At 70.7% G+C, this 57,069-nt stretch carries 53 protein-coding genes (1 of these 53 only partly in view); 32 read left to right on the top strand and 21 right to left on the bottom strand.

The features are described 5' to 3' along the window. The 4 genes from VGK78_RS17360 to VGK78_RS17345 form a co-directional block, all read left to right on the top strand. Positions 1–466, top strand: the 3' portion of a protein-coding gene (locus tag VGK78_RS17360) for an acetate uptake transporter (RefSeq protein ID WP_331528982.1). Its footprint begins 296 nt before the window's first position; 466 of the gene's 762 nt are visible here — the last part of the coding sequence; the start codon falls outside the window, past its left edge; its stop codon occupies positions 464–466. Further along, positions 459–2,306, top strand: coding sequence for a thiamine pyrophosphate-dependent enzyme (locus VGK78_RS17355; protein ID WP_331528981.1), 1,848 nt, complete (start codon positions 459–461; stop codon positions 2,304–2,306). Before VGK78_RS17360 ends, VGK78_RS17355 begins: the two co-directional genes overlap by 8 nt. Positions 2,307–2,592: 286 nt before the next feature. Further along, positions 2,593–4,545 (top strand): SDR family oxidoreductase, encoded by a 1,953-nt coding sequence (locus VGK78_RS17350; RefSeq protein WP_331528980.1) that lies wholly within the window; start codon positions 2,593–2,595, stop codon positions 4,543–4,545. Positions 4,546–5,082: 537 nt separating this feature from the next. After that, positions 5,083–5,559 (top strand): Ltp family lipoprotein, encoded by a 477-nt coding sequence (locus tag VGK78_RS17345; protein ID WP_331528979.1) that lies wholly within the window; start codon positions 5,083–5,085, stop codon positions 5,557–5,559. Between the two features lie 150 nt (positions 5,560–5,709). Here VGK78_RS17345 and VGK78_RS17340 read toward each other — a convergent pair whose 3' ends face one another. After that, complete coding sequence (locus tag VGK78_RS17340) at positions 5,710–6,471, bottom strand: trypsin-like serine peptidase (protein WP_331528978.1); 762 nt, start codon at positions 6,469–6,471, stop codon at positions 5,710–5,712. A 73-nt stretch (positions 6,472–6,544) separates the two neighbouring features. Between VGK78_RS17340 and VGK78_RS17335 the strand changes: the two genes are divergently transcribed. From VGK78_RS17335 to VGK78_RS17310, 6 genes are all read left to right on the top strand, one after another. Continuing rightward, complete coding sequence (locus VGK78_RS17335; protein WP_331528977.1) at positions 6,545–7,201, top strand: thymidine kinase; 657 nt, start codon at positions 6,545–6,547, stop codon at positions 7,199–7,201. Positions 7,202–7,266: 65 nt separating this feature from the next. Next, positions 7,267–7,584, top strand: coding sequence for a WXG100 family type VII secretion target (locus VGK78_RS17330; protein ID WP_331528976.1), 318 nt, complete (start codon positions 7,267–7,269; stop codon positions 7,582–7,584). Continuing rightward, entirely contained in the window at positions 7,581–7,880 is a 300-nt protein-coding gene (locus tag VGK78_RS17325; protein WP_331528974.1) for a WXG100 family type VII secretion target, read from the top strand. The genes VGK78_RS17330 and VGK78_RS17325 overlap by 4 nt, the downstream gene beginning before the upstream one ends. Position 7,881: 1 nt before the next feature. Then, positions 7,882–9,411, top strand: coding sequence for a hypothetical protein (locus VGK78_RS17320; protein ID WP_331528973.1), 1,530 nt, complete (start codon positions 7,882–7,884; stop codon positions 9,409–9,411). Next, the gene (locus VGK78_RS17315; protein ID WP_331528972.1) at positions 9,408–9,899 is read left to right on the top strand and encodes a hypothetical protein; all 492 of its coding nucleotides are present in this window, start codon (positions 9,408–9,410) and stop codon (positions 9,897–9,899) included. The genes VGK78_RS17320 and VGK78_RS17315 overlap by 4 nt, the downstream gene beginning before the upstream one ends. Continuing rightward, positions 9,896–10,720 (top strand): sulfurtransferase, encoded by an 825-nt coding sequence (locus tag VGK78_RS17310; RefSeq protein WP_331528971.1) that lies wholly within the window; start codon positions 9,896–9,898, stop codon positions 10,718–10,720. Before VGK78_RS17315 ends, VGK78_RS17310 begins: the two co-directional genes overlap by 4 nt. Before the next feature lie 111 nt (positions 10,721–10,831). On the opposite strand, the gene VGK78_RS17305 is transcribed toward VGK78_RS17310, so the two are convergent. From VGK78_RS17305 to VGK78_RS17285, 5 genes are all read right to left on the bottom strand, one after another. Then, a complete protein-coding gene (locus VGK78_RS17305) occupies positions 10,832–11,983 on the bottom strand; it encodes a nucleotide pyrophosphatase/phosphodiesterase family protein (protein WP_331528970.1) in 1,152 nt (383 codons plus the stop codon). A 7-nt stretch (positions 11,984–11,990) separates the two neighbouring features. After that, positions 11,991–12,542 carry a DUF5998 family protein gene (locus tag VGK78_RS17300; protein WP_331528969.1) on the bottom strand — a complete coding sequence of 184 codons (552 nt, stop codon included), beginning with the start codon at positions 12,540–12,542 and terminating at the stop codon, positions 11,991–11,993. A gap of 72 nt (positions 12,543–12,614) precedes the next feature. After that, complete coding sequence (locus VGK78_RS17295) at positions 12,615–13,040, bottom strand: hypothetical protein (protein WP_331528968.1); 426 nt, start codon at positions 13,038–13,040, stop codon at positions 12,615–12,617. 32 nt (positions 13,041–13,072) lie between these two features. Further along, a complete protein-coding gene (locus VGK78_RS17290) occupies positions 13,073–15,808 on the bottom strand; it encodes a GNAT family N-acetyltransferase (RefSeq protein ID WP_331528967.1) in 2,736 nt (911 codons plus the stop codon). A 46-nt stretch (positions 15,809–15,854) separates the two neighbouring features. Continuing rightward, positions 15,855–16,445: a dihydrofolate reductase family protein gene (locus VGK78_RS17285; RefSeq protein ID WP_331528966.1), complete on the bottom strand. Its 591-nt coding sequence runs from the start codon at positions 16,443–16,445 to the stop codon at positions 15,855–15,857. Between the two features lie 151 nt (positions 16,446–16,596). Between VGK78_RS17285 and VGK78_RS17280 the strand changes: the two genes are divergently transcribed. The 7 genes from VGK78_RS17280 (at position 16,597) to VGK78_RS17250 (ending at position 25,672) form a co-directional block, all read left to right on the top strand. Beyond that, positions 16,597–19,053, top strand: coding sequence for a DNA topoisomerase IV subunit A (locus VGK78_RS17280; protein ID WP_331528965.1), 2,457 nt, complete (start codon positions 16,597–16,599; stop codon positions 19,051–19,053). Between the two features lie 35 nt (positions 19,054–19,088). Further along, positions 19,089–19,766: an LppX_LprAFG lipoprotein gene (locus VGK78_RS17275; protein WP_331528964.1), complete on the top strand. Its 678-nt coding sequence runs from the start codon at positions 19,089–19,091 to the stop codon at positions 19,764–19,766. An 18-nt stretch (positions 19,767–19,784) separates the two neighbouring features. Further along, entirely contained in the window at positions 19,785–21,554 is a 1,770-nt protein-coding gene (locus tag VGK78_RS17270) for an MFS transporter (RefSeq protein ID WP_331528963.1), read from the top strand. Beyond that, complete coding sequence (locus VGK78_RS17265) at positions 21,551–22,060, top strand: carbonic anhydrase (protein WP_331528962.1); 510 nt, start codon at positions 21,551–21,553, stop codon at positions 22,058–22,060. Before VGK78_RS17270 ends, VGK78_RS17265 begins: the two co-directional genes overlap by 4 nt. A 113-nt stretch (positions 22,061–22,173) precedes the next feature. After that, entirely contained in the window at positions 22,174–24,756 is a 2,583-nt protein-coding gene (locus VGK78_RS17260; RefSeq protein WP_331528961.1) for an ATP-binding protein, read from the top strand. 125 nt (positions 24,757–24,881) lie between these two features. Next, positions 24,882–25,133: a DUF4242 domain-containing protein gene (locus VGK78_RS17255; protein WP_331528960.1), complete on the top strand. Its 252-nt coding sequence runs from the start codon at positions 24,882–24,884 to the stop codon at positions 25,131–25,133. Then, positions 25,130–25,672 carry a hypothetical protein gene (locus VGK78_RS17250; protein WP_331528959.1) on the top strand — a complete coding sequence of 181 codons (543 nt, stop codon included), beginning with the start codon at positions 25,130–25,132 and terminating at the stop codon, positions 25,670–25,672. Before VGK78_RS17255 ends, VGK78_RS17250 begins: the two co-directional genes overlap by 4 nt. Before the next feature lie 98 nt (positions 25,673–25,770). Here VGK78_RS17250 and VGK78_RS17245 read toward each other — a convergent pair whose 3' ends face one another. Then, positions 25,771–26,907 (bottom strand): enolase C-terminal domain-like protein, encoded by a 1,137-nt coding sequence (locus VGK78_RS17245; RefSeq protein WP_331528958.1) that lies wholly within the window; start codon positions 26,905–26,907, stop codon positions 25,771–25,773. A 64-nt stretch (positions 26,908–26,971) separates the two neighbouring features. Here VGK78_RS17245 and VGK78_RS17240 point away from each other — a divergent pair, with 64 nt between their 5' ends. The 3 genes from VGK78_RS17240 to VGK78_RS17230 all read left to right on the top strand — a co-directional run bounded on the left by VGK78_RS17240 (position 26,972) and on the right by VGK78_RS17230 (position 28,497). Continuing rightward, positions 26,972–27,208, top strand: coding sequence for a thiamine pyrophosphate-binding protein (locus VGK78_RS17240; RefSeq protein WP_331528957.1), 237 nt, complete (start codon positions 26,972–26,974; stop codon positions 27,206–27,208). Between the two features lie 489 nt (positions 27,209–27,697). Then, the gene (locus VGK78_RS17235; protein WP_331528956.1) at positions 27,698–27,949 is read left to right on the top strand and encodes a DUF4242 domain-containing protein; all 252 of its coding nucleotides are present in this window, start codon (positions 27,698–27,700) and stop codon (positions 27,947–27,949) included. Continuing rightward, positions 27,949–28,497 (top strand): hypothetical protein, encoded by a 549-nt coding sequence (locus VGK78_RS17230; RefSeq protein WP_331528955.1) that lies wholly within the window; start codon positions 27,949–27,951, stop codon positions 28,495–28,497. Before VGK78_RS17235 ends, VGK78_RS17230 begins: the two co-directional genes overlap by 1 nt. Positions 28,498–28,612: 115 nt before the next feature. On the opposite strand, the gene VGK78_RS17225 is transcribed toward VGK78_RS17230, so the two are convergent. Beyond that, the gene (locus VGK78_RS17225) at positions 28,613–30,676 is read right to left on the bottom strand and encodes a DNA topoisomerase IV subunit B (protein ID WP_331529058.1); all 2,064 of its coding nucleotides are present in this window, start codon (positions 30,674–30,676) and stop codon (positions 28,613–28,615) included. A gap of 370 nt (positions 30,677–31,046) precedes the next feature. Between VGK78_RS17225 and VGK78_RS17220 the strand changes: the two genes are divergently transcribed. The 5 genes from VGK78_RS17220 to VGK78_RS17200 all read left to right on the top strand — a co-directional run bounded on the left by VGK78_RS17220 (position 31,047) and on the right by VGK78_RS17200 (position 33,284). Then, complete coding sequence (locus tag VGK78_RS17220; protein ID WP_331528954.1) at positions 31,047–31,277, top strand: DUF7455 domain-containing protein; 231 nt, start codon at positions 31,047–31,049, stop codon at positions 31,275–31,277. 121 nt (positions 31,278–31,398) lie between these two features. After that, positions 31,399–31,872, top strand: a complete 474-nt coding sequence (locus VGK78_RS17215; protein ID WP_331528953.1) for a DUF456 domain-containing protein — start codon at positions 31,399–31,401, stop codon at positions 31,870–31,872. Then, a complete protein-coding gene (locus VGK78_RS17210) occupies positions 31,869–32,702 on the top strand; it encodes a DMT family transporter (RefSeq protein ID WP_331528952.1) in 834 nt (277 codons plus the stop codon). The genes VGK78_RS17215 and VGK78_RS17210 overlap by 4 nt, the downstream gene beginning before the upstream one ends. A 109-nt stretch (positions 32,703–32,811) precedes the next feature. Beyond that, on the top strand, positions 32,812–32,994 hold the full coding sequence (locus VGK78_RS17205) for a hypothetical protein (protein ID WP_331528951.1): 183 nt from the start codon (positions 32,812–32,814) through the stop codon (positions 32,992–32,994). Further along, positions 32,991–33,284, top strand: coding sequence for a hypothetical protein (locus VGK78_RS17200; protein ID WP_331528950.1), 294 nt, complete (start codon positions 32,991–32,993; stop codon positions 33,282–33,284). The genes VGK78_RS17205 and VGK78_RS17200 overlap by 4 nt, the downstream gene beginning before the upstream one ends. 394 nt (positions 33,285–33,678) lie before the next feature. Here VGK78_RS17200 and VGK78_RS17195 read toward each other — a convergent pair whose 3' ends face one another. From VGK78_RS17195 to VGK78_RS17175, 5 genes are all read right to left on the bottom strand, one after another. Continuing rightward, a complete protein-coding gene (locus tag VGK78_RS17195; RefSeq protein WP_331528949.1) occupies positions 33,679–35,649 on the bottom strand; it encodes a peptidoglycan recognition family protein in 1,971 nt (656 codons plus the stop codon). 51 nt (positions 35,650–35,700) lie between these two features. Further along, positions 35,701–36,996 (bottom strand): RNA polymerase sigma factor, encoded by a 1,296-nt coding sequence (locus tag VGK78_RS17190; RefSeq protein ID WP_331528948.1) that lies wholly within the window; start codon positions 36,994–36,996, stop codon positions 35,701–35,703. A 154-nt stretch (positions 36,997–37,150) separates the two neighbouring features. Continuing rightward, a complete protein-coding gene (locus VGK78_RS17185) occupies positions 37,151–37,738 on the bottom strand; it encodes an HhH-GPD-type base excision DNA repair protein (RefSeq protein ID WP_331528947.1) in 588 nt (195 codons plus the stop codon). A gap of 124 nt (positions 37,739–37,862) precedes the next feature. Then, the gene (locus VGK78_RS17180) at positions 37,863–38,120 is read right to left on the bottom strand and encodes a hypothetical protein (protein WP_331528946.1); all 258 of its coding nucleotides are present in this window, start codon (positions 38,118–38,120) and stop codon (positions 37,863–37,865) included. A gap of 226 nt (positions 38,121–38,346) precedes the next feature. Further along, positions 38,347–38,748, bottom strand: a complete 402-nt coding sequence (locus tag VGK78_RS17175; RefSeq protein WP_331528945.1) for a universal stress protein — start codon at positions 38,746–38,748, stop codon at positions 38,347–38,349. A gap of 134 nt (positions 38,749–38,882) precedes the next feature. On the opposite strand from VGK78_RS17175, the gene VGK78_RS17170 reads away from it, so the two are divergent. Beyond that, a complete protein-coding gene (locus VGK78_RS17170; protein WP_331528944.1) occupies positions 38,883–39,290 on the top strand; it encodes a hypothetical protein in 408 nt (135 codons plus the stop codon). Positions 39,291–39,317: 27 nt separating this feature from the next. On the opposite strand, the gene VGK78_RS17165 is transcribed toward VGK78_RS17170, so the two are convergent. Next, a complete protein-coding gene (locus VGK78_RS17165) occupies positions 39,318–40,781 on the bottom strand; it encodes a glutamate--cysteine ligase (RefSeq protein WP_331528943.1) in 1,464 nt (487 codons plus the stop codon). A 61-nt stretch (positions 40,782–40,842) separates the two neighbouring features. Then, positions 40,843–41,871: a DUF4192 domain-containing protein gene (locus VGK78_RS17160; protein ID WP_331528942.1), complete on the bottom strand. Its 1,029-nt coding sequence runs from the start codon at positions 41,869–41,871 to the stop codon at positions 40,843–40,845. Positions 41,872–42,152: 281 nt separating this feature from the next. Here VGK78_RS17160 and VGK78_RS17155 point away from each other — a divergent pair, with 281 nt between their 5' ends. Continuing rightward, positions 42,153–43,457 (top strand): DNA polymerase IV, encoded by a 1,305-nt coding sequence (locus tag VGK78_RS17155; RefSeq protein ID WP_331528941.1) that lies wholly within the window; start codon positions 42,153–42,155, stop codon positions 43,455–43,457. Here the strand turns inward: VGK78_RS17155 and VGK78_RS17150 are convergent. The 4 genes from VGK78_RS17150 to VGK78_RS17135 all read right to left on the bottom strand — a co-directional run bounded on the left by VGK78_RS17150 (position 43,435) and on the right by VGK78_RS17135 (position 46,949). Further along, positions 43,435–44,286: a biotin-dependent carboxyltransferase family protein gene (locus VGK78_RS17150; protein ID WP_331528940.1), complete on the bottom strand. Its 852-nt coding sequence runs from the start codon at positions 44,284–44,286 to the stop codon at positions 43,435–43,437. The genes VGK78_RS17155 and VGK78_RS17150 overlap by 23 nt on opposite strands. Beyond that, positions 44,283–44,864: an allophanate hydrolase subunit 1 gene (locus VGK78_RS17145; protein ID WP_331528939.1), complete on the bottom strand. Its 582-nt coding sequence runs from the start codon at positions 44,862–44,864 to the stop codon at positions 44,283–44,285. The genes VGK78_RS17150 and VGK78_RS17145 overlap by 4 nt, the downstream gene beginning before the upstream one ends. A 488-nt stretch (positions 44,865–45,352) precedes the next feature. Further along, entirely contained in the window at positions 45,353–46,054 is a 702-nt protein-coding gene (locus VGK78_RS17140; RefSeq protein ID WP_331528938.1) for a 5-oxoprolinase subunit PxpA, read from the bottom strand. Further along, the gene (locus VGK78_RS17135; protein WP_331528937.1) at positions 46,044–46,949 is read right to left on the bottom strand and encodes a GNAT family N-acetyltransferase; all 906 of its coding nucleotides are present in this window, start codon (positions 46,947–46,949) and stop codon (positions 46,044–46,046) included. The genes VGK78_RS17140 and VGK78_RS17135 overlap by 11 nt, the downstream gene beginning before the upstream one ends. A 55-nt stretch (positions 46,950–47,004) precedes the next feature. On the opposite strand from VGK78_RS17135, the gene VGK78_RS17130 reads away from it, so the two are divergent. Together VGK78_RS17130 and VGK78_RS17125 are read left to right on the top strand one after the other, a co-directional pair. Then, entirely contained in the window at positions 47,005–49,221 is a 2,217-nt protein-coding gene (locus VGK78_RS17130) for a S9 family peptidase (protein WP_331528936.1), read from the top strand. Between the two features lie 173 nt (positions 49,222–49,394). Then, entirely contained in the window at positions 49,395–50,348 is a 954-nt protein-coding gene (locus VGK78_RS17125) for a sigma-70 family RNA polymerase sigma factor (protein WP_331528935.1), read from the top strand. 10 nt (positions 50,349–50,358) lie between these two features. On the opposite strand, the gene coaE is transcribed toward VGK78_RS17125, so the two are convergent. Next, positions 50,359–50,958, bottom strand: a complete 600-nt coding sequence (gene coaE, locus VGK78_RS17120) for a dephospho-CoA kinase (protein WP_331528934.1) — start codon at positions 50,956–50,958, stop codon at positions 50,359–50,361. 251 nt (positions 50,959–51,209) lie between these two features. On the opposite strand from coaE, the gene VGK78_RS17115 reads away from it, so the two are divergent. From VGK78_RS17115 to VGK78_RS17105, 3 genes are all read left to right on the top strand, one after another. Then, entirely contained in the window at positions 51,210–54,293 is a 3,084-nt protein-coding gene (locus VGK78_RS17115; RefSeq protein WP_331528933.1) for a M36 family metallopeptidase, read from the top strand. 250 nt (positions 54,294–54,543) lie between these two features. Then, positions 54,544–55,068, top strand: a complete 525-nt coding sequence (locus tag VGK78_RS17110; RefSeq protein WP_331528932.1) for a type IV toxin-antitoxin system AbiEi family antitoxin domain-containing protein — start codon at positions 54,544–54,546, stop codon at positions 55,066–55,068. Between the two features lie 143 nt (positions 55,069–55,211). Next, the gene (locus tag VGK78_RS17105; protein WP_331528931.1) at positions 55,212–55,508 is read left to right on the top strand and encodes a hypothetical protein; all 297 of its coding nucleotides are present in this window, start codon (positions 55,212–55,214) and stop codon (positions 55,506–55,508) included. Between the two features lie 157 nt (positions 55,509–55,665). Here VGK78_RS17105 and rpsA read toward each other — a convergent pair. Beyond that, a partial coding sequence (gene rpsA, locus VGK78_RS17100) for a 30S ribosomal protein S1 (protein ID WP_331528930.1) occupies positions 55,666–57,069 on the bottom strand: 1,404 nt, incomplete at its 5' end.

Here is a 57,069-nt window from a genome sequence, read left to right as displayed (position 1 = left end):
CGCGCAGTTCATCGGGGGTCTGATCGCCTTCCGTCGCGAGAACCAGTTCGCCGGCACCGCGTTCTGCGTCTTCGGCGCCAACAACGCGGTGGTGGCGACGTTCCTGCTGATGCAGGTCACCGGCTCGCTGCCGACGACGCCCGGCTCGTCGGAGATGAAGATGCTGGCTCTGGAGCTGTGGTGCTTCGGCTACATCGCGCTGATGCTCGCGATCGTGGCGATGCGCCTCAACGTCGCCTTCGTGGCGATCCTGCTGACCCTGTCGGCGGGCTTCACCCTGTCGGCGCTCCCGGACTACTACGGATCGGCCATGCCGGCGGTGCTGGGGCACATCGGTGGCTACTGCCTGATCGCGTCCGCCGCGCTGGCGGCGTACACGGCGACGGCGATGGTGCTCAACAGCACCTGGGAGCGCGCGGTGATGCCGATGATCCCGTTCCGTGGAATGCAGCAGCACCATGGCTGACCGCACGGCGTCCGACGTCCTGGTCGACCGGCTGATCGAGTGGGGCGTGGACACGGTCTTCGGCCTGCCCGGTGACGGGATCAACGGGTTCATGGAGGCGCTCCGCAAGCGGCACGAGGAGCTCACCTACATCCACGTGCGGCACGAGGAGGTGGGGGCCATGGCCGCGGTCGGGTACGCCAAGTTCACCGGCAAGCTCGGGGTCTGCTTCTCGACCTCGGGCCCGGGCGCGGCCCACCTCTACAACGGGATGCTGGACGCCCGCGTCGAGCAGGCGCCGATCCTCGCGATCACCGGGATGACCTACAGCGACCTGCTCGGTACGGCGTACCTGCAGGACGTGAACAACGACTACATGTTCAACGACGTGGCGATCTACAACCAGCGGATCATGAGTCCGCAGAGCGTCACGAACGTGGTCGACCTGGCGTGCCGGACCGCGCTCACCCACCGCGGCCCGGCACACCTCGGGTTCCCGATCGACCACCAGGCCGCGTCGGCCGACTCGGGGCCGCGCTTCCAGCGCGACGTCCCCGGCCACTCGAGCTCCTCCTACCGTCCACCGGTGCGCATCCCGCCCAGGGCCACGCTCCAGGAGGCGGCGGACGCCCTTCGCGGACACACCAAGGTGACGATCCTTGCGGGCGCCGGCGCGCGCGGCGCGGGCGACGAGCTGGAGCAGCTCGCCGAGACGCTCGGTGCTCCGATCGTGAAGGCGATGCTCGGCAAGGACTGCGTGCCCGACGACTCGCCGTACACGACGGGCTCGATCGCGCTCGTCGGCACCCGGCCGAGCGAGGAGGCCATGGAGGAGTGCGACGCGCTCGTCGTCGTCGGCAGCGGTCTGCCCTACATCGAGTTCCTGCCGAGCCCGGGCCAGGCCGTCTGCGTGCAGATCGACGACCACCCCGAACGGATGGGGCTGCGCTACCCGGTCGACGTCGAGCTGTGTGGGGACGCCCGGGCCACGCTGACCGAGCTGCTGCCGATGCTGGACCGGAACGAGGACCGCTCCTTCCTGGAGAAGGCGCAGTCCGGGATGAATGACTGGTGGGAGCTGATGGAGCAGCGCTCGACGCGTGACGACGTACCGATGAAGCCGCAGGTGCCCGCCTGGGCCCTGAACGAGGTGCTCGACGACGACGCGATCGTCTGCGGGGACTCCGGCACGGTCACCACGTGGGCGGCCCGGCAGGTGAAGATCCGCAAGGGCATGAAGTTCAGCTTCAGCGGCACCAACTGCTCGATGGCGGCGGGGCTCCCGTACGCGATCGGCGCGCAGACGGCGTACCCCGACCGCCAGGTCGTCGTGCTCACCGGCGACGGCTCGATGACCATGCAGCTCGGCGACTTCCTGACCTGCGTGCAGCACGACCTGCCGGTGAAGATCGTGGTGATGCGCAACGACACGCTCGGGCTGATCAAGTGGGAGCAGATGGTCTTCCTCGGAAACCCGGAGTACGGCGTGAACATGGCGCCGCTGGACTTCGTGAAGTTCGCCGAGGCCTGCGGAGCCGCCGGCTTCCGGGCCGAGACCCGCGACGAGTGCGGCCCCGCGCTCCGGTCCGCGATGCAGCACGACGGTCCCGCGATCGTCGAGGTGGTCGTCGACCCGCACGAGCCGCCGCTGCCGGCGAAGGTGAAGAAGGACCAGGTCACCAAGCTGTTCTCCGCGCTGAAGGAAGGCACGCCGAACCGCAACCGGATCGCCCTGCAGATGGTCAAGGACGTGCTCGACGAGGCGTCGTTCTCCGAGAGCCCCGGTGGCCGCATCCCGGAGCCGATCGCGAAGGTGGGACGCAAGATCGCGGAGGTGGCGGACCGGCAGGTGGAGGACTGACGCGCCTCGGGTCAGCTCACTCCGGCGTTGCAGCCGGTCGAGGTCGCTGGGGCTGAGGCCGGCCGCGAGCAGTTGCCGCCGCGACACCACGTCGTCCTGGTGCCTGAGGTCGCGGCGTACGGCGGAGAGATCCATCCCCAGCCCCTGCCCCGCGTCACCTCCGGCCACACCTGCTCGTTGGTCGACTGTGGAGAACCAGGAACCCGGTACCGGCGACTCGTCCCGTACGTCAGGGGTACCGGGTAGAGCCCCGCTGATGCCGTCCGGGCGCCGCTAGTCTCGCGTCATGTCGTACTTCGTGACCGGCGCGACCGGGTTCATCGGGCGACACCTGGTCGAGGAGCTGCTCGACCACCGGGAGGGCACGGTGTTCGCGCTGGTCCGGGAGGGGTCGCGGGCCCGGCTGGACACGATGATCGAGCACTGGGGCACCGACAGGGTCGTCCCGGTCGTGGGCGACCTGGGGGCCGACCGCCTCGGCGTCGGCGCGACGTGGGTGAAGCAGCATCGGGGCGAGATCGACCACTTCTTCCACCTCGCCGCCATCTACGACATGACCGCCGACGACGAGGCCAACGAGCAGGTGAACGTCGGTGGCACCCGGCACGCCCTCGAGCTGGCGGGGGCCCTCGACGCCGGCTGCTTCCACCAGGTCAGCTCGGTCGCCGCCGCCGGGGAGTACGACGGCCCGTTCGACGAGTCGATGTTCGACATGGGTCAGGCGCTGACATCGCCGTACCACCGCACCAAGTTCGAGTCCGAACGGATCGTCCGCGAGGAGTCGACGCGCCCATGGCGGGTCTATCGCCCGGCGATCGTGGTCGGTCACAGCGAGACCGGGGCGATGGACAAGGTCGACGGGCCCTACTACTTCTTCCCCCTCATCAAGCTGCTCCGCGACCGGCTCCCGGCCTGGCTGCCCCTGATCGGCGCCGACCTCGGCGACACCAACGTCGTCCCGGTCGACTACGTGGCCAAGGCCATGGACCACCTCGCCCACCTCGAGGGACACGACGGCGAGGCGTTCCACCTGGTCAACCCCGAGCCGCAGCCGGTCGTCGAGATGGTCAACGCGTTCTGCGCGGCCGCGGGCGCTCCGCAGTTCGCCACGCCCGTGGATCGCGGGACGGCGCGCGGGCTGGTCGACCTGCTCCCATCACCTCTCAAGCCTCTGCGTCTCGCGAGCACGCTGATCCGGACGGCTCCGGTGCAGGCGCTCCTCGACCAGACCGTCGGACGGCTCGGCATCCCGCCCGAGGTACTCGCGCACACGTCGTTCCGCCCGGTCTTCGACTCGCGCCTGACCGAGCAGGCACTGGCCGGCTCGGGCATCGCGGTGCCCGACCTCGAGTCCTACGCACGCACGCTGTGGGGCTACTGGGAGGACCATCTGGACCGGTCCACGGCGAACGACGCGGGTGCCCGGGAGGCGCTCACCGGCAGGTACGTCGTGATCACCGGCGCCTCGTCGGGCATCGGGCAGGTCACCGCGCTGAAGGTCGCGCAGGCCGGCGGCATCCCGGTGCTGGTCGCCCGCGGGAAGGACAAGCTCGAGGCGACACGAGCCACCATCGAGAACCGCGGCGGCACCGCCCACGTCTACCCCTGCGACCTGTCCGACCTCGAGGCCATCGACGGGCTCTGCGCCCAACTCACGACCGACCTCCCGAGCATCGACTACGTCGTCAACAACGCGGGACGCTCCATCCGCAGGTCGCTGAAGCTGAGCCAGGACCGGTTCCACGACTTCGAGCGCACCATGCAGCTGAACTACTTCGGCGCGATCCGGCTGGTGATGGGACTGGTCCCCAAGCTGCGTGAGGGACGGCGCGGCCACGTCGTGAACATCTCCTCGATCGGCGTCCAGACCAACCCGCCGCGCTTCTCGGCGTATGTCGCCTCCAAGGCCGCGCTCGACGCCTGGAGCAATGTCGTCGCCTCGGAGCTGGTCGGCGACGGGATCACCTTCACCAGCATCCACATGCCCCTGGTGCGGACGCCGATGATCGCCCCGACCAGGCTCTACGACAAGTTCCCCACGATCTCCCCCGCCCAGGCGGCCGACCTGGTGATCAGGGCCATGGTCGAGCGGCCGCACGAGATCAACACCCTGCTCGGGAACGCCGGCGCGGTCGCACACGGTCGCCCCGAAGCTCGCCTTCCGGGTGCTGAACCTCGCCTACCATGTCTTCCCGGACTCCGCCGCGGCCCGGGGCGAGGGCTCGCAGGGTGCCCGTGAGACGGAGCAGATCATGCTCGCCAAGGTCCTCAAGGGCGTCCATTGGTAGGCGCCCCGACCCGCGCCACCTGACCCGTGGCGACTAGTCCCCACCGACCGAACGGTCGCTTGTCCCGCGAACGCCGGTGGCGCTGGTTCCTGCGCCTTACCGTCGTTCCCTGACTCTGGGTCGAGGGGTGCTCAGAGCACACCCGACGCCGAGGGGCTCGACCGACACGGGGAGGCCGAGCCCCTCGGACTCCAGACCCGACTCGGCGATCCCGAGTGGTGACCGAGGTCCGGCGGCCAAGGCCGCCGGACCTCGTCAGGTCTCAGACCCGTCCCGCGGTCCTCCCAGGTCACCTGCTGTCACACCCGCAGTCCCTCGGACTACGAGGTTCTGTCCATTCGGACGTCTCTTTACCAAACGAGTCCGCTGGCCAAGTCGGTTGCTTAACCTCTCGGCATCCGATGGGTCGTTTCTGCGGCCCTCACCTGCGTCTCGGGCTCTCGGCAGACGGGACCAGTGCGGCGCAGCCAGCACAGAAAGAAACGTCCATGAAGAAGATCATCACCACAGCCCTCGTCGCGAGCACCGCCATCGCGGCCCTGAGCGCCTGCAACCTGGAGGACAGCAGCAACGCCGCCGGCAAGGCGCGCCACCACACGACGGGCACCAAGGCCAAGCCTGCAGATGCCAAATCCACCAAGTCCGCGCCGTCGTACACGGTCGCGCAGGAGAACGCGATCGAGTCGGCTCAGTCCTACCTCAGCATGGGTAGCGGCTTCAGCCGGGCCGGCCTGATCCAGCAGCTGTCCTCGAAGGCCGGCGAAGGCTTCAAGATGGCCGACGCGGTGTTCGCGGTCAACCACATCAAGGTCGATTGGAACAAGCAGGCTGTCATGTCCGCGAAGTCCTACCTGAGCATGGGGGGATTCTCGAGGGCCAGCCTCATCGAACAACTGACCTCGAGCGCCGGGGACCAGTTCACCCAGGCACAGGCGATTTACGCCGCCAACCACGTCGGGCTCTGACCCAAGCAGCACGACAGCGCCCATTCGCCTGACGCGACTCTCCCGGTCGTCCGACACGACTCCGGGACGGATGTCAGAGAGTCTTTGCGCCCACTCGACGCGACCCGGCAGCCAGAGGCTGCCGGGTCTTCGGCGACTAACTCCCGTGGGTCAGGGCAGGGTCAGGTACTGCCCGAGGAAGTCCCGCGCTGACGCCGTGTCCAGCCGGTACGCCGTGTTGGTGGATCTGCAGAGAGCGTCACCGGTGATGGTGGTCGCGGCCTCGATGTTCGTGCCGGCCAGGAAGTTCGGGCCGCCGGAGTCGCCGTAGCATCCACCGCCGTTGCCCGTGGCCGGGTTCTCCGAGATGCGCAGCCATGCCGGGCTGATCGAGTTGAGCGTGCCGTCCGCGCTCATGCGGATGTCGTTGTAGAGGTACTGGTGTCCACCCGGGCCGTTCGGCACGGCGTACGCGCCGTAGCCGACCATCGTGATCTCGGCGCCGGACTTGAGCCCCGACAAGGAGTCCGCCGCCGGCAGCTGCACCGGCGTGACCCCCTTGACAGACTTGTCGAGCACGACGACCGCCACGTCGTGCGGGTCGTTCTCGCCACCGCCGTAGGCGGGGTCGGCATGGAAGGTGCCGGAGTACGTGGTGTCGCCGTCCTGGTAGGCCGTGCTGAACGTGACCCGCACCCGGTCGCTGCCGCCCTCACCGCAGTGCGCCGCGGTGAGGAAGACGGTCGGAGAGATCAACGAGCCCGAGCAGTAGATCCAGGTGCCGTCGGAGTAGGCCTGGTCGGCGACCAGTCCGCCGACGGCCGGATGGGCACTGCCGTCGGGCGATCCGTTGGTGATCGCGTGGGCGACGCCGGCGCTGAGCAGGAGGGCCGCGGTTGCGACAGCAGCCCCGAGAACACTTCTGATTCGCATCCGCGGAACGTAACACGGCCCCCTCCGGCTCGTCCGCCCTGAGAAGTGGACCGCGTGACAGAATCGCGGCGCGATGGCTGAACTCCACTTCTTCACCGGCACCATGGACTCGGGCAAGAGCACGCTCGCTCTCCAGACGAACCACAACCACGCCGCCCGCGGCCGGTCCGGCCGGATCTTCACCACCCACGACCGCGCGGGCGAGGCCATCCTGTCCAGCCGGCTCGGACTGATGCACGACGCCATCGAGGTCGCGGACGACTTCGACTTCTGGCGGTACGTCGTCGACTCGCTCACCGCCGGTGCCCGGATCGACTACCTGATCTGCGACGAGGCGCAGTTCTACACCACCGAGCAGATCGACCAGCTGGCCAAGATCGTCGACGAGCTGCAGATCGACGTGTTCACCTTCGGCATCCTCAGCGACTTCCGCACCCGGCTCTTCCCGGGCAGCGCACGACTCGTCGAGCTGGCCGACCGGATGAACGTCCTCCAGGTCGAGGCGCTGTGCTGGTGTGGCAAGCGCGCCACCCACAACGCCCGCACCGAGGACGGCGTGATGGTCGTCGAGGGCGAGGTGATCGTCGTCGGAGACATCGACTCGAACGACGGGCCACCCGCCGAGGTCGCCTACGAGGTGCTCTGCCGGCAGCACCACCGCCGCCGGCTCACCGCCGCCCGGGCCCGCGCCGTGGCGCTGTCCCCCGAGCCTCTCCCCTTCGGATCCTGACCGCACGGGTCCCGGACGTTTGCGACGGGCCGGGAGCGGGGATACGGCCTCCGAGGAGGTGACGGGTGACCATCCAGATCGAGCACGAGGCGTTCGACCGGGCGACCCGCCTCGTCGCGGAGATCGCCGACGGGCTGCGCCGGGAGCACCAGCAGGTGCAGGCGGAGGTGGCTGACCTCCTTGCGGCCGGTTGGACCGGAGTCGCCTCCGAGCAGTTCGGCGAGGCCTGGCACGAGTGGTGCCGCGGGATGGACGACATCCTCGACGGCATCGACCTCCAGAACGCCCTGCTCGGCGTCGTACGGGCTGACCTCGACCGCACCGATGGTGCGCGCCGGGCTGCCGCCGAGGCGCTGCACGCCCGTCTCGGGGAGACAGGATGACCGTCCGCTACAAGGTCGACCTCGGCGAGCTCCAGCGCGTGATCGACAGTCTCCAGGCCTTCGGCGGCCGGCTCGACGCGCAGCTCGCCGAGCTCGACCGGGCCAACGGCGACCTCCACGTCACCTGGGAGGGCGAGGCCGCGGCCGCCCAGACGGAGGCACACCGCAAGCTCGCGCAGGGCGCGCGCGAGGTCCACCAGGCACTGCTCGCGATGCACGAGGCCGCCCGGCGCGCACATGCGAGCTACAAGGCGGCCGCCCAGGCCAACGTGCAGACCTGGAAGCAGGTTCGGTGAGATGAACGATCCGATCGACGTCCAGGGGGCGGGGTACGTCGACGCCGTCTCCGAGCTGGCGGGGGCCAACCGCGGCGTCGTCGAGCTGATGAACGTCCTCACCGACTCCATCTACGCCTGCGGCGGGATGGCCGGCACCGACACCGGCGGGGAGGAGTTTGCCGCGCAGTACGACCCGGCTGCCGCCCAGCTCGTCGAGGCCGGCTGCGCGCTCGGCGACGCCCTCGCCAGCATCGCGAACCTGCTCAACGGCTCGCTGCTCAACCACCAGGGCGCCGAGCACGGCGCGCTGCTGTGTCCGTACGCCACCACCGACGACGACGACAACCCCGACCACGGCACGATGTCGCTGTCGGCACCCGCCCCGCCGAGCGCCAGGGGCGGCACCGGGGACCAGCCCGGCTGGTGGCACTGGATCGCCGGCCACGTCGAAGGACTGGTGTGGCCCGACGCCGACACCGGCAAGCTCCGTACCGCCGGCAACGCCTGGCTGGCCGCCGGCGAGAAGCTCTCGGCGTACCAGTACTCGATCGACGCCGCCGAGAGCGCGGTGCTGGCGGAGACCTCGCCGGAGATCCACGACGTCCTCGGGGCCTGTGACGAGATGCGCGGCCACATCACCGACCTGGCGCGAGCCTACACCTCGATCGGGAACGCCTGCAACGACTACGCCCAAGGCGTCGATGACCACCACCAGGAGGTGATGGACGAGCTCGAGAGCTTCATCGAGTGGACGATCGGGATCGAGACCGGCGGCGCGATCCTCGGCTTCTTCACCCTCGGCCTCGGTGAAGGCGCGGCACAGGCGGCCGAGGGCGCCGAGGTCGCCGACGCGGCGTCCAAGGTCGTCCGGATCCTCAGGGACCTGATCGAGTTCGCCCGCACGGTGGTGACCACCGTGCGCACTGCCATGGAGAGCATCGGCGGCATCGTGCTGCGGCTCGAGAAGTTCGTGAACGCCAGGCTGGTGCGCGCGATGACCGAGGTCGGCGAGGACCTCGCCCACGACATCCCGGCCGACCTGAAGGCTCTGGAAGGCACAGGCGCGCTGACCGAGCGCGAGCTGCAGGCCATCGACTTCTACACCGGCGACGGGTACGACACGCTCAACGCCTACCTGCGTGGGCTCGAGGAGAAGGTGGCGGAAGGGACAGCCACCAGGTCCGAGCTCGAGGCCTACAGCACGGCGGTGTCCGACGGACTGGCCAAGGTCCCGACGTACACCGGTGAGACGCTGCGCGGCACCAACCTGCCGCAGGGCGTGCTGGACTCTATCGACACCACCGGGAGGTTCTCCGACCCCGCCTTCCTGAGCAGCCCCACCAGCGAGGAGGTCGCCCAGGGGTTCCGCGCGAATGAGCACGCCATGCTCCACCTCGACGGCACCAGCGGGCACGACGTCGCCTCGATGGCCCACTACGGCACCGGCGAGTCCGAGGTGCTGTTCGACAAGGGCACGCAGTTCGACGTGCTGCGGAAGGTCTGGAACCCCCGGGGATACCGGGACATCTACCCGAAGGAGGCTCCGTGAGCCAGTCGTCCGCCGAGCAGCTCGACGCCCTGCTGTCCGCCCTCGACAAGCTGCCGCCGTACCGCGGGCTCAGCTACCGCGGCTACGCCGGACAGCAGGGCCCGGGCTTCCAGCGGGCACTGACGAGTCCGGTGCTGGTGGCCACCTCGCGCGACCCGCGGGTCGCCACCGAGAACTTCTCGAGTGACGGCGTGTACGCCGTGATCGGCAGTCGCGGCCGTGACATCGCGACGCTCAGCCGGCACCCGCAGGAGCAGGAGGTCGTCTTCCGGCCCGGCTCGATGTTCCTGCCGATCGGGCGCTTCGACGTGGAGGGGCTGGAGGTGGCGATCGTCGAGGAGCTCGACCCCGATCGCGACCCGGACGCCACACCGCCGTACACGCTCGACGAGCTGAAGGACCAGATGCGGACGGCCGTTGCCGACGCCCGTAGCCGACCGGGTGTGGACGATGTCACGCGAGGCAAGTTCGTCGGCCCCCTGAAGTGATCCGGCCAGGACTGCTGCTCGGGATCGACGACCTGGACGGCCTCGACGCGGTCGTGGTGGACACCCGCCTCGCGCTGACCGGCGCCACGGGGCGTGAGCGGTACGACGCCGGGCACCTGCCGGGAGCGGCGTACCTGGACGTCGACGACGACCTGGCCGCACCACCCGGCGCCGGTGGACGGCATCCGCTTCCTCTCCCCTCGGACTTCGTCGCCGCCGTACGCCGGGCCGGGGTCTCGCGTGGCTCACGCGTCGTGGTGTACGACGACGGGCCGGGCACCGCAGCCGCCCGGCTGTGGTGGCTGCTCCGCGACTACGGGCACGAGGACGTCCTCGTGCTCGACGGCGGGCTGGCGGCGTGGACCGCGGCCGGACGGCCGGTCTCCGTCGACCCGGTCGTGCCCCGGCCTGGCGACTGGGACGGATCGCCCGGGCGGCTGCCGGTGGTCGAGGCCGAGGACCTGGCGGACGTGGTCCGCTCCGGCGTACTGCTGGACGTCCGGGCTGCGGAGCGATTCCGCGGTGAGCGCGAGCCGATCGACCCGGTCGCCGGGCACGTGCCGGACGCGGTCAACGCCCCGCTCACCGAGAACACCGACGAGGTCGGGCGCTTCCTGACGGACGCGGTGCTCCGCCGACGCTTCGAGGCCCTCGGCGTGCACCACGGCGCGCCGGTCGCGGCGTACTGCGGCTCCGGGGTCACCGCCACCCAGACCCTGCTCGCCCTCCGGCTCGCCGGGTTCGGCGACGCCGCGCTCTACGCCGGCAGCTGGAGCGGGTGGATCACCGACCCCAGCCGCCCCGTCGCCACCGGCCCGTGACCGCGCCGTCGGTGTGCGGTACGTGGGTGCAGCCCGGTGGCACCGCGATACCGCACTGATGGAGGCGGTGCCCTGGGGTGCCTCGGAGAAACCGGATGCGGGGCGAAGGGGTCAGTCCACCAGCAGCGGGATGCGCATCTCGACCGGCGTCAGCGACCCGTGGAGCCCGACCAGGCGCAGCTCGTAGGGGAAGTCGACCGACGAGAACATCCCCCAGTCCTCGCGTGCGGCGGCGACGACGTCACCGAGGCGGGGCAGGACCGGCGCGCTCACCTCGCCGAACCAGCCGCAGGCGATCGCCTCGTCGCGGGTCACCACGAGCGCGGCGCCGCCGAGCAGCTCACGCCAGCGCGCCTGGACGTCGGCGACCGCACCCGCCGCGCAGTACACGTGCCGGAACCTGGCCTCGCCACCGATCAGCACCACCCCGTCGCGGTACGCCGGGTCCTCGTCGAGGTCGAGCCGACGCCCGGGCCCCGCGTCGACCATCCCGTGGTCGGCCACCACCACGAGGCGGGCTCGGGACGGCAGCGCGTCGCGCAGCTGCTCCGCCTCGGCGTCGATGATCGCGAGCTGCTGGAGCCACTGGGCCGAGGCGACGCCGTAGCGATGACCCGTCCAGTCCAGGTCGCCGTCGTACAGATAGGTCAGCGACGGGCTGGCCGCCGCGGCCGCGACCGCTCCGGCGACCCGCTCGCCGACCCGGTCGGCGTTGACCCACTCGCCACCTCGCTGCGCGGCGATGGTGAGGCCGGAGCCGCGGAACTCGCGCTTGTTGACCGTGGTCACGTGGACGCCCGCAGCCACCAGCGTCTGGAATCCTGTGGGGTGCGGCTGCCACTGGAGCGGGTCGATGTCCTTGTCCCAGAACAGCGCGTTGAGGAGCCGGTCGGATCCCGGCACCCGCGAGGTGAACCCCACGACGCCATGGGCGCCCGGCGTGAGGCCGGTGCCGAGGGACGTCAGGCTGGTCGCGGTCGTCGACGGGACCCCGGACGTGCCCACCGAGCCGTCGGTCAGGAGTGAGGAGAGGTACGGCGCGGCATGCGCGTGCGCGGCCAGGAGGTCGGCACCGAGCCCGTCGACGAGGAACACGACGTACGCCGGCGACTCGGGCAAGGCGAGCACCGGGACCTCGTCCCAGCCCGGGAGTCGCGTACCCAGCGCGGAGCTGACCGCCGGCAGGAGGTCGGCCAGTGACCTCCCGCCGTACGCCGGGTCGACGAACCCGTCGCCCGACTCGCTGCCCGCCCCTCTGTCCAACCCGGGCTCAGCTGTGGGTCCGGGCCGAGAGCGACTCCGCGAACGAGAGCAGGGACGGCACCGCGTCGGGGCCGTCCGCCGCGGCCGAGACGCGGATGGAGAAGTCGTCGGCGGACATGGTGCCGGTGTAGCCGTGGTCGGCGTCGCACTCCGGGTCGCCGCATGTGGCCGGCTCGAGGTCCAGACGCGACACGCCGCCCCAGCCGATCGTGAGCACCGCCTCGGCCGGCGGGGTCGGCCCGTCGGTCGGGTTGGTCACCATCCGGGTCACCACCACGGACTTCACCGAGCTCAGCGCGATCGCCTCGGTGGAGGTCGAGGTGTACGGCGCCGGCAGCATGTCGTCGCCCTCGTGCTCGTCGGTGTGCGCCAGGATCAGCCGGCTCGGCGTGAGCACCACCACGGTCAGGTGACGGCGTACCTCCTCACGCTCGAAGGTCGGCTCGTGGTGAACGAAGAACGACACGACGTCCTCACCGGCGACCGCCCGCATCACGCCGTCGGCGACGACCTCGGGGTAGTACCCGGTGCGGTCGATCGCCTCCTTCAAACCCTGCATGGGTCGAGTCTGTCACGAGGACGTCAGCCGGGGACCGCGTCCTCCACCGCGCCGCACCAGGGCAGCGATGCGTCAGGAGTCGATCACCAGCACGGGCACCGAGGTCCGGCCGGACAGGCACGTCGTCTGGTCCGCTCCCAGTGGATGACCGATGGTCGAGAGCTCTGCGTTGACCGTCAGCACCTGACCCAGCCGCACCCGTCCGAGGTTGCGGATGTCGGCGCCGCGTCCGCCGTCGATGATCTTCGATCCGATCGCGGCCTCGAGAAGTCGATCGCCGAGCACGAAGCAGCCGTGCTCGTCGACCCCGAGCCGTCCGCGCACGGGTACCGACGGGTGGTACTCGTGGGCGTCCCAGAGGAGTAGGACCGACCCGTGGTCCGCTCCCGGGGCCGGTGTCGGGAGCTCCAGCACTGGCGGCGGGCCGCTCTGGGAGGCAGAGCTCTGTCCGCCTCCCGCGCAACCAGCGACGAGCAGCATGAACGCGACGACAGCCACTGTTCGACCCAAATGAGGAGGCATTGGCGTGCTCAGCTCTCCTCTGCCGCGGACGGCATGCGCCGCACGAACCAGTCGGAGCGCGGGTCGGCGACGGGGTCGACCCGCGCGCGGGCGGTGAGCACCGTGCAGTGCTCGGCGCCGGCCAGTACGAGGGAGAGCTCGAGCGAGGAGATCTGGGGCAGGTCGTGCTGGAGCTGCGCGACGCGCGAGATCAGGTCCTCCACCGGCTCGATGTCGACCACCTCGGAGCCGCGGTAGCCGAACAGCATCGGCGAGGCCTTGATCTCGCGGGTCATCGCGTCCGGGTCCCGGGCGCCCAGGGGCGGGATGCGGTACGACCGGTCCTCGAGCAGCTCGGTGAGCGGCCCGGAGATGCCGAACGAGACGACCGGCCCGAAGAGCGGGTCCTCCATGCTGCGGATGCTGAGCGGCACGCCGGGCGGTGCGTTCTTCTGGACCACGAACCCGGCGCTCTCGGCGTCGTCGATGAGCGCGCCCAGGCTCTCCCAGGCGTCCTTCATCTCGGCCGGGCGGTCGATGTTGCGCCAGACGTGAGCGAGGTCGGGCCGCTCGCGCAGCCGGTCGGTGGTGGCCTTGAGGACGACGTCCCAGCCCAGGTCGCGGCCGGCCATGGTCGCCTCCCGCAGCGAGGAGACCGGCCGGGCCTCCCAGAGCGTGATGCCGTACGACGCCAGCAACGCGGCCAGGTCCTGCGACCCGAGCTCGGTGCCGTCGGGGTTGTCGACCAGCAGACGGTGCACCAGTGCCTTGGCCGCGACCGGGTCGATGTCACCCGGCACGACCGTCGGGCCGTTCGGGGTGCGCAACCACACGGCGTACTCGACGACGCGGGCCAGCGCGCGGACCGCCGCCTCCACCGCCGGGTACGACGGCACCGACCCGCGGCCTGCGGTGGATCCGGCCACGTCAGGCACCCGCAGCAGCTCCGGCACCCCCTCGGCTCCGAGGAACGACGAGACCAGCGGCTTGTCGGACTGCTCCCCCACCGCTGCCAGGACGTCCGCGACCTCGACCCCGGACACGTCGATCGGCGGGATGTAGACCGCGATCACCGCGTCGACCTCGGGGTCGTCGATGGCCGCGTCGAGGGCGTCCTCGAAGTCCGGCCCGGTCGCGTCCGCACCGAGGGCCACCGATCGGCTCACGACCAGGCCCACGGCTGCCGCGGCGTCGGCGGCCAGCAGCCCGATGGCGTCGGAGTTGCCCACGATCGCGACCCGGCGACCGCGCGGGAGCGGCTGATGGGCGACCAGCTGCGCGACGTCGAACAGCTCGTCCAGGGTGTCGACCTGGATCACGCCGGCCTGCCGGAACATCGCGTCGACGGCTTGGGGCGGAGCGCCGATCTTGCGGACGGCGTGCCCCATGGGGACGCCCTGGGTGGTGCGGCCGGACCGCATCGCGATGATCGGCTTGCGCAGCGAGACCCGCCGCGCGATGCGGCTGAACTTCCGCGGGTTGCCGATCGACTCCAGGTAGAGCAGCACGACCTCGGTGGAGCCGTCCTCCTCCCAGTACTGCAGCAGGTCGTTTCCGGAGACGTCGGCGCGGTTGCCCGCCGAGACGAACGTCGAGAGGCCGAGGCCGCGGTTGTAGGCCCGCTCCAGGATCGCGGTGCCGAGTGCGCCCGACTGGCAGAAGAACCCGGCGCGGCCGCGGGCGGGCTTCTGCGACGACAGCGAGGCGTTCAGGCTGACCCTCGGGTCGGTGTTGATGATGCCGAGCGCGTTGGGGCCGATCACGCGCAGGCCGTACGAGCGGGACAGCCCGACCAGGCGCCGCTGTCGCTGCCGGCCCTCCTCGCCGATCTCGGCGAAACCGGACGAGATGATGATCAGCCCGTGCACGCCCTTCGCGGCGCAGTCGAGCACGACGTCCTGCACCGACTCGGCGGGCACGGCCACGATCGCGACGTCCACGTCGCCGGGGATGTCGCCGACGGTCGAGTACGCCGGGAGGCCGGACACCGCCTTGGCCGTCGGGTTCACGACGTACACCCGGCCGGCGTAGTCGCCCATCACGAGGTTGCGCACCAGCGCCTGCCCGACGGTGTCCTGGCGGCGCGAGGCTCCGATCACGGCGACCGACTGCGGGTTGAAGAACTTCTCGATCGACGCGGCCTCGGCCCGGTGCTCGCGGCTCGACATCACCCCGATCGCGGTGTCGGTGGGCTCGATCGGGAACTCCAGCGTGATCACGCCGTCCTCGAAGCCGCTGACCAGCCGGTAGCCGGCGTCCCGGAAGGTCTGGATCATCCGGTGGTTGTCCGGCAGCACCTCGGCGACGAACCGCTCGATGCCGCGCTCGCGGCCCGCCTGGGCGAGATGCTCGAGGAGCAGCTGGCCGATCCCTCGCCCCTGCTGCGCGTCCTCGACCAGGAAGGCCACCTCCGCAACCCCCGGGGACGGGCTCTCCTCGGAACGGGCGGAGCCGGGTGCCGGCGGCGTGTCTCCCTCGTAGCTGCCGAGGGCGATCATCCGCTCCGACAACATCATCACGAACGCCACCCGGTGCACGTGGTCGACCTGCGTGAACCGCGCGACGTCCCGCTCGGACAGGTTCGGCATCGGGGAGAAGAACCGGTAGTACTTCGACTGGTCGGAGACCCGGCCGTAGAAGTCGACCAGGAGGTCAGCGTCGTCCGGCCGGATGGGCCGGATGTGCGCCGTCCGCCCGTCGCGGAGCAGCACGTCGGCCTCCCAGTGGCGAGGGGCGACGTGAGCGTCGGCGTCGGCAGCGGTCACGCACCGAATCTATCGGCCCCGCCGGGCTGCCGAGGTGACCGTCACGTCAACGGCGGAGGGCGTACCTCAGGTGCAGGACGCGCTCGCCCTGGATCACGACGTGCGGGTCCTCGAGGAGGATCTCGTCGGTCAGCGAACCGAGGAACTTCTTGCCCTCGCCCAGGAACACCGGCGCCAGGTCGATCGCGAGCTCGTCGGCCAGCCCGGCGGCGACGACCTGGCCGGCGACCTCACCCGCAGAGACGATCACACTGCCGTCTCCGGCGTGCTCGGTGGCCCGACGTACGGCGTCCTGCACCCCGTCGGTGCAGAACGTGTACGGCGCCTCCGGGTAGCGGCTCCGCCACTCGTCGGCGTCGTCGTGGTGCGTGACCACGAAGACGTGGTCACCCACGATCGGCCGGCCGCCCCAGCCGTCGACGAGATCGAAGAGGTGCCGACCGATGATCTGGCACTTCACGTCGTGGTGCTGGAGGTAGGCCGCGGACTGCTCCGAGACGTGGAAGGCGTGCTCCGGGTTGAACCGGAGCTCCACGTCGCCGGCCTCGTACCAGTCGAAGATCGGGCCCGGCATGTCGTCGGGACGGGCGACGTATCCGTCGAGCGAGGCGACGGCTTGGACGATCACGGTGGTCATGTCGCGGGATCCTCTCGTATTCAACTGATTGGTTGATCACACTCAAGCAGGATCGTCTCCTCTTTGTCAACCGTATGGTTGACTTCACGATGGCTCCTCCGCGCGGCGTGCCCCGCACCGGAGCGTCGGCGGCAGCGGGGAGAATGCGCCCATGGCACGCGGCAAGACCCGGCAGGACCTCCCCGACGACTTCGAGGAGCACATCCTCGACACCGACATCAAGCAGGAGATGGAGGCGTCGTACCTCGAGTACGCCTACTCCGTCATCTACTCCCGCGCGCTGCCGGACGCGCGGGACGGCCTGAAGCCCGTGCAGCGCCGGATCCTCTTCACGATGAACGACATGGGTGTCCGTCCCGACCGCGGCCACGTCAAGAGCGCGCGCGTGGTCGGCGAGGTGATGGGCCGCTTGCACCCCCACGGGGACGGCGCGATCTACGACGCCCTCGTGCGGATGGCGCAGCCCTGGGCGATGCGGCTGCCGACCGTCGACGGCCACGGCAACTTCGGCTCGCCCGGAGGCGACGACCCGCCGGCCGCGATGCGCTACACCGAGTGCCGCATGACCGCCGCCGCGGTGGCGATGACCGCGTCCATCGACGAGGACACCGTCGACTTCAAGCCCAACTACGACAGCCGTGAGCTCGAGCCGGTGGTCCTGCCCGCGGCCATCCCCCACCTGGTGGTCAACGGCACCAGCGGCATCGCGGTCGGCATGGCGACCAACATGGCGCCGCACAACCTGGTCGAGGTGGTCCAGGCCCTGCGCCATCTCGTCACCCACCCCGACGCCGGCCTCGACGACCTGATGCGCTTCGTCCCGGGGCCGGACCTGCCCACCGGGGGCATGATCGTCGGGCTCGACGGTGTCCGCGACGCCTACGACACCGGCCGCGGCACCTTCCGGATGCGTGCCACCGCCCGGGTCGAGCCGGTGGGCCGGCGCAAGGGCATCGTGGTCACCGAGCTGCCCTACGGCGTCGGCACCGAGAAGGTCTCCGAGCGGATCAAGTCGCTGGTGCAGTCCAAGAAGCTCCAGGGCATCGCCGACATCAAGGACCTCACCGACCGCGAGCACGGCCTGCGGCTGGTGATCGAGGTGAAGAACGGCTTCGTCCCCGAGGCGCTGCTCGAGCAGCTCTACCGGCTGACTCCCATGGAGGAGTCGTTCGGCATCAACAACGTCGCGCTGGTCGACGGCCAGCCGCGCACACTCGGGCTCAAGGACCTGCTCCAGGTCTTCCTCGACCACCGGTTCGACGTCGTACGCCGGCGCTCGACGTACCGGCGCCAGAAGGCCGCCGACCGGCTCCACCTGGTCGAGGGACTGCTGGTCGCGATCCTCGACATCGACGAGGTGATCCAGCTGATCCGCTCCTCGGACAACGCCGCGGCGGCCAAGGAGCGGCTGATCGGCGTCTTCGACCTGTCCGAGGTTCAGGCCGACTACATCCTCGACATGCCGCTGCGCCGGCTCACCAAGTTCTCCAAGATCGAGCTCGAGAAGGAGAAGGGCGAGCTCGAGCGCACCATCGAGGCGCTCGACGCGATCCTGGCCGACGACCACCTGCTGCGGAAGGTCGTCTCCGACGAGCTGGGCGAGGTGGCCAAGACGTTCGGCACGCCGCGGCGCACGGTCCTGCTTGAGTCGGCCGGCGTCACCGTCTCGGCGACCGCGGCTCCTCTCGAGGTGGCCGACGACCCGTGCTTCGCCTACCTGTCGTCGTCGGGGCTGCTCGCTCGGTCGAGCTCCGACGAGCTCCCCAGTGGCGACGGCCCACGCACCAACCACGACGTCATCGTCTCCGCGGTGCCCACCACCGCACGCGGTGAGATCGGTGCGCTCACGTCCCACGGGCGCGTCGTACGCCTCCAGGTGCTCGACCTGCCGGCGCTGCCGGCGTCTGCCAACCACCCCAACCTCCAGGGCGGGCTCCCCTTCGACCTGGTGCGCTCACTCCAGCCGGGCGAGCGGGTGCTCGCGCTGTGCGGGCTGCGCACCGACGGTCCCGGGCTGGCCCTCGGCACCCGGCAGGGCGTGGTGAAGCGGGTCAACGCCGAGGTGCTCGGCAAGGACGAGTGGGACGTGGTCGGGCTCAAGGACGGCGACGAGGTCGTCGGCGCGGTCGAGCTCCGCACCGGCGACGAGGAGCTGTGCTTCATCAGCTCCGACGCCCAGCTGCTCCACTTCAACGCCTCGGGCGTGCGACCCCAGGGTCGGAGCGGGGGTGGCATGGCGGGGATCAAGCTCGGTGGCGGTCAGTCGGTGGTCTGGTTCGGTGCGCTCGACCCGTCCTCCTCGGTCGTCGTCACCGCCAGTGGCTCGTCGACCGCGCTGCCCGGCACCGAGCCCGGCGCGGTCAAGGTCACGCCCTTCCCGGAGTACCCCGCCAAGGGCAGGGCGACCGGCGGCGTGCGCTGCCACCGGTTCCTCAAGGGCGAGGACGCGCTGGTCTTCGCCTGGGCGGGCACCGCTCCGGCACGCGCGGCGGCTGCCAGCGGGTCGCCGATCGACCTTCCCGAAGCGACCGGCCGTCGCGACGGCAGCGGTACGCCGGGGTCACAGCCGATCGCCGCTTGTGCCGGCCCGGCCCCGAGCCAGGTGTGACCTCGGGTGTGATCGAGCTGTGACAGGGTGAGCCCATGCCGAGACTCATCCTGCTGATCGCGGCCGTCGCGCTCGCCGTGACCGCGTGCGGTGGGAGCTCGTCCTCGCACGAAGACCCGGTCACCGCCCTGAAGACGGCCCAGCAGAAGCTCGAGCAGACCAGCGGGGTATCACTCACGCTCAGCACCGACGACCTGCCCGACGGCGTCCAGGGCCTCGAGTCGGCGTCCGGCACGGTGACCGACGCCCCGGCGTACGACGGGAAGCTCGGTGTGGTCACCCGGCTCGGCTCGTTCTCGGTGCCCGTCAAGTCCGTCGGGGGGAAGGTCTACGCCCAGATCCCCCTCACCCCCGGCTGGTCGGAGGTCAACCCGGCCGACTACGGCGCGCCGGACCCGGCGCAGCTGATCAGCGCCGACAGCGGTGTCCCGTCGATCCTCGCCGCGACCGAGGATGCCAAGCGCGGCAAGGACATCCGGGGCGGTTCCGGCAACCGCGAGGTGCTGTCGACCTACACCGGCACCGTGCCCGCCTCGGCCGTCGCCTCGATCATCCCGGGGGCGACCGGCGACTTCGACGCGACGTATGCGCTCACCCCGGACGACGAGCTCCGCCAGGTCTCACTGACGGGCGCCTTCTACGGACCGACCGAGAACACCTACACCCTCGTGCTCACCGACTACGGCACCAGCAAGGACATCACCGCCCCATGACCGCCTCATGACGGGCTCATGAGGGGCGGCCCCCGGTCGCTGCTCGGGCTGGCCGCCGTCGCGGTCGCGTTCGCCGCCGCCGACACGTATGTCGTCGTCCTCGCGCTGCCGGACATGATGGCGTCCGCCGGCATCCCGATCGACCAGCTCCAGCGCGGGGCCCCGATCGTCTCCGGCTTCCTGCTCGGATACGTCGCGATGCTTCCGCTGATCGGCCGGATCGCCGACCTGCGCGGCCGGGTCCCGGTGCTGATCGGGGCGCTGGTCCTGTTCGCCGTCGGATCGCTGGTCACCACCGTGGCGTACGACCTGCCGAGCGTGGTCGCCGGACGTTTCCTGCAAGGGGTCGGCGGCGGCGGTCTGGTCCCGGCGACCCTCGCGCTGGTGGCCGATCTCTACCCGACCGACCGCCGCGGCGTGCCGCTCGGGGTGGTGTCGGCCGTCCAGGAGCTCGGCAGCGTGATCGGGCCGTTGTACGGCGCGCTGATCCTGGCCGTCACCGACTGGCGGGTGATCTTCGGGGTCAACCTGGTCGTCGGGCTGGCGCTGGCGGCGGCGATCCGGTGGCTGCGGTTCGGCAGCAACTCGCAACCGACCGCACAGGACGCCGACCGACCTGCTCGAGGGTTGTCGGGACTCGACTGGGCCGGGGTCCTCTTCGTCCTCGTCGGGCTGGCGACGGCGGGACTGGTCGTCGTCGAGCCGACCTCCCTGGTCGCCGACGTCACCTGGGGCCGGCTGTTCATCCCGGTCACCGGGTCCACCCGCTGGCTGACCCCGCTCGGACTCGTGGCGCTCGTCGCAGCCCTGCTGTTCCTGGTGCGCTGCTGGACCGCCCGTCGCCCCCTCGTCGACCTCCGCGGCTGGTGGTCCGCCGCGCTCCGCGCCGACCTGCCCGGCGCGGTCTTCCTCGCCGCGGCGCTGGGCGGCGTGATCCTCGCCTTCGCCACGGCCGACCCGCGCGTGGAGGTGTTCGCCCCCCAGGGCTGGTGGTACCTGGTCGCCGCTGCCGTCGCCACCGGCGTGTTCGTCTGGCATCTCCGCACCGACGAGGCGCCGCTCGTGCCCCGCGGCGCACTGCGGCGCACCCCGGCGTGGGGCTCGCTGCTGGTCAGCTTCTTCGTCGGAGCCGCACTGATCGCCGCCCTCATCGACGTCCCGATCTTCGCCCGCACGACCGTGTACGCCGACTCCCAGGTGCTGGCGGCGCTGGTCCTGGTCCGGTTCCTGGTCGCCCTGCCCGTCGGAGCGGTCGTCGGCGGCTACCTGACCCGCACGTATGCCGCCGCCGCCGTCACCGCGGTCGGCATGGTGCTCGCGGCGTTCGGCTTCGTGCTGATGAGCCGGTGGGACGTCACCGCCCTCTCGGACTGGCCGGCGACGGTGCCGCTCGTCGTCGGAGGGTTCGGCTTCGGCCTCGCGCTCGCCCCGGTGAACGCCGCGATGCTGGCCGCGACGGACTCCGACGTGCATGGGCTCGCCGGCGCGGGCGTCGTGGTCTCCCGGATGATGGGGATGCTGGTCGGCGTCTCCGCCCTGACCACGATCGGGCTCCGGCGCTACTACGCCCGGGCCGGTGACCTCCCGCCCCCGCTGCAGGTCTGCGGTGGCACGACCACCCGGTGCGACGCCTTCGACCGTCTCCTGCAGCAGGCCGGGATCGCCCAGGAGCAGACTGTGTTCGCCGGTGCCGCCGTGTGCGCCCTGCTCGCGGCCGTCCTCGCGGTGGTGCTGTTCCGGGGCGTGGAGACCCGGGCGTTACCCTCGCGACCGTGGGTGGATCCGTGACACGGCCCGAGGACGACGAGTTCGGCGACCTGCTCGCCGCCAACGCGGCGTACGCCGACCACTTCGAGGAGGGCGGGTTCGACGGCGTCGCGCATGCCGGCGTCGCTATCGTCACCTGCATGGACTCGCGCATCGTGCCGCTCGCGATGCTCGGCCTGAAGCACGGCGACGCCAAGATCTTCCGCAACCCCGGCGGCCGCGTCACGCCGGAGGCGCTCGAGGCGCTCGTGCTCGGCGTCCACCTGCTCGGAGTCGACCGCGTCCTCGTCGTGCCACACACCCGCTGCGCGATGTCGTCCGCGAGCGAGGAGGAGCTCCACGAGCGCGTCTCCGCCTCCGCCGGGATCGACGCGTCCTGGCAGCCGTTCCACGTCGTGACCGACCAGCTCGCGGCCCTGGCGGAGGACGTCCAGCGCGTCCGGTCCCACCCGCTCATCCCGGAACGTGTCAAGGTCGGCGGCTTCCTGTACGACGTCGACAACGGCCGACTGACCCGGCACACTTGAGGATCGCCGAGCGTTTCGGCCGCGTCCGCGGGTATCCAGGCGGGCACGGCCACACTCCTCGATCCGACGGATTCAGGAAACGGACGTGATCGCTCGGCCGGGGGGATCCAGACGTGACGTTGCTCGAGAGGGAGTCGCAGCTCGGGTCGTTGCTCCAGTACGCCGGCGAGGCTCGCGCCCGCACGGGTCGCCTCGTCCTGATCTCCGGTGAGGCCGGGGTGGGCAAGTCCTCGCTGGTCGAGGAGCTGCAACGGCGGCTCCACGACGCCACCTGGGCCTGGGGCGCCTGCGACGGTCTGTTCACTCCCCGGCCGCTGGCGCCCCTGCACGACATCGCCCGCGAGATCGGCGGGAGCCTGCTGGAGACGGTGCGCGGCGCGGCCTCGCGCGACGAGATCTTCGACGCCGTGCTCCAGTGCGCTGCCTCGATGGACGGCCTCGTGGTGCTCGTGGTCGAGGACGCCCAGTGGGCCGACGAGGCGACGCTCGACCTGCTGCGCTTCCTGGCCCGTCGCGTCCGAGATCTGCCGGTCCTGCTGGTGGTGACGTTCCGAGACGACGCCCTCGCTCCCTCCGACCCCCTGCGGGTGGCGCTCGGCGAGCTCGCCGGGCAGCGGTGCACCCGGCGCATCGACCTCCCACCGCTCACGTCCGCGGGCGTCGCCCGCCTCGCGGAGGGCACGACGTACTCCCCGCACGAGCTGTACGCGCTGACCGGCGGCAACCCGTTCTTCGTGGTCGAGGTGCTCAGCGACGACCGCACCGAGGTGCCCGCGTCGGCCCGCGACGCCGTGCTGGCACGAGCCGCTCGGCTCTCCGACGCCGCCCGTAGCGCTCTGGACCTGGCGGCGCTCGACTCGTGGCGTGTCGACCCCGACCTGGTGGCACGCGCCGGCGGGCTCGGCCTCGAGGCGCTCGACGACCTGGTGTCGGCGGGGCTGATGCGGGCCGAGGGCTCAACCCTTCGGTTCCGCCATGAGCTCGCGCGACGCGCGATCGAGTCGGAGGTCCCCCCGCACCGGCGCCTCGCCGGGCACCAGGCGCTGCTCCACGCCCTGATCGACGTGGACTGTGACGACCACGCGCGGCTGGCCTATCACGCCGAAGAGGTCGGCGACGCCACACTCGTCGCCCGCTACGCCCCCTCGGCGGCGCGCCGTGCCGCCGAGCTCGGCGCCTACCGGGAGGCCGCGGCGCAGTACGAGCGGGCGATGAGGTTCCCGCCCGACGACCCGCGCGAGGTCGCCGGTCTCTACGACGAGTACGCCGACCAGCTCGCCCTGGTCGACAGCTGGACCCGGGCCGCCGAGGCGCGCGAACGAGCCGTGCACCTCTGGCACGAGCTGGGCGACGCCCGACGAGAAGGCTACGGCTACCGCAACCTGTGCTCGGTCTACTGGCGGCTCTGCCGAGGGTCGGAGTCCCGGGCTGCCGCGGACCGCGCGCTGGCCCTCCTGGAGCCGCTCGGGCCGGACCCGCAGCTGGCGCGGATGATCGGGCTCCATGCCTTCGAGGTCTGGCAGGACGAGCCGGAAGCCGGTTACGCACTGCTCCGGCGGGCCGTCGAGATGGCCGACGAGGTCGGCGCGCCGGCCGACCGCAGCGACATGCTGAACACACTGGCATACGGGGCGTTCCTCCACGGAGACGACTGGCGGCCTCCCATGGAGGAGGCGCTGCGGATCGCTCTGGAGGTGGGTGCCGAGGCACAGGTGGGTCGCGCCTACGCGAACGGCTACACGTTCTTCGGCGCCGAGTTCCGCTTCGCCGAGGGGGAGCGCTGGTGGCGCGACGGCATCGCCTACTGCGACGAGCGGGACATCACGACGTTCTCCAGCTGCCTGCGAGGCCACCGCGCCATCGCGTTGCTCGACCTGGGCCGGTGGGACGACGCCCTGCAGGTGGCGGAGCAGGTCCTGGCCACCGATGCGAGTCCCATCAACCTGCTCACCTCACAGGTGACCAAGGCCCTGGTCCTCGCCCGGCGGGGCTTGCCGGGCAGCGACGAGATCCTGGACGTGGCCGTGGAGGCGGCCGACGGTGTCGCCGAGGGAGACTGGATCGGGCTCACCCGGTTGGCGCGAGCCGAGCGACACTGGCTGGACGGCGAGGACGACGCGGCGACGCGCGAGATCCTCCGGGTCCGCGAGGTGCTCACCCAGCTGGAGCTGCGCCCGGACGTGGAGACCGCGGTCTGGGAGCGCAGGCTGCTCGGGGCGCCGCAACCCGTCCGCGAGCCACGTGAGCCGTGGGCCACCTGGCTCGCCGGGGACGTCGTGGCGGCAGCGGCCCGGTGGGACGCGCTCGGCTGCGGCTACCACGCCGCGATGGCTCTTCACGACTCCGACTGCGACGACCACCTGCGCGACGCCATCACCCGCTTCGAGGCCCTCGGCGCCGACGCCGCCGCCCGGCGTACCCGACGCAAGATGAAGGAGCTGGGCCACAGGGCGGTACCGAACGGAGCGCGCACGAGCACCCGACGACACCCGCTCGGGCTGACCCGCCGCGAGGACGAGGTGCTGCTCCTGGTCTGCGAAGGGCTGACCAACGAGGAGATCGCCGAACACCTGGTCCTCTCCACCCGCACCGTCGACCACCACGTCTCGGCGGTGCTGGGCAAGCTGGGCGTGAGCTCGCGCGGCGCGGCCGCCGCCCAGGCGCGACAGCGGGGCGTCGTCCCGGCCGGAACCTAGGCAGGTCGTCCCGTGGAACCTGGGTAGTTCACCCGATGAACCGCACCCCGTGCCGTTCCTACGGTGCTGCTGACGTCACCACGACGGTCATCAACCATCAGCCAGCACCAGCAAGGAGACAGCACATGCCGCTCTACATGGACGTGCACCACCTGGACGGCTCGGTCAACGCCGACGACGTCGCCAAGGCACACATGGCCGACCTCCAGATCCAGGACAAGTACGACGTGAACTACCAGCGCTACTGGGTGGACGAGTCCAACAACACCATCTTCTGCCTCGTCGAGGCGCCCTCGCCTGACGCCGCGAACACCGTCCACCGGGAGGCACACGGCCTCGTCGCGGACGAGGTCCATGAGGTCACGGAGGGATCGTGATGCGAACGACGCGCACCCTGGGAGGCATCGCGGTCGCCGTCGCCGCCCTCCTCGCTCCGCTGACGGCACCCGCCACCGCCGGGACCGCCCATCAGGTCGCGGTCGCCAAGGCCGCCACCCAGGACTTCACCCGCCCCGCGGCCGCGAAGAAGGCCGGCTACGGCCTCCTGAAGGACGCGGCCGGCATCGCCTGCATCGACATGAAGGGCATGGGCGGCATGGGCATCCACTACGCCAACGGCTCCCTCGTCGACGGCAAGATCCAGGTCCGGCACCCGGAGGCCCTCGTCTACCGGTTCGTGCGCAACGGCCACCTGAAGCTGGCGGCGCTGGAGTACCTGGTCACGCGCGCGGCGTGGCGGGCCAACCACCCGACCGGACGGCCGGAGCTGTTCGGGCACACGTTCAACTTCACGCCCGCGGGCAACCGCTTCGGGCTGCCGCCGTTCTTCTCGCTGCACGCCTGGCTCTGGTACGACAACCCCGCCGGGACGTACACGATGTGGAACCCGAGGGTGTACTGCCCCAAGGGCATCTGAGATCGACGACGACCTTCACCGTCACAAGGCTCGGTCGGGGCCGGCTGCGGACCTCCGCTCCCGGCCCGGGCCGAGCCGCCGGCGTTCCGTGTCGGTGATCACCCGGTCCGGAACCGTTCGAGGTCGGCGTCCCGGACCGTCAGCCCGAGGCCGGCTCTGCTCCGGTCCGGGCGCAGGACACCGCCGCTCTCCGGCGACAGCACACCGTCGAACGCGAGACCCTCGATGCGCACGTGGTCGTGGAAGTACTCCAGGTGCCGCAGGTGCCAGATCGCGGTCCCTACGTGCGCGCTGACCTGCGGTGCACAGTGCAGTGAGAGGTCGAGCGACTGCGCGTCGCAGAGTGCGGCGACGCGCAGCACGCCGCTGATCCCCAGGGCGCGGGTGGGGTCGGCCTGGAGGCAGTCGACGGCGCCGGCGGCCAGCATCTGCTCGAAGTACGGCAGGTGGTAGCCGTACTCCCCTGCGGTCACATCCATCCCCGCGGGTCCACGGTCTCGCACCAGCCGCAGCCCCTCGAGGTCGTCGGAGCTGACCGGCTCCTCCAGCCAGCGGACGTCCTGCTCGGCGAACCGCCCGGCCCAGAACAGCGCCTGCTTGCGGCTGTAGGCGCCGTTCGCGTCGACGAAGAGCTCGACGTCGGCACCGATGGCACGCCGAGCCACGTCGACGCGGTGGGCGTCGCGTGCGGGATCGCGGCCGACCTTCATCTTCACGCGAGGGATCCCGGCCCCCACCCAGTCGGAGAGCTGGTCGGCGAGCTGCTGGTCGTCGTACGACGTGAAGCCCCCGCTCCCGTAGACCGGCGTCGCCTCGTGCACGGCGCCCAGCGCCTCGACCAGGGGTACGTCGCGCAGCCGGGCGCACAGGTCCCACAGCGCGATGTCCACGGCCGAGATCGCCTCGGCCACCAGGCCGGGCTTCCCCAGGTTTCGCACGGCGTGCTGCATCACCGCCCAGGACGCCACCGGGGTGAGGGCGTCGCGGCCGCTCACGACGCCGGCGAGCTTGCCGGTCACCACCTCGGCCGCCGCAGCATGGGCGTAGGTGTAGCCGATACCGACCTGGCCGGCGGCGCGACACCGCACCAGGACCAGCGTGGTGGAGTCCCACGACAACGTTCCGTCCGACTCGGGCGTCTCGGTGGGGATCTCGTACGCCTCGGCCTCGACCGACTCGACAGGTAGCTCGGGTGAGGGGGGCGCGTCTGCTCGATGCTCGGGTTCAGACGTCATGTCAATAAGTACCCGGTGGGCCAGGCAGAAACACATCGCAATCCGAGACGACAGGTGCACAGCCATGCCGCTGACCGCAGACTTCATCCTGGACCGCCTCAAGGAGTGGGGCACCCATCGCATCTACGGCTACCCCGGGGACGGCATCAACGCGTTCCTGGGGGCGCTGGATCGCGCCCAGGAGGATCCCCAGCTGATCCAGCCTCGTCACGAGGAGATGGGCGCGTTCCTGGCGACCGCGCACGCCAAGTTCGGCGGCGGCATCGGTTGCTGCATGGCGACGGCGCCATTCACCTCCTGAACGGCTTTTACGACGCCAAGCTCGACCACCAACCGGTGGTAGCGGTCATCGGCCAGCAGAAGCGCCTCTCTCTGGGCGCGGCGTTCCAGCAAGGAGATCGACGCGAACACCCTCTACAAGGACGTCGCGTCCGCTCCGCTACACCGTGCAGCCCCAGCGGGAACGGCCCCCACGGCGCCAGGATCTGAGCCCGGACAGTTCTGCGCCCCGCTGACCCCGGCGGAGCATCTCAACGGGGCGCACGTCGGCGGCTGGCCCAAAGGGTCCACTCAACCGCTGCGCGGGATCCTTTCCCCGTCGTGGCTCATTCAAACCACGCAGCTCCCCTGGCCAGGAGGACCCTGCCGGATGACCGTTGCGTCGCGGACCGGGAAAGTTGGGCAGGTCGTCCTCGAGAACCTGGGTAGTTTGCCCGATGACGCCCGGCCTCGGTGTTCCTAGCGTTCTGGTCACGGTCGAACCCGACCGACGAATCGAAGGAGACAGCCGATGCCGCTCTACATGGACGTGCACCACATCGACGGCCCGGTCAACGCCGACGACGTCGCCAAGGCCCACATGGCCGACCTCCAGATCCAGGACAAGTACGACGTGAACTACCAGCGCTACTGGGTGGACGAGGTCAACAACACCATCTTCTGCCTCGTCGAGGCGCCCTCGCCGGACGCCGCGAACACCGTCCACCGGGAGGCACACGGACTCGTCGCCGACGAGGTCCACGAGGTCAAGGAGGGATCGTGATGAACCGGCGACTCTCGCTGGCCGCGGCCTCCGCGTGCCTCGCTCTCGCCGGCGCTGGTGGGGCGTACGCCTCCGCCGCTGCCTCACCGGCCTCCCCGACGGCGGGCAAGCAGCTCGCGGACATCCGGGCTGCGACCGCGCCGTACCACAGCCTCGCGGCCGCGCAGGCCGCCGGCTGGAGCGGTCTGTTCCAGGACGTGAACGGGTTGACCTGCATCGAGGACACCGATACCCCGTCGATGGGCGGGATGGGCTACCACTGGGTCAACGGCGCCAACATCGGCTCGACCGACCCGCTGGAGCCGGCCGCCCTGATCTATGCCCCGACCGCCGGTGGCGGCGTCCGCTTCGCCGGGATGGAGTACCTCGTCCCCGACCCGAACGGCGACGTACCTCAACCCTTCCTCAACGGCGTGGGCTTCATGTACACCCCGCCCAACAACCGTTTCCTCGGCCCGACCGGCTTCTGGTCGCTGCACGTGTGGGCCTGGGACCACAACCCTACGGGCACGTACCAGATGTGGAATCCGAAGATCAGCTGCCCGTGACCTCTGGCTCTCCGGGGGGATCGCTGCGCCGCCGGACACCTGGCCACAGGGAGTCCGGCGGTCCGGCGTCATGGCCGCGGATCACGCGGCGACGGCCTCACCGGATCAGACGTGATCAGGCGTCGAGCGCCTCGACGTCGACGTCGTACGCCCCCTGGACGAGGAACTCCTTGCGCGGCGCGACGTCGGAGCCCATCAGCAGCTCGAAGACCTCCGAGGCGTCCTCGGCGTCGTCGACGGTGATCCGGCGCAGGGTGCGGTGGCGCGGGTCCATGGTGGTCTCGGCCAGCTGCTTGGCGTCCATCTCGCCGAGCCCCTTGTAGCGCTGCACGGGGTCCTTCCAGCGCAGGCTCTTCTTGGCCAGCTCGGCGAGCTTCCGCTGCAGCTCGGGGTCGGAGTAGGTGTAGACGTACTTGTCCATCCCCTTCTTGGGGTTGGTCAGCTCGATCCGGTGCAGGGGCGGCACGGCGGAGTAAACGCGGCCGTCGGCGATCAGGTCAGGCATGTACTTGAAGAAGAGGGTGGCCAGCAGGCACCGGATGTGGGCGCCGTCGGAGTCGGCGTCGGCCATGAAGATGATCCGGCCGTAGCGGCGGGCCTCGAGGTCGAAGGTGCGGCCGGACCCGGCTCCCACGACCTGGATGATCGAGGCGCACTCGGCGTTCTTCAGCATGTCGCCGACCGACGCCTTCTGCACGTTGAGGATCTTGCCGCGGATCGGGAGGAGTGCCTGGAACTCGGAGTTGCGGGCCAGCTTGGCGGTGCCGAGCGCCGAGTCGCCCTCGACGATGAACAGCTCGGTGCGCTCGTTGTCGGTGGCCCGGCAGTCGGCGAGCTTGGCGGGCAGCGCCGACGACTCCAGGGCGTTCTTGCGGCGCTGGGTGTCGCGCTGCTGACGTGCGGCGAGCCGGGTCTTGGACGCCCCGACCACCTTCTCCATCAGCAGCCTGGCCTGAGCCTTCTGGTCGCGCTTGGTCGAGGTCAGGAACTTCTTCAGCTCCGCCGACACGACCTTGCTGACCACCGAGCGCACGGCGGGGGTGCCGAGGATCTCCTTGGTCTGGCCCTCGAACTGTGGCTCCGCCAACCGGACCGTGACGACGGCGGTCATCCCCTCCATCACATCGTCCTTGATGACGTTGTCGTCGTTGACCCTGAGCGCCTTGGTCGCCCGCATCACCTCGTTGAACGTCTTGGTGAGCGCGGACTCGAAGCCCGAGACATGGGTGCCGCCCTTCGGGGTGGCGATCACGTTGACGTAGGACCGCATCTCGCTGTCGTAGCCGGTGCCCCAGCGGATGGCGATGTCGACCCCCAGCTCGCGCTCGACCTCCTGCGGGGTCATGTGCCCCTTGTCGTCGAGCAGGGGAACCGTCTCGGTGAACGTGTCGGTGCCCTGCAGCCGCAGGATGTCGGTGACCTTCTCGTCGTGGGCGAGGAACTCGGTGAACTCCGCGATCCCCCCGTCGTGCCGGAACTTCTCCTCCACGGGCTGGTCGCCGCGCAGGTCGCGGATCACCAGCTCGAGGCCCGGCACGATGAACGACGTCTGGCGGGCGCGCCCGATCAGTCCCTCCCACTCGAACTCGGCGTCCTTGGTGAAGGTCTGCCGGTCGGGCCAGAACCGGATGCGGGTGCCGGTGCGGGTCTTCGAGACCCGGCCACCCTTGCGGCTGAGCCCGGACTTCTGCGTGAACGACGCGGTCGGGCCGTCGCCGTCGAACACGCCGGGCACGCCGCGCCGGAAGCTCATCCCCTGCTGGGACGGGGTGCGGTCCACGTCGACGTCGAGCCGGGCCGACAGGGCGTTGACGACGGAGGCACCCACGCCGTGCAGGCCGCCGGTCGCGACGTACGACGACCCGCCGAACTTGCCGCCCGCGTGCAGCTTGGTGAAGACCACCTCGACGCCCGGGAGCCCGGTCTTGGGCTCCTTGTCCACCGGGATGCCGCGACCGTGGTCGTGCACCTCGGCCGAGCCGTCAGGGTGCAGGGTCACCTCGATCAGGTCGCAGGCGCCGGCCAAGGCCTCGTCGACGCCGTTGTCGATGATCTCCCACAGGCAGTGCATGAGGCCGCGGGTATCGGTCGACCCGATGTACATGCCCGGGCGCTTGCGCACCGCCTCGAGCCCCTCGAGGACGAGGAGGTGCGCTGCGTTGTAGGTGTTGTCGGCGATCGTGTTCTCCTGCGGCGGTCGTGCTCGTCGGGACCTCGACCCTACCCGCGACACGCCGGGCCCCGGCGCAGGCACGCTGCCGGTGTGGACAGGGGCGCTGCTCTACCGTGGCGACATCACGAACCGGACAAGATTCCTTTGTCGATTCCGGCATTTTGAACCGAAGCAGCGCACGAAGCGTCACACTCAACAGCACAGATTTCGAGGTCACGACCACGGCGTTCCGGGGAGTGGAAAACGTCGCTCCCGAGACTCCTGGACGTGATGGGATCACGTGTCGGACGACACGTGGGGACCGGGGGGTCGAGGGAATCTTCACCTCTCCGGCTACGTTGGAACCGGCACTGAACGAACCAGAAATGAGGCCGATGTGACCACTGCAGTTGCCCCGAGCTCCGCGCTGAGCGCCGCGGACCGCTGCGACCGTTGCGGAGCCCAGGCCTACCTCCGGGTCGAGCTCCAGTCCGGTGGTGAGCTGCTCTTCTGCGCCCACCATGCTCGCGAGCACGGCGACAAGCTCCGCGAGATCGCCGCGCACGTCACCGACGAGACCGACAAGCTTCGCAACACGCCCGCCATCGCTCCCGACGAGGAGCACTGACGGCATTCTGACCAGGGGCTCCCAGACATCTGAGTGAGCCCTGACGGGGGCCCCGGACCACTGCGGTCCGGGGCCTCCGCCGTTTCCGGGTCCGTCCGCCGCGTGTGCCAGGCTTCGGGCCATGACCGGCACGGTGATCGTCTGCGCGCTCCTCGTGGCGGCGGGCCTGGCCGGCATCGTCGTCCCGGTCCTCCCCGGCACGCTGCTGGTTGCCCTCGGCATCGTGATCTGGGCGTTCGAGGAGGGTACGACGGGCGGCTGGGTCGTGTTCGCGGTCGCCGCCGCCTGCCTGGTCGTCGGCGCCGTGGTCAAGTACGCCGTTCCCGGACGTCGACTGAAGGCGACCGTGCCCACCCGCACCCTCCTCGTCGGAGCTCTGGGCGCCGTCGTCGGGTTCTTCGTGATCCCCGTCGTGGGCGCCCTGGCCGGCTTTCCGCTGGGCGTCTACGTCGCCGAGCGCGTACGCCTGGGTGGCGACGGTGCGTGGACGTCCACCAAGGCCGCCCTCCGCGCGGTCGGGGCCAGCATCCTGATCGAGCTGCTGGCCGCTCTGGTCGCCACGGTCGTCTGGGCCGTGGGCGTGGTCGTCACGTGATCGCGGTCCTGCTGGCGCTGCTGGGCGCCGCCTCGTACGGCGTCTCGGACTTCCTCGGCGGGGTGTTCGGGAAGCGGGCCAGCCCGTGGGCGGTTGCCGCCACGGCCGGCGTCGGAGGCACCGTCTGTGCGACGGTGCTGGCTCTGGCCAACCCGGGGAGTCCCGGGACGGCCGATCTCGCCTGGGGTGCCGTGGCCGGCGTCGGCAACGGCACGGGTACGGCGTTCCTGTACCGCGGCCTCGCCTCGGGACGGATGGGGGTGGTGGCGCCGGTCAGCGGCGTGATCGCGGTCGCCCTGCCGGTGGTCGTCGGGATCGTCACCGGTGAGCGACCGGGGCCGCTGGTCTGGCTGGGCATCGTCGCGGCTCTCCCGGCGATCTGGCTGGTGGCGCGGGAGCCGGACGCCCAGCAGCCGGGTGCGGCATCGGGCGCTCGGGACGGCGTGCTGGCGGGCCTCGGCTTCGGCGCCTTGTTCACCTGCCTCGGCCAGGTGCCGGACGCTGCCGGCTTCTGGCCCCTCGTCCTAAACCAGCTGGTCAGCATCGCGGTGATCGCCGTGGCGGCCGGGCTGCTCGGAGCGACCTGGCTGCCGCGCACCGCGCCGGCATGGGGAGGCGTCGCTGCCGGCGTCCTCGGCGGTCTGGCGACCACCGCGTTCCTGCTGGCCACGCAGCACGGGCTGCTCAGCGTCTCCGCCGTGCTGATCTCGCTCTACCCGGCGTTCACCGTGGTCCTGGCCTCGTTCGTGCTGCGTGAGCACGTCCACCGGACCCAGGCCTGGGGGCTCGGGCTGTGTGGTGCGGCCGTGGTCCTGGTCGCGATGGGCTGACCGGGCCGCGGCGTACGGGAGCCGCAAGGAAAATCTTCGAAATCGGCCAGGATTTTGCCGTCACGGGGTGATGTGAGCCGCGTCTCTCCTCACAGAGGAGGCGAAAACCATGAGTACATCCCCCCGCCATGGTGCTCCGGGTTGTCCCTGTGAGGAGTGCCTGACGGCTCGTATCGAGCTCACGGCCGCGCTCGCGGCGGACGGCCGGGACATGACCGGCCTGCGCACCCGTCTCGACGGCTTCAAGTGGCGCATCGCCGCTCCCGTGGAGGCCCTGCGGAGCGTGTCATGACCACCCTGAACACGGCATCTGTCACCGGCGTCGTCTGCCCCGCATGGTGCAGCGTCACCCAGAGCACCCACCTGCGCGAGCTCCGATGGGAGGGCCGAGCGATGCACTGGAGCGACCCACGGTCCGGAGAGGGCTGGGAGATCCGGCACACCTCGGCGACAGACGCTGACGGGCTCGCCGTCGACACCGAGCCCCAGGTCTACGTCACCACCGACGGTGGCCTGACCCTGGCCGGTGCGGAGGCCCTCGCGCTGACGCTGCTGGCGGCGTACGAGGAAGCCACAGGCTGACGGCGGCCGGTTCTGCGGCCGCGCATGGGGCGCCCGCAGGACATGACCGCCGCTGACCGGACCGCTCCGTGCGGCGCGAACGTACGGAGGGTCCCCTCGGGACCGGGAGTCGAGTCGTCGGACCACCCACCGGGTGAACCCTCCTCGTGCGACGACCGACCTCGTCCCCCGTGCGCCCCTTCGCCCGGGGCGCGCGGGGGCCTTGGCCCCGACGTACCAGACCGCTGGGACCTAGGTCACCGCGCCCTCATCCGAATGGCCCGTCTCACACCGCGACCCTTTTCCGGTGACGCACGACCTGCCTACACTGGGGACGAAGCCCGCCGGTGACCCGAGACGCCGGCGGGCTTCCTCTATATCCCGATCCCCTCGTCCCGATCGGCGGGGCGACGCCTCAGCCGCCGGTGATCCTCACGTCCGCCGCCCTGACGTAGGCGATCCGGTGTCCGAACCAGATCTCGTAGTACTGGTCCTGCCCGACCACGTCGGTGCAGTCCAGCGCCACGCCCGCGCATCGGAACGTCTTGGCGTAGTAGTAGTCGGTCTGCAGGTCGTCGTCGGCCAGCACGTAGGACTGACCGGGTCGGATCGAGTACTGCAGTGGCGTGACCGTCTGGTACGGGATCTGCGAGGGGTACGCCGACTCCTCGGGGTAGGCACGCCCGTACACCGGCACGGCCTGGTCACCCGCCGCCACGACGACGCGACCGGACGACGGCACGACGCTCGGGTGTGACGCCGGGTCGTAGATCCAGCCCTCCTCGCCGAGCCACCACACACCGAGCCAGTCGCCCGACCGCCCGGCCACGTCGAGCTGCTGGCCCGCCGCCGCGCGCGCGCCGATGTCGGCGACCTCGGTGGTCGAGGGCGACCCGTCCGGGTGGAGACCGATGTCGGTCACGAGCGGCGAGTCGGTGGACGGGCTCTGGTGCAGGTAGACGAAGTTCGTGCCCTGGGCGGGGCAGGTCCCGTCCGGGTCGCAACCGGTCACCTGCTGCTGGTTGTCGACGAACCCGGGCTTGACCGTCACCAGGTCTCCGTCGGCGTGCTTGTCAGCGGTGATCGGACTCCCGAGGAGCGCCATGTAGTGCTCCCAGTCCCAGTACGGGCCCGGGTCCCAGTGCATGCCGGCGACGTAGGCCGGGGTGATGCCGGGGACCTGGTCGTGCCCGATGATGTGCGCCCGGTCGATCGGCACGTTGTACTCGTGCGCGAGGTGGCTCACCAACGCCGCGGAGCTCTCGTAGAGCGACTCGGTGTACCAGGTCCCGCCCTGGGCGGCGAAGCCCTCGTGCTCGACGCCGATCGAGTGCATGTTCACGTACCAGTTGCCGGCGTGCCAGCCGACGTCCTTCGGGTCCATGTGCGCCGCGATCTGGCCGTCGGAGGAGCGGATCGAGTAGTGCCAGCCGAGGTACGTCGGGTCCTGGACCAGCTGCAGCGTGGTGTCCCAGGAGGCCTCCGTGTCGTGGATGACGATGTCGTCGATCTTCAGGTCGTGCGGCCGGTCGGCGAGGTCGTGGTTGCCGTAGGCGCCGGGGCTGTCGCCGTACTTCTGGTACGGCGCCGGCACCCACTCGCAGCCGAGCGAGCTCGGACAGTCCATCCGCGGGTCGTCCTCCGGGGTCGTGAGCCCGAGGGAACGCACCTGTGCCACGTCGACCCGCGCCCCGGGGTGGGCGGCGAGACGGACTCGTTGCCCGTCGTTGGTGGTGCGCGCCGCACCGGACCGGATGACGGCGTACACCTCGCGCGTGAAGCGCAGGGCCGTGGGCTGGTCGCTCGCGGTGCTGTAGCGGCCGACCGCTGCGCTCCAGGAGTCCAGTCCGGTCGTCGCCCCGTGGTGGTAGCTCGCGAGCAGCGCGGCCCCGGCGCAGATGTTGGCGACGGGGTCGGTGCGCAGGCTCGACGCCGACAGACCGGTCAGGGTCGCCGCCCGGTCGAGTGTGCGAGCCTGGGCCGTGGACAGCGGCGACGCGTCGGCGTAGGACGGCAGGCGCGGCTCCCGGCCCCCGTCACCCTTGCCGAGCCGGTCGGGCGCCGACTGCGGCGACGAAGCGATGACGTGGGTGAGGTGCATCGGGCCGTAGCCCCCCGCGGTGCTGGGTGCACCGGCGTGGTCGTCCCAGCGGGACTCCATGTAGGAGACCCCGAGCAGGACCGCCCGGGGCACGCCGCTCGCGGCTGCCGCGCGGCTGAAGACCGCCTGGCGATCGGAGGTCCCGGTCAGACAGGACTGCCAGCGGCCGCCCGGTCCGGAGTGCTCCGCCGGAGCGGGCGAGGTGGTGGCGATCAGGATGCCGGAGACGAGAGCGCCCGCCGCGGAGATGGCTCCGAGCGAGCGCGTGCAGGAACGTGATGACACGAGTCCTCCCGAGAGTCGAAGACCGCTCGACCCTAATCCCTGGACTTCACGTCAGTCCAGGTAGTCGCGCAGCACCTGGGAACGGCTCGGGTGACGCAGCTTCGACATGGTCTTGCTCTCGATCTGGCGGATCCGCTCGCGCGTCACGCCGTACACCTTGCCGATCTCGTCCAGCGTCTTGGGCTGGCCGTCGGTGAGGCCGAACCGCATGCTCACCACGCCGGCCTCGCGCTCGGAGAGCGTGTCGAGGACGGCGTGCAGCTGCTCCTGCAGCAGGGTGAAGCTGACCGCGTCGGCCGGGACGATCGCCTCGGAGTCCTCGATCAGGTCGCCGAACTCGCTGTCGCCGTCCTCACCGAGCGGTGTGTGCAGCGAGATCGGCTCGCGGCCGTACTTCTGGACCTCGACGACCTTCTCGGGCGTCATGTCGAGCTCCTTGGCGAGCTCCTCGGGAGTGGGCTCGCGGCCGAGGTCCTGGAGCATCTGCCGCTGGACGCGGGCGAGCTTGTTGATCACCTCGACCATGTGCACCGGGATGCGGATGGTGCGCGCCTGGTCGGCCATCGCCCGGGTGATCGCCTGCCGGATCCACCAGGTGGCGTACGTCGAGAACTTGTAGCCCTTGGTGTAGTCGAATTTCTCGACCGCCCGGATCAGGCCGAGGTTGCCCTCCTGGATCAGGTCGAGGAAGAGCATGCCGCGCCCGGTGTAGCGCTTGGCCAGGCTGACGACGAGGCGCAGGTTGGCCTCGAGCAGGTGGTTCTTCGCCCGCCGGCCGTCCTCCGCGATCCACTCGAGCTCCTCCTCGAGCTTGACCGAGAGCTTGCCGCCCTTGCCGAGCTTCTCCTCGCTGAAGAGGCCGGCCTCGATCCGCTTGGCGAGCTCGACCTCCATCTCGGCGTTCAGCAGCGGGACCTTGCCGATCTGCTTCAGGTAGTCCTTGACCGGGTCGGCGGTCGCGCCGGCAACCATCACCTGCTGCTCGGGCTCACCGGTGTCGTCGGCGTCGGAGACGACGAAGGTCGCCTCTTTCTCGTCCTCCTCGATGGAGGGGTCGCTCGCAACGTCCTGCTCGAACTGCTCGTCGGAGATGTCCGGCAGCACCTTCTTGCCGTCGGGGCCGACCTCGACGTCGTCGAGGGTCACGGCCTCGGCCGAGTTGGCCCCCGCCTCGGCCTCGCGCGCCGCCGCCTTCTCGGCGGGGGCTGCCTTCTTGGCCGTCGTCTTCTTGGCGGCCGGAGCCGACTTCCTGGGACTGGTCTTCGTGGCCGCCGCCTTCTTGGTCGGCGCCTTTGACGCCGTCTTCGTCTGGCTCGTCGTCGTCTTCTTACGCGCGGTCGAGGACACGAACACCTCTCGTCAGGACTGTCTGGGCGCGGCAAGGCCCGGTTTGGTCAAGAGCCGCGTCCTCATTCTGCCATGGGCCTGGTCACCACACCGAAGCGGCGGGCATCCCTGGGACGGCCCTCTCCCCCGGCCGTGACGCGGAAGAGCCCGGCGCTCAGGCAGTCGCCTGCGCGGTCCTGGCTTGTGCCTTCGCCTGTGCCTTCTGCTGCTGCTTGTGGTCGCGGACCTTCTGCAGCGACGCCGGGTCGGTCACGTCTGCAACGGACCGGTAGCCGTCGAGAGCGTAGTCGCCCACGGCCTGCTCCCATCCGTCCGGGCGTACGTCGAGCTGCTTGGCCAGCAGCGCGGTGAAGATCTGCGCCTTCTGCTTGCCGAACCCCGGCAGCTCCATCAGCCGCTTCAGCAGGTCCGCCCCACTCGTCGCCTCGGTCCACAGCCGCTCGGCGTGGCCGTCGTACTTCTCCGTCACGATCGCCGCGAGGGTCTGCAACCGCTCGGCCATCGACCCCGGGAACCGATGGATCGCCGGCGGCGTCGAGCACAGCGCCTTGAACTCCGCAGGGTCCGCCGCCGCGATCGCTCCCGGCTCGATGTTGCCGAACCGCTCGAGCACCTTGGCCGGCCCCCGGAACGCGTGCTCCATCGGGTACTGCTGGTCCAGCATCATCCCGACGAGGAGCGCGAACGGACTGTCGGAGAGGACCTGGTCGGCGTGGGGGTCGCCCGTGATGTGGATGCTCATGAGGTCATCCTGCCTCAGACAGCATGACCGCTCACCCGGCCGGCTTCCCAGACTCCCGCTCTCGTCAGGTCCACCCTGCGTCGGCCAGGATCGTCGCGACCGCCGCGTCCACCGATACAGGGGCCTAGCACAAACGTTCGTCCAAACCGTCGACGAGCGCGCTCCCGAGCCACCAGCGGCGCATCTCGGCCTCCCCGTGGTCGACGCCGTCCTCTCGCGACTCATGACGGCGCAGGGGCTCCTCGAAGGTCAGGTCCCGGACGAAGCCGAGCGTCACACCGCCATGGTCGTCCGCGAGACCGGTCAGCATCGCCCCGTACGTCGGCGAGTGGAAGATCCCCTCGAGGACCACGGGGCACCCGCGACCCAGCGCGAAGCGCACCATCGCACCCAGCAGTGGACACTCGGGTTCCCAGCAATGTCGTGCACCCCCAGAACCTCACGGCGTACGACGTCCTGGGGCACGAACTCCACTTTCGCCACGCGGCCGGGCAGCCCGGAGCGCCCCGGTCCACGGTGGTCTTCCTGACCCGCGGTTCCCGCGGAGGATGACCAGCCACGTCTCGGGCCGTCCCGATGGTCGTCATCCGGTCTCGGCGAGCGGCTGATCAGTCGACCTTGACCGCGAGCACCGGGCAGGGGGCGTCGAGCAGGATGCGCTGGGCGTTGCTGCCCAGGATCAGCTTGCCGACCGGCGTGCGGCGACGCAGGCCGATCACGATCAGCTCGGCGCCGGAGTCCTCGGCGATGCCGATCAGGTCCTCGGCGGGCTCGAACCCGCGGACCAGCTGGCGGACGTCGTACTCGAGGCCCGACTCCTTCAGCTTCTGCTCGAGCGCGCCGAGGGTCTTCGCGGAGCGGGCCGAGGCGGCGTCGTCGAACTCACGGCCACCGCGATGGGAGTTCACCACGATCAGCTTCGCGTCACGGAGCTTGGCCTCGGCGATGCCCTGAGTGACCGCCGCCTCCCCCTCCGGCTTGGGCACGTAGCCCACGACCACCGCTCCCATGGGTCCTCCTCGGGTCCATCGCACGTTCCTCGGGCCCCGTACCCCGGCAACCTATCCCAACGCCGCCGGCCCGGCCGTGCGCGTCCTTGTGGAGGACGACGCCGCGCGATCGTCACGTCGGGCAGGCTGGCGGGATGCCGGTGCTGCGCGAACCTCTCCCCCTGGCGGACCGGCGCCTGCTGCGAGTGGCCGTGCTGACGCTGGCGCGGACCGATCACCGTCGCCACGTCGCGCCGAGCCTGCACGTCGGGGTGCCCGGCGGTGCCGTGACGACCGTCGCCGACGACCCCGCCTGGGACCACGGTCTGCGGACCGAGATCGTCGGCGCCGCGCTCCGGGAGCGTCGTGACCCGCCCTGGGTGTGGGTGACCCGATCAGGTCCGCTGGGCATGCAGGACGTCGACGCGGCTTGGTTGGGTCCGACCCTGGCCGCGGCGGCCGAGCGCGGTACCGATGTCGGGTACGTCGTCGTCACGCGGCACGGCTGGGCCGACCCGCGCTCCGGGCTGCGGCAGGAGTGGAAGCGGATCCGGCAGCGTTGAGGGTCGGCGATCCGTCGCGGACCGCGGTCAGTCCCAGGTGTGGACGGGCTCGTTGCTGTGCATCCGCTCGCGATACTCCAGCAGCGTCGACCGCAACGCGTCGTACCGGTCCTCCCGGGACCGCCGGTGGATCCGGTCGACGAACCAGCTCGCGCCGTTCACGCCGAGCAAGCACCGCTGCTCGATGATCCCCAGCAACCGGTCGCGCTCGTCGGCACCGACGCCCCAGGCCTCGAGGCCTGCGTGCGCCAGCGGCAGGAGACGCCGGAGCACGAGCTCGGTCGCCTTCACCTCACCCAGTCCCGGCCAGTAGACGACGGCGTCGATGCCGTCCTCGGCGGCGATCTCGAAGTTCTCCTCCGCCGCCTGGAACGACATCTGCGACCACAACGGGCGGTCGCTCTCCGCGAGGTGGCGGACCAGCCCGAAGTAGAAGGCGGCGTTGGCGACCAGGTCCGCGACCGTCGGCCCCGCCGGCAGCACGCGGTTCTCCACGCGGAGGTGAGGAGCACCGTCGGCGATGTCGTAGACCGGCCGGTTCCACCGGTAGATGGTGCCGTTGTGCAGCCGCAGCTCGCTCAGCGACGGCGCCTTTCCCTCCTCGAGCACCGCGACGGGGTCCTCGTCGGAGGTGATCGGGAGCAGGGCCGGGAAGTAACGGACGTTCTCCTCGAAGAGATCGAAGACAGAGTTGATCCAGCGCTCGCCGAACCACACGCGCGGCCGCACCCCCTGCGCCTTGAGCTCCTCGCTGCGGGTGTCGGCGGCCTGCTCGAACAACGGGATGCGCGTCTCGCGCCACAGCTCCTTGCCGAGGCAATACGGCGAGTTGGCGCCGATCGCGAGCTGCACCGACGAGATCGCCTGCGAGGCGTTCCAGTACGACGCGAACTGCTCCGGCGAAGTCTGCACGTGGAACTGGGTACTGGTGCAGGCGGCCTCGGGCAGGATCGAGTCGGCGGTGGTGATCAGCCGCTCCGGCCCGGTGATGTCGATCCGGATGTCCTCGCCCCGCGCGGTCAGTATCTGCTCGCTGAGCAGCCGGTACCGCGGGTTGGCGCTCATGTGGGACGGGCTCAGATGGCCGGCGGCGAGCGTCGGGAGGATCCCGATCATCACCTGATGGGCGCCCACCTCGGACGACCGCGACTCGGCGGCGTTCAGCGACCGGCGCAGGTTGGCCTCGAAGGCCGCCAACCCCGACTCACGCAACCACGCCGGCGGCACGTTGATCTCGATGTTGAACTGGCCCAGCTCGGTCTGGAAGGCGGGGTCGGCGATCGCGGTCAGCGCCTCGGCGTTCTTCAGGGCGGGGTCACCCTGCTCGTCGACGAGGTTCAGCTCGACCTCCAACCCGGTCATCGGGTCGTCGGTGTGGAACTGGTGCTCGCTCAGCATCCTCTCGAACACGTCGAGACAGCGGTGGACCTTCTCGCGGTAGCGCGTGCGGTCGGCCCTGGAGAACTCTTGGGCGTCGACGTCCTCCCCCATGCGGTCACCCTAGAGACGCACCCGGGTCGTGGGAAGCGTCCGCGTCTCGGCCCGACCGACGTCAGGCGCTGTCCCGATGCAGCTCGTCGTGCGGGAACTGGCTGGCACGCACGCGCGCTGCGCCGTCTGCTCCGGTCGTTCGTTCCGGCTCCGCGGGGTCGGACGGTCCTCCCTCCTCCCAGGCGGACGGCGGCACGGCACGCACCAGGCACTCGGCCAGGCAGGTCCCGAGCCGGTGCTCGGGATCGACCTCGAAGCAGCGGTCGAGTGCACACCAGGCCAGGGCGCCCTGGCCGGACTGCCAGGCGCAGAAGGCCGTGACTGCTGCGGTGTCGGGCACCTGCGCATCGGGGGCACCGCGGAGCAACGACACCCAGACCCTGAGGTGGTCGCGCACCGTGTCTCGGGTGACGGCGTACAGCGCGGTGTCGCGTACGTCGAGCCGGGACACCGCCCGGAGCACCGCGGCCGCACCGGCATCGTCGGGGTCGGCACCCGACTCGACCCAGCCGGCGACGAGTGCGTTCGCCCGCGCGACCTCCGCCGGGCCCGGCGCGGGTAGGTCCTCGACCAGCGCGGCCCATCGCGCGCGCCGCTCGACGTCTGGCTCCAGGGTCGCTCGCAGCTCCTCGCGGCTGCCGAGCGTCACCCGCCCCTCGAAGACCGCCTGCGCGCTGAACGGATGGTGTGTGTCATCGAACGGTCGGGGCGGCGACTCGCGCGCGCCGGCGCGGATCGGGACGCTGCACCACTGACCGCGGTGGGCACGCAGCACGTCGACGACTCCGATCCCGTCGGCGACGAACGCCGGCACCAGAGCGGCCGCGAGCCGGGCGGCGAGATCACTGTCGTCGGAGTAGACCACGAAGACCACGCGGTCGACCCCGTGTCGGCGGCTCGGCGCCAGGAGGGCCTCCACGGCCCCGGCCGGGACGTCCGCGTCGGCCGGAGGCGACAGGTCGAGGCGGGCGTGGAAGCTGAGGGCGCCGAACGTCAGCATCACCAGGGAGTCCTGCGGGTGGAAGCCGAGGACGACGGGCACGGCCGCGAGGATGTCCTCCGGGCTCTGGGCGGTGAGGGTGGTGGTCATGGGGACGACGGTCCTCGCGCCCGCCGACCGAAAGGGCCCCGTCGCGGACAGGCTGTGGGGAACGCCGTCCGGTGGGTCGTCTGTGGACACCAACCGGGCCCAGCGGGCGCCACCGGCTTCCGCAGGTTTCGAGACGCGCCGCTCGGCCCTTCTCTTCGTTCAGGCCCGAGCCGCACGCTCCGGTTCCTGAGGAGCCGAGGGACGAGGCGTCTCGAAGGGCAACCTCCTCGCTCCTCTTCGGCCTCGCAAGCTCGGTCGAAGCGCTCGGATAGGTTGCCGCCATGCGTCCGGAGGCGTCGGTGATGCACCTGGACCTCGACGCCTTCTTCGCGTCCGTCGAGCAGCGCGACAAGCCCTCCTTGCGCGGCAAGCCGGTCGTGGTCGGGGGCGTCGGCGGCCGCGGGGTGGTGGCCACCGCGTCGTACGAGGCGCGCAGGTACGGCGTCCGCTCGGCCATGTCGACCCGGGAGGCACGGTCGCGGTGCCCGCACGCGGCGTTCCTCAACCCGCGGTTCCACGCCTACCGGGACACGAGCCTGAAGGTGATGGAGGTGCTCCGCGACGTCTCTTCCCTGGTCGAGCCGCTCTCCCTGGACGAGGCGTTCGTCGACCTCGCGCCGGCCCAGCTCCCGTCGTACGACGACGACAGCGTGCGGGCCTTCGCCGAGGAGGTGCGCCGGCGGGTCCGCGACGTCACCGGCGGGCTGACGGCCTCGGTCGGGATCGGCTCGTCGAAGTTCATCGCCAAGGTGGCCAGCGACCTGGACAAGCCGGACGGTCTGGTGGTGGTGACCGCCGGCGCGGAGCGGGAGCTGCTGCGCCCGATGCACGTGACCGTCATCCCCGGCGTGGGGCCCGCGACCGCCGAGCGTCTCCGGCGCGCCGGCATCACCACGGTCGCGGACCTCGAGGACGTGAGTGAGGACGAGCTGGTGCGGCTGCTCGGCAAGGCCCACGGGCACGGGCTGTCCCTGCTCGCCCGGGCCGAGGACGACCGACCGGTCGTGCCCGAGCGGGAGACGAAGTCGGTCAGCGTCGAGGGCACCTACGACACCGACCTCACCGACCGCCGGCTCATGGAGGGCCTGGTCAGCCGGCAGGCGCTGAACGTCGCCGAGCGGCTCCGCAAGAGCGGGCTGTCCGGCCGGACCATCACCCTCAAGGTCCGCCTCCACGACTTCACCACTCTCTCGCGCTCGACGACCCTCAACGCCCCGACCGACGTCGGTACGACGATCGCCCGCCTCGCGCGCAGCCTCCTCGGTGAGCTCGACCTCACCGGCGGGGTGCGGCTTCTGGGCGTCGGCGTCTCGGGGCTGGCCGACTGGATCCAGGACGATCTCTTCGGGGACGAGCGCCAGGAGGAGGGCGACGAGGAACCCGTCCACGAACTCCCGGATCTGCCCGACCAGCGAGCCTGGGTGCCGGGCATGGACGTGGTCCACGCCGAGCTCGGCCGCGGCTGGGTCTGGGGCGCCGGCCGAGGGATCGTGACGGTGCGGTTCGAGACCGCGGAGACGCCGCCCGGTCCGGTGCGGTCCCTTCGGACCGACGACCCTGCACTCAGCGCCTGGAGGACTGCCTGAACGTGACCGGGTCACCCGGGCGAAGCTGGGCGCACTGCCAGAGGTCGTCCTGGTCGACGACCGCGACCACGGGGTAGCCGCCGGTGGTCGGGTGGTCGGCGAGGAACACCAGCGGTCGGCCGTCCGGCGGCACCTGGACCGATCCCGCCACGATCCCCTCGCTGGGCAGCTCCTCGTCGCGGGCGAGAGGGAGCGGGGCGCCGACCAGCCGCAGACCCACCCGGTCGGAGTCCTGCGACACGGCGTACGAGGTCCGGCACAGGCGGTCGACCACGTCACCGGCCACTCGATCGGCACGCGGTCCGATGGTGATCCGCAGCGGCCCGACCGTCGGGGTCCGGGAGATGTCCACGGGGGCCGGTGGTCCGACCGGGCTCCCGAGCGGGAGCCGGTCGCCCGCCCGGACCGGCGGTGGTCCGACCCGGCCCAGCGTGTCGGTCGAACGGGACCCCAGGACCGGTTCGACGGCGATCCCGCCGGAGAACGCGACGTACGACCGGAGCCCCACGTCCGGGCTCCCGAGCCGCAGGGTCTCGCCGGGCCCCAGCCGGACCGCGGACCCGAAGTCCCGGGGCCGGCCGTCGATCTCGAGCCGGACAGGAGCCCCGGTGACCGCGACCCACACCCCGACGTCCGACGTGACAGCGAGACCTCCCAGCAGCACCTCCAGGCAGGCGTCCTCCGGGTCGTTGCCGACCAGGCGGTTGGCGAGGGCGGCCGCCGGCGCGTCGAGCGCACCGGAGCGCGGCACGCCGAGGTGGGCCCATCCCGGCCGACCCAGGTCCTGCACCAGTGCCGAGGCACCGACGTGGTGCACCTCGAGGGTCATGACGCCACGAAACGCACGCGCGTGCCCGGCGCCAGCAGCGCCGGCTCCGTGCGCCGCGGGTCCCAGAGCGGCACGTCGGTGCGGCCGATGACCCGCCAGCCGCCGGGCGACTCCGTGGGGTAGACGCCGCACCACCGGCCCGCGAGCGCCACCGAGCCGGCCGGCACCCGGGTGCGCGGCGTCGCCAGGCGCGGCACCTCGGCATCGAGCCCGGTCAGGTAGGCGAACCCTGGCGCGAACCCGCAGAACGCCGAGACGAACGCCGTCGCCTGGTGCCTGGCCACCACCTCGTCCACGCTGCAGCCCCACCGCTCGGCGACGTGGTCCAGGTCGGGGCCGTCGTAGGACACCGGGATCTCGACCAGCGAGCCCGGCTCCACGGCCGTGGGCTCCCAGCCGGACAGCACCTCGCCCAGCCGGTCTCTGTCGGTCACCCCGTCGAGCAGGACCGTCTCCGCGCCGGGCACCACGTCGCGGGCGAGTCCACGGTGGCGGGCCCAGGTGGCGAGGCTGACAGCCTCGTCCGACGAGGCGACCTCGATGAGGATCGCGTCTCGGCCGAATGCAAGAGTCTTCATCTGCTCGCCACCGGGATGAGATCTCGAGACGGGTCGGTCCGCCCGTCGCTTCGCTCCGGTCGGACCCGAGCCTCCTCGATCTTTGCGCCTCCTCGCATGTCTTCGCCTCCGGCGAAGACATGCGGGCGCAAAAGGTGAGGGGCTCTCGATGGTATGAGCACCAAGAGCCCCTCGATGATCGCGCGGTGGCACCCGATCGACCGGGGAAGTCGTCCGATCCCGCCGACCGCCACCGGCCGGACGCCGCGAGCAAGCTCGCGATCTGGATCTTCCTTCTTCTCCGCTCCTTCCCGCCGCAAGCGGCGGGTTGGTAGGAGAAGTTCTATGCCCCTGGGCGTCACCTGCGCAAGGGGTTGGCGAGGAGATTTCCAGACATTTTCGGGTGCCCGGCGTGTCGTCCACAGAGTCGCCCGATTCCTCCACAGGACCGGCCCGATCGTCCACAACGGAGGGCCCGATGTTGTGGACAAGCGCGGGCCGGAGCAGGGTCAGTCGAGGAACGGCGCAACGCGGTACGACGCCGCCTCGAGGGCCCGCCGTACGGCGTGCGCGTGGGCGACGGCACCCGGTGAGTCGCCGTGCACACAGAGCGACGCGACGGCCGGGGCGAGCCGCACCGCCTGCGACGCGATCTCCTCGGAGTCCTCGAGCAGAGCTCCCGGCCGGTCACGGTCGATCAGCCGGCCGTCGGCGTAGCCGCGGTCGGGGAACCCCTCCTCGTACGTCGCGCGACCGGCCGCCTCGGCCAGCGCGAGCAGTCGCGAGCCCGGAAAGCCCAGGACGGCCAGGTCGCCGGATCCGGCCAGCACCGCGTCCGCCTGCTCGGCGTCGTCGGTGACCCGGTGGTAGAGCGCGCCGTGCGGCTTCACGTAGGAGACGCGCGTCCCCTCGCCCGCGGCGATCTCCGACAGCAGCGCGACCTGCTCGGCCACCTGGTCCCGCAGCTCGTCGTGCGCCACGTCGAGCGCCATCCGGCCGAAGTGCTCGCGGTCGCGGTAGGACACCTGGGCACCGACGACGACGCCACGTCGCGCGGCCTCGGCACAGACCGCACGCATGATCGCCGGGGTGCCGGCGTGGAAGCCGCAGGCGACGTTCGCCGACGTCACCACCGCCAGCAGCCCGGCGTCGTCGGTGACCTCCTCGGCGAGGTCGGCGTTCAGGTCGACGGAGCGGGTCTCAACGGGCATCGGGGAGGTCGAAGGTCAGGTAGTCGTGGGTGACCTCGTAGCCGAGCTTGTCGTAGAGCGCGCGTGCGCCCGGGTTGTGGGCGAAGACGTTGAGCCCGAGCACCGGATGACCGAGGTCGCGGCACCGGATCGCCGCCGCGTTCATGATCCCCGCGCCGTAGCCACGACGCCGCTGCCCGGGTCGCACGACGACGTTGAAGACGAACGCCATCGTCTCGACGGTGCTCAGCCAGAGCTCACCGACGACCACGTCTTCCACGCGCGCGGTGTGGAACTCCATGCCCGGCGACTCGAGGCCGGAGGGCAGGAGCTCCGCCATCATCGTGCGGCTGCGCTCGAGCGCCCGCTCGAGGTCCATGCCGGCGGACGCGAGCTCCTGGGCGAAGCCCTCGACCTCGCCGGCCATGAACACGTCGTACTCGTCCTGCGTCATCGGGTGCAGCGTCACCGGCGCGGGATCTGCCACGGGGCGGTCCAGGTGGAGTGCCATGTTGGTCGCGCGGAGCCGGAAGCCCGGCAGTGCGCTGATCGCCTCGCGCGTCGGCTCGTTGCGCTCCACCCCGAGCCCGATCATCCGAGACCCCTGGTCCCGGGCGCGCTCGACCAGCGCCGGAAGGAGGTCGGCGGCCCGGGCGGGCTCGTCGAGCACGACGTCGAACACGATCAGCTCCTCGCCCTCGGTCCCCAGCCAGACGCATCCGGCCACGGCGTCGTCGTCCACGATCTCGAGCCAGGCGGACCTGTCCGCGTTCTCCTCGACGAGCCGCTCGGCCTGCGCCCGGGCCTCGTCCGGGTCGAGGAACCGGCTCTTCACGCGCCGGTCCACCACCCGCGCGATCGCGTCCGCGGTGCGCGCGGCGAGCCGCTCGGCCGGAACGTCACGAAGCTGGATCACGACGCGATGGTAGTGGTCGAGCCGTGGCCGGATGCGAGCGATTAAGGTCCGCAGCATGACGAGCGCAGCCGCGGACGAGACGGCCCCGGATCGACCTCCCGTCGCCGACCGCCGGCCGGTGACGAGTGAGCACCACGGACGCAGCCGGACCGACGAGTACGACTGGCTGCGGGCCAAGGGGACGCCGGAGGTGACGGCGTACCTCGAGGCCGAGAACGCCTGGACCGCCGCCAGGACTGCCCACCTGGCGGATCTGCGCGAGGCGATCTTCGGCGAGATCAAGGCACGGACCAAGGAGACCGACCTCTCCGTGCCGTCGCGCAACCACGGGTGGTGGTACTACGGCCGCTCGTTCGAGGGGCGCGAGTACGGCGCGGCGTGCCGGGTCCCGGTGCTCGACGAGGACGACTGGACCCCGCCGGCGCCGGACGAGGACGCCGGGCCGGATCGGCCCGCGCTGCCAGGGGAGCAGGTGCTGCTCGACCACGACGCGTTGGCCGAGGGCCACGACTTCTACAGCGTGGGTGGGGTGACGGTGAGCCCGGACGGCACCCGGCTGGCGGTGGCGACGGACACCGTCGGCAACGAGCGGTTCGTGCTCGAGATCAAGGACCTGACCACCGGAGAGATGCTGCCCGACCGGATCGAGGACGTCCTCGGCCCCGGCGTGTGGAGCCCCGACGGTCGCGACCTCTACTACTGCACCGTCGACGACACCTGGCGCCGCGACAAGGTGTGGCGGCACCGGGTCGGGTCCACCGAGCCCGACGAGCTGGTCTTCCACGAGACCGACCAACGCTTCTGGGTCGGCATCGGCCGCAGCCGCACCCAACGGTTCCTCGTGATCGCGTCGGGATCGAAGAACACCACGGAGAACCGGTACCTCGACTGCAGCGACCCGGACGCGGAGTGGGTCGTGTTCCACCCGCGGGAGGAGGGACTCCAGTACGGGCTCGAGCACGCGGTCATCGCCGGTGAGGACCTCTTCCTGGTGCAGCACAACCACACCGGCGCGGACTTCGAGATCGGGTCCTGCGCGATCGCCCCGACTCCCCCCTCGGGCTGGGCGCCGCTCGTCCCCTACGACGAGCGGGTGCGCCTGGAGGACGTCGCCGCGTTCGCCGGTCACCTGGTCATCCATCAGCGCAGCGGCGGCCTCACCCAGCTCCGGATCGTCGAGCTCGGCGCCGACGGCCCCGGCGACGACTACCTCGTCGAGTTCCCGCAGGAGGTCTACACGGTCGGCGGCGGAGGTGGTGCCCAGTTCGACCAGCCCACGGTCCGGCTGAGCTACACCTCGCTCACGGTGCCGGGGTCGGTCTACGACTACGACGTCCGCAGCCGTGAGCTCACGCTCCTCAAGCAGCAGCCGGTCCGGGGCCACGACCCCGCGGCGTACGAGGAGCACCGGCTGTGGGCGACGGCCGACGACGGCGAGCGCGTCCCGATCTCGCTGGTCTGCCGGCGAGGAGCCCGCGGGCCCGCCGGCGACGAGGGGCCGATCCCCTTCCTCCTCTACGGGTACGGCGCGTACGAGCTCTCCTCGGACCCCGGCTTCTCCGTGGCTCGCCTCTCCCTGCTCGACCGCGGTGCCGGCGTCGCGATCGCGCACGTGCGCGGCGGCGGGGAGATGGGTCGCCGCTGGTACGACGACGGGAAGCTGCTGCACAAGCGCAACACGTTCTCCGACTTCGCCGCCTGCGCCAGGCACCTGGTCGAGACCGGGTGGGCCTCCCACGAGACCATGCTCGGCGAGGGGGGATCGGCCGGCGGCCTCCTCATCGGCGTGGCGGCCAACGAGCACCCGGGGCTGTTCGGCGGTCTCGTCGCCCAGGTCCCCTTCGTCGACGCCCTCACCTCGATGCTCGACGCCAGCCTGCCGCTGACGGTCACCGAGTACGACGAGTGGGGCAACCCCGAGGACGACGTGGAGGCCTACGACTACATCGCCGGCTACGCGCCGTACGAGAACGTCGGGGCGCAGAGCTACCCGCCCATCCTGGCCACCACCTCGGTCAACGACACCCGCGTGCTGTACGTCGAGCCGGCCAAGTGGGTGGCCCGCCTCCGGGCCACCGCGCCCGACGGCCGGGGTCGCCCCGAGGTGCTGCTCAAGACCGAGATGTCGGCGGGGCACGGCGGGGTGTCCGGCCGCTACCGCTCCTGGCGCGACCGTGCGTTCGCCCAGGCCTGGATGCTGGACCGGATGGGCCTCGCCGAGGTCGACCCGGTCGCCTGGCGCGCCAGCGCGCCGCGGACGGGTGCTCGCTGACCCCTGAGAACTCCCTGAGAGTTCCTGGGCGACGCAACTCACCGACCCTCTCACTCGTCTGGACGGGTGAAGGGTCCGAACGGTCCGGAGCGGGAATCCCCCCGCCCCCCGGTGCGTTCAGGTGATGTGGGTACCTACCGACTGGTAGGTCCTGCGCAGTACAGGAGGGCGTCATGGCAGCACGAACCATCAGCGCGACCCGGGAGATCGAGGGCCGCGACAGCGTCGGCCTGTACCTCGACGAGATCGCCCGCACACCGCTGCTGGACGCGGCCGCCGAGGTCGAGCTGTCCAAGACGATCGAGGCCGGTCTGTACGCCGAGCACCTGCTCGCCGAGGGCCGTATCGGACGCAAGAAGGGCGGCGCCCCGATGTCCGCCAACGAGGCCGAGCTCGAGTGGCTCGCCGAGGAGGGCCGGAAGGCCGTCGACCAGTTCATCAACGCCAACCTGCGGCTGGTGGTCTCGATCGCCCGCAAGTACGGCCGGGCGCAGATGCCGATGCTGGACCTGATCCAGGAGGGCAACACCGGCCTGATCCGGGCGGTCGAGAAGTTCGACTACACCAAGGGCTACAAGTTCTCGACGTACGCGACCTGGTGGGTGCGCCAGGCCATCACCCGCGGCATCGCCCAGCAGGCCCGCGTCGTACGGCTCCCCGTGCACGTCGTCGAGGAGCTCAACCAGGTCGGCGGCGCCCGCCGCACCCTGGAGCGCCAGCTGGGCCGCGACCCCGAGCCGGAGGAGATCGCCGCCGAGCTCGGCATGGACATCGAGCGGGTCCTCGACCTCATTGCCTGGGGACGCGACCACGTCAGCCTCGACACGCCCGTCGACGACGACGGCGACACCTCGCTGGGCGACCTGATGGCCCAGGAGACGTCGCCGGGACCGGACGACACCGTCCTCGACGTGGAGTCGCGCGAGCGGCTCGACGCCCTCGTCGGCCAGCTCGACGACCGCGCCGCCGACATCATCCGGGCCCGCTACGGGCTCCTCGACGGACGCCAGCACAAGCTGGCAGACATCGGCGCCCGCCACGGCATCTCCGCCGAGCGAGTGCGCCAGCTCGAGCGCGAGGCGCTGCAGAAGCTCCGTCGCCTCGGCGACCCCGACCTGGCCGCGTGAGAGCCGGCCGCTAGCTGGTCGTCTCGGCTCGGACCAGCTCCTCGAAGACCTCCGCCACGCGCCGGCGGAGGTCTTCGAGCGTCCCGGAGTTGTCGACGACGTAGGTGGCCGCGGCCAACCGATCGGCTCGCGCGGCCTGCGCGGCGACGCGAGACCGTGCCTCGGCGTCGCTCCACCCCCGCTCGCGTACGGCGCGCTCCACCTGTAGGTCCTCGGGTACGTCGACCACCACCACCGCGTCGAAGCTCGCCTGCTGACCGGTCTCCACCAGCAGCGGGATGTCGTGGACGACCAGGGCCCCGGCCGGCGCCGCGGCCTCGAGCTCGGCGGCCCGGGCGCGCACCAGCGGGTGGACGATCGCCTCGAGCACCGCCCGGCGTGACGGGTCGGCGAAGACCAAGGCGCCCAGCGCCGCCCGGTCGATCCGCCCGTCCTCGGCGAGCACGTCCGGCCCGAACTCGCCGACCACTGCCGCGAGTCCCGGCGTACCGGGCTCGACGACCTCACGAGCGATCGCGTCCGCGTCGACCACGACGGCCCCGAGGTCACTCAGGATGGCCGACACGGTGCTCTTGCCCGATGCGACACCGCCGGTCAGTCCCACCCGCATGCGCGAAACCCTACGCAGGAGCCCAGGATGAGCGGCCGTGCGTACGCCGTGACGCGCCGGCTCACCCCAAAGTGCGGATTTGCCGAGGGATCGGCGGGGGGCCCTGGCCAATTCGGGTCAGAACTACTTAGGGTGCACTCGCCGGGCCGGGGTGTGTGATCCACGCCATTCGCCCGGCACTTACTCCTTCCACACAGTAGAAGGGCTCAACAGTGGTGTCAGGAAACAGGAAGTGGCTGTCCGCCGCAGCGGTGGGCAGCACGGCGGTCACGATCGCGATGCTCGGAGTGCCGAGCATGGCGGACACCGGCCACCAGCGCGCCCCATCGCTCTCGGGGACCTCGGACATGCGAGGCACGGGGGGACGCACCGCCCACACCCCCGAGGACTTCGACCACCGCGACCTGAGCGGTACGGCGCTCGTCAAGGCTCAGCGCGCTGTGGCTCACCAGCAGAGCACGTCGGCCGAGCAGTACTTCGCCGGGCTCGGTGGGCAGGCGATCGTCGACATCGATCCCCTCACCGGCACCCCCCGGCAGCTGGGTCGCCTCGACGGGTTCCTGACCGGCCCGCACCAGGGGTCGGCGCGAACGATCGCGCTCGACTTCGTCAAGTCCCACCTCGACGCCCTCGGGCTGACCTCGCGTGATCTCTCGACGTTCGTGTTCCGCAAGGACTACGTCGACCAGCTGGGCATGCACCACCTGTCCTGGCAGCAGCGGGTCGACGGCACGCTGGTCTTCGGCAACGGCCTGCAGGTGAACGTGACCCGTGACGGCCGCGTTCTTTCGGTCCTCGGCTCGCCCGTCTCCGGCCTGGCCGACCTGGCACGGCAGGCGCCGGCGAGCCGCGTCGACGCGGCTCAGGCGCGTTCGCATGCGGCGACGAACGTCCACGGCTCCGTCCAGAGCCACCAGGTGACCTCCAGCAGCCGTGGCGCGTCGGCCACGACCCGGTGGGCCAACCACGACTACGCCACGAAGGTGTGGTTCCTGACCTCCACGGGCCTGCGGCCGGGCTGGTCGACGTACGTCCAGACCGGCGACGGCGAGGCCTACCAGCACGTCATCGACGCGGCGACCGGCAAGGCGCTCTACCGGCACTCGACGGTGGACAAGGCCTCGGGCGACGCCTACGTCTACGACTACTACCCCGGGGCTCCGGCCGGACCCCTCGTGAACGGCCACCGGACCCAGCCGGGCGCCCCGAAGGTGGTCAACTTCTTCGAGAAGGGTTGGCTGACGAAGGGCGACCGGAAACTGGACGGCCGGAGCGTCATCACCTGGGCCGACCTCAACGACGACAACAGGATCAACGGTGGTGAGCAGACCGCCGTGCCGGGCAAGAAGAACGGCGCGACCGGCAAGCTCGTGATCTTCACCGACACCCAGAAGGACGTCTACCCGCCCGACGGGACGTTCGGCGGGAGTCCGTACAGCGACTACGACTTCTCGAAGTTCTGCACCACGCACTTCCTGTGCACCTGGGACGCCGAGACCGCCCGGTCGTGGAGGACCAACCTGGAGGCCAACGAGAACAACGCGTTCTACCTGGCCAACACCTACCACGACTACCTGCAGAACGACGCGGCGATCCGGTTCACCCCGCAGGCGGGCAACTTCACGACCGCAGGCGGCGACCCGGTCCTGCAGCAGGTGCTCGACGGCGCGGACGTGGCCAAGGGCATGCCCGACACCGGCCACATCGACAACGCCAACATGAACACCCCGCCGGACGGCACCCCTCCGGTCATGCAGATGTACCTGTGGCACCTGCCCGGCTACCCGGACGACTACGACCCGTACAACCCGACCAGCGGTGCCTTCGACGCGTCGGTGCTGCTGCACGAGTACACCCACGGTCTGTCCAACCGACTGGTCGTCGACGCCGACGGGAACTCCACGCTCAACAGCCTGCAGGCGGGCTCCATGGGCGAGGCGTGGTCGGACTACTACGCGATGGACTACCTGGTCCACCGCCACTTCCAGAAGGACACGTCGGCGGACGGCCAGGTGTTCGAGGGCCAGTACCTGATGGGCGGACAGCGAGACAGCAACGGTCTCACGGTGCCGTTCCGGTCCATGGCCATGGACTGCTCGGTCGGATCGACCAGCAAGGCATGCTTCGACACCTACAACCCGGCGGCGAACATCCAGGGCGGCTACACCTACGGCGACCTGGTCGCGATCGGCGGCAGCGCGGAGGTGCACAGCTCGGGTGAGGTGTGGGCCCAGACCCTCTGGGACATCCGCAAGGCGCTCGGGCACAGCGTGGCCGACACCGTGATCACGCGCGGCATGTCGCTCTCGGCGAACGACCCGTCCATGCTCGACATGCGCAACGCGATCCTGCAGGCGGACCTGGTGGCCTACGGAGGCGACCACACGGCCACGTTGTGGCGCATCTTCGCCAACCGCGGGATGGGCTTCTTCGCTGCGTCGATCAACAGCGCCGACACCGACGTGGCCGAGGACTTCCATCTGCCGCCGAGCCCCGACACGCTGAACACCGACCAGTACATCCAGGGCACCGTGACCGACTCGGCGACGGGCGACCCGGTGGCTGGAGCCACGGTGTTCGTGGCCGGGTTCGACGACCAGCTGAGCACGGTGACCGCGAATGACGGGACGTACACGATCGGGTCCACGGCGGGCATGTACCCCGGTACCTACCCCAAGGTCGTCGTGCAGGGTCCGGGCTACCTGACGGACTCGAAGTCGGTGACCGTTCCCGTGGGTGACCACGCCACCGCGAACTTCAGCGTCCAGCGCGACTGGGCGATGAGCAGCGGCGGTGGAACGGTCACGGACTTCAACGGTCCGGACTACTCCGCCTTCGGCTGCGGTCCGAGCGGTGCCATCGACGGCAGTCTCGGCACCGGCTGGGGAAGCACCGTCGGGGACGACGCGGGTGACCCGACCGGCACCTTTGTCCCGAAGCACATCGTCGTGAAGCTGCCGCACGCGGTCGACGTGACGAGCTTCGGCGTCGACCCGAAGGCCACCTGTGGTGACTCGGGCAGCGCCTCGACCGGTGACTACTCCATCGAGGTCTCCGCGGACGGCACGTCGTGGGCGACGGTGGCGCAGGGTCACTTCGGCGAGGCGGCGCGTGGCCACCTCAACCAGGTGGACCCGACCGGGAACACGGATGGCACCCAGTACGTCCGGTTCACCATCCTGGGTGACCAGGTCGTCGAGGCAGCCCGGGACAACGGGGACGAGACCGGCACGTTCGAGTCGATCTGCAGCGACCCGTCCACCCAGGGCGGCTACTCCGGCTGCTCGTTCGCGGACATGAGCGAGCTGGCGGTCTTCGGTACCCCGTCGCCCTGACGGACCCAGCACCACGCGGCGGCCCGGACCTCACGGTCCGGGCCGTCGTGTTGCCGGCGGTTTCCCCGGTACACCGGGGATCGCTGACGTTCTGGGTGGAAATCTCGGCCCAGGACGTCATGGATCGGCCGAGAACCCCGCGAGGTCGGGGGCCTCTGACCATCCACAGCACCGGCCGCCGCGTGCGCTTTCCACAAGTGGCCGGTCGGCGCGTTCGCCCGAGGGATTCTTGCGCCCAAGATCCCCGACCATGGGACTGCTCGACGATCACCTCGAAGCCATCTGCCGCGATCATGGCGTCTTTCTCCGGCGTGAGGCTCTCGCCCTCGGCATGAGCGACCGCGCGATCACCCGACAGATCCGGGCGGGCAACTGGGTGCGGGTTCGGCATGGCGCCTATACCTTTCAACATCTCTGGGAGACCTACGACACGATCGGGCGCTTCCAGCTTCGCAGTCGTGCCGCGTATCGCACAGCAAGGGCCGACGTCGTGCTCTCCCACACCAGCAGCCTCTCGGTGCTGGGGACGTCCTGGTGGGACCTCCCGTTGGACGACGTCCACCTCACGCGCCGCGATGGTCGCACCGGGCGCCACGAGGCAGGCGTCGTACAGCACTGCGGCCGGATCACCGACGCCGACGTGGAGCTCTCCGGCGACCTGGCCTACATGGACGGGACCCGCACCGCCCTCGAGATCTGCACCATCGTCGACGTCGAGCACAGCCTCGTCGCGGTCAACGGACTACTGAGAGCGGGCAAGACGAGCTCGAGCTGATTCGTTCCCGGTACGTCGACATGGAGATGTGGCCGCGGACGCTCACCACGGAACTCGTCCTTCGCCTCTGCGATCCTCGGCCGGACTCCGTCGCGGAGACACGATGGTTCTACGCCTTCTACCTTCACAACCTGCCGGCCCCGGTGCCCCAGTTCGAGGTGCGCGACGGCGGCCGCGTGATCGCACGCCTGGACTTCGCCTGGCCCGAGCTCGGGGTATGGGTCGAGGTCGACGGCAGAGTGAAGTACGACGAGCTACGACGCGCCGGCGAGAGTCCCGTCGACGTGCTCATGCGCGAGAAACGCCGAGAGGAGACGGTGCGCGCCCTCACCGGCTGGGAGTGCATCCGGGTGACCTGGTCAGACCTCGCGCACCCAGAACGCATCGTCGCTCGCATTCGCGCCGCAGCAGCGCGCCGTCGTACAACGTCCAACGTCTGACCGTCGTGCAGGTTCTCGGCCTGTCCATGACGTCTTCGGTCGAAGTTTCCCGCGAGAACGTCATCGATCCCCGGTCCACCGGGGAAACCGCCGCCACCGACGACGACGCCCCCGGCACCTGAGGTGCCGGGGGCGTCGTACGTTCAGCGGCCGGGATTCAGGAAGCGCCGCCGGTGAGCTTCTCGCGGAGCGCCTGGAGCGCCTCGTCGGAGGCCAGCGAGCCCGAGTCGGTGTCGGTCGAGGTTTCGCTGTCGGAGGAGTAGGACGTGGCCTCGCCGGCCTCGACCTCGGCCTGCTTGGCCTCCTCCTGCTGCTTGACGTGAGCCTCCCAGCGGGCGTGCGCCTGGGCGTACTGGTCCTCCCAGGCCTTGCGCTGCTCCTCGTAGCCCTCGAGCCACTCGCCGGTCTCGGGGTCGAAGCCCTCGGGGTAGATGTAGTTGCCCTGCTCGTCGTACGTCGCGGCCATGCCGTAGAGCGTCGGGTCGAACTCCTCGACGTCGGCGGCGGTGGCGGTCTCGTTGGCCTGCTTCAGCGACAGCGAGATGCGACGTCGCTCGAGGTCGATGTCGATGATCTTGACCATGACGTCGTCGTTGACCTGGACGACCTGCTCCGGGATCTCGACGTGGCGCTCGGCCAGCTCGGAGATGTGGACCAGGCCCTCGATGCCCTCCTCGACCCGCACGAACGAGCCGAAGGGCACCAGCTTGGTGACCTTGCCGGGCACGATCTGGCCGATCTGGTGGGTGCGGGCGAAGTGCTGCCAGGGGTCCTCCTGCGTCGCCTTCAGCGACAGCGAGACCCGCTCGCGGTCCATGTCGACGTCGAGCACCTCGACGGTGACCTCGTCACCGACGGCCACGACCTCGCTCGGGTGGTCGATGTGCTTCCACGACAGCTCGGAGACGTGGACCAGACCGTCCACACCGCCGAGGTCGACGAAGGCACCGAAGTTCACGATCGAGGACACGACGCCCTTGCGGATCTGGCCCTTCTGCAGCTGGGTCAGGAAGCCGTGGCGTACCTCGGACTGGGTCTGCTCGAGCCAGGCGCGGCGGGAGAGCACGACGTTGTTGCGGTTCTTGTCGAGCTCGATGATCTTCGCCTCGAGCGTCTGACCGACGTACGGCTGGAGGTCACGCACCCGGCGCATCTCGACCAGCGACGCCGGCAGGAAGCCGCGGAGGCCGATGTCGAGGATCAGGCCGCCCTTGACGACCTCGATGACAGTGCCCTCGACGACGCCGTCCTCCTCCTTGACCTGCTCGATCGTGCCCCAGGCGCGCTCGTACTGCGCGCGCTTCTTGGACAGGATCAGCCGGCCCTCCTTGTCCTCCTTCTGGAGCACCAGGGCCTCGACCTTGTCACCGACGGTGACGACCTCGTTGGGGTCGACGTCGTGCTTGATCGACAGCTCGCGCGAGGGGATGACGCCCTCGGTCTTGTAGCCGATGTCGAGCAGGACCTCGTCCCGGTCGACCTTGACGATGGTGCCATCCACGATGTCACCGTCGTTGAAGTACTTGATGGTGCCGTCGATCGCGGCGAGGACGTCCTCTTG

Source organism: Nocardioides sp., from assembly GCF_036503465.1.
Classification (GTDB): domain Bacteria; phylum Actinomycetota; class Actinomycetes; order Propionibacteriales; family Nocardioidaceae; genus Nocardioides.
Note: the sequence above shows the minus strand (reverse complement) of the source record. Positions and strands in the feature narration are given on the sequence as shown.

What these genes read in the sequence shown, in the direction of transcription:
- VGK78_RS17355 (WP_331528981.1), top strand. Translation starts at nt 459, where the DNA reads ATGGCTGACCGCACGGCGTCCGACGTCCTGGTCGACCGGCTGATCGAG.
- VGK78_RS17350 (WP_331528980.1), top strand. Translation starts at nt 2,593, where the DNA reads ATGTCGTACTTCGTGACCGGCGCGACCGGGTTCATCGGGCGACACCTG.
- VGK78_RS17345 (WP_331528979.1), top strand. Translation starts at nt 5,083, where the DNA reads ATGAAGAAGATCATCACCACAGCCCTCGTCGCGAGCACCGCCATCGCG.
- VGK78_RS17340 (WP_331528978.1), bottom strand. Translation starts at nt 6,471, where the DNA reads ATGCGAATCAGAAGTGTTCTCGGGGCTGCTGTCGCAACCGCGGCCCTC.
- VGK78_RS17335 (WP_331528977.1), top strand. Translation starts at nt 6,545, where the DNA reads ATGGCTGAACTCCACTTCTTCACCGGCACCATGGACTCGGGCAAGAGC.
- VGK78_RS17325 (WP_331528974.1), top strand. Translation starts at nt 7,581, where the DNA reads ATGACCGTCCGCTACAAGGTCGACCTCGGCGAGCTCCAGCGCGTGATC.
- VGK78_RS17320 (WP_331528973.1), top strand. Translation starts at nt 7,882, where the DNA reads ATGAACGATCCGATCGACGTCCAGGGGGCGGGGTACGTCGACGCCGTC.
- VGK78_RS17300 (WP_331528969.1), bottom strand. Translation starts at nt 12,542, where the DNA reads ATGCAGGGTTTGAAGGAGGCGATCGACCGCACCGGGTACTACCCCGAG.
- VGK78_RS17285 (WP_331528966.1), bottom strand. Translation starts at nt 16,445, where the DNA reads ATGACCACCGTGATCGTCCAAGCCGTCGCCTCGCTCGACGGATACGTC.
- VGK78_RS17280 (WP_331528965.1), top strand. Translation starts at nt 16,597, where the DNA reads ATGGCACGCGGCAAGACCCGGCAGGACCTCCCCGACGACTTCGAGGAG.
- VGK78_RS17275 (WP_331528964.1), top strand. Translation starts at nt 19,089, where the DNA reads ATGCCGAGACTCATCCTGCTGATCGCGGCCGTCGCGCTCGCCGTGACC.
- VGK78_RS17270 (WP_331528963.1), top strand. Translation starts at nt 19,785, where the DNA reads ATGAGGGGCGGCCCCCGGTCGCTGCTCGGGCTGGCCGCCGTCGCGGTC.
- VGK78_RS17255 (WP_331528960.1), top strand. Translation starts at nt 24,882, where the DNA reads ATGCCGCTCTACATGGACGTGCACCACCTGGACGGCTCGGTCAACGCC.
- VGK78_RS17245 (WP_331528958.1), bottom strand. Translation starts at nt 26,907, where the DNA reads ATGACGTCTGAACCCGAGCATCGAGCAGACGCGCCCCCCTCACCCGAG.
- VGK78_RS17240 (WP_331528957.1), top strand. Translation starts at nt 26,972, where the DNA reads ATGCCGCTGACCGCAGACTTCATCCTGGACCGCCTCAAGGAGTGGGGC.
- VGK78_RS17235 (WP_331528956.1), top strand. Translation starts at nt 27,698, where the DNA reads ATGCCGCTCTACATGGACGTGCACCACATCGACGGCCCGGTCAACGCC.
- VGK78_RS17230 (WP_331528955.1), top strand. Translation starts at nt 27,949, where the DNA reads ATGAACCGGCGACTCTCGCTGGCCGCGGCCTCCGCGTGCCTCGCTCTC.
- VGK78_RS17215 (WP_331528953.1), top strand. Translation starts at nt 31,399, where the DNA reads ATGACCGGCACGGTGATCGTCTGCGCGCTCCTCGTGGCGGCGGGCCTG.
- VGK78_RS17205 (WP_331528951.1), top strand. Translation starts at nt 32,812, where the DNA reads ATGAGTACATCCCCCCGCCATGGTGCTCCGGGTTGTCCCTGTGAGGAG.
- VGK78_RS17200 (WP_331528950.1), top strand. Translation starts at nt 32,991, where the DNA reads ATGACCACCCTGAACACGGCATCTGTCACCGGCGTCGTCTGCCCCGCA.
- VGK78_RS17185 (WP_331528947.1), bottom strand. Translation starts at nt 37,738, where the DNA reads ATGAGCATCCACATCACGGGCGACCCCCACGCCGACCAGGTCCTCTCC.
- VGK78_RS17175 (WP_331528945.1), bottom strand. Translation starts at nt 38,748, where the DNA reads ATGGGAGCGGTGGTCGTGGGCTACGTGCCCAAGCCGGAGGGGGAGGCG.
- VGK78_RS17170 (WP_331528944.1), top strand. Translation starts at nt 38,883, where the DNA reads ATGCCGGTGCTGCGCGAACCTCTCCCCCTGGCGGACCGGCGCCTGCTG.
- VGK78_RS17165 (WP_331528943.1), bottom strand. Translation starts at nt 40,781, where the DNA reads ATGGGGGAGGACGTCGACGCCCAAGAGTTCTCCAGGGCCGACCGCACG.
- VGK78_RS17160 (WP_331528942.1), bottom strand. Translation starts at nt 41,871, where the DNA reads ATGACCACCACCCTCACCGCCCAGAGCCCGGAGGACATCCTCGCGGCC.
- VGK78_RS17155 (WP_331528941.1), top strand. Translation starts at nt 42,153, where the DNA reads ATGCGTCCGGAGGCGTCGGTGATGCACCTGGACCTCGACGCCTTCTTC.
- VGK78_RS17150 (WP_331528940.1), bottom strand. Translation starts at nt 44,286, where the DNA reads ATGACCCTCGAGGTGCACCACGTCGGTGCCTCGGCACTGGTGCAGGAC.
- VGK78_RS17145 (WP_331528939.1), bottom strand. Translation starts at nt 44,864, where the DNA reads ATGAAGACTCTTGCATTCGGCCGAGACGCGATCCTCATCGAGGTCGCC.
- VGK78_RS17140 (WP_331528938.1), bottom strand. Translation starts at nt 46,054, where the DNA reads ATGCCCGTTGAGACCCGCTCCGTCGACCTGAACGCCGACCTCGCCGAG.
- VGK78_RS17130 (WP_331528936.1), top strand. Translation starts at nt 47,005, where the DNA reads ATGACGAGCGCAGCCGCGGACGAGACGGCCCCGGATCGACCTCCCGTC.
- VGK78_RS17125 (WP_331528935.1), top strand. Translation starts at nt 49,395, where the DNA reads ATGGCAGCACGAACCATCAGCGCGACCCGGGAGATCGAGGGCCGCGAC.
- coaE (WP_331528934.1), bottom strand. Translation starts at nt 50,958, where the DNA reads ATGCGGGTGGGACTGACCGGCGGTGTCGCATCGGGCAAGAGCACCGTG.
- VGK78_RS17110 (WP_331528932.1), top strand. Translation starts at nt 54,544, where the DNA reads ATGGGACTGCTCGACGATCACCTCGAAGCCATCTGCCGCGATCATGGC.